General features: G+C 73.8%; 50 protein-coding genes and 3 tRNA genes (1 of these 53 running past the window's edge). 18 read left to right on the top strand and 35 right to left on the bottom strand.

Annotated elements, in window-relative coordinates:
• Nucleotides 1-457, bottom strand: partial view of a nucleoside/nucleotide kinase family protein gene (locus LG396_RS35770; protein WP_225797894.1) — the 5' portion only. It extends 773 nt beyond the left edge of the window; the window shows 457 of its 1,230 coding nt (coding positions 1-457); it begins with the start codon at nt 455-457; its stop codon lies beyond the left edge, outside the window.
• A 95-nt stretch (nt 458-552) separates the two neighbouring features.
• Between LG396_RS35770 and LG396_RS35765 the strand changes: the two genes are divergently transcribed.
• Nucleotides 553-637 (top strand) — tRNA-Leu (locus tag LG396_RS35765).
• Nucleotides 638-889: 252 nt separating this feature from the next.
• On the opposite strand, the gene LG396_RS35760 is transcribed toward LG396_RS35765, so the two are convergent.
• The 5 genes from LG396_RS35760 to ehuB all read right to left on the bottom strand — a co-directional run bounded on the left by LG396_RS35760 (nt 890) and on the right by ehuB (nt 4,999).
• Nucleotides 890-1,693: an IclR family transcriptional regulator gene (locus LG396_RS35760; RefSeq protein WP_051642863.1), complete on the bottom strand. Its 804-nt coding sequence runs from the start codon at nt 1,691-1,693 to the stop codon at nt 890-892.
• A gap of 199 nt (nt 1,694-1,892) precedes the next feature.
• Nucleotides 1,893-2,702: an ectoine/hydroxyectoine ABC transporter ATP-binding protein EhuA gene (gene ehuA / locus LG396_RS35755; protein ID WP_018834076.1), complete on the bottom strand. Its 810-nt coding sequence runs from the start codon at nt 2,700-2,702 to the stop codon at nt 1,893-1,895.
• Nucleotides 2,686-3,339: an ectoine/hydroxyectoine ABC transporter permease subunit EhuD gene (gene ehuD / locus LG396_RS35750; RefSeq protein WP_027741753.1), complete on the bottom strand. Its 654-nt coding sequence runs from the start codon at nt 3,337-3,339 to the stop codon at nt 2,686-2,688. The genes ehuA and ehuD overlap by 17 nt, the downstream gene beginning before the upstream one ends.
• Nucleotides 3,336-4,082: an ectoine/hydroxyectoine ABC transporter permease subunit EhuC gene (gene ehuC / locus LG396_RS35745; RefSeq protein ID WP_018834078.1), complete on the bottom strand. Its 747-nt coding sequence runs from the start codon at nt 4,080-4,082 to the stop codon at nt 3,336-3,338. The genes ehuD and ehuC overlap by 4 nt, the downstream gene beginning before the upstream one ends.
• Nucleotides 4,082-4,999, bottom strand: coding sequence for an ectoine/hydroxyectoine ABC transporter substrate-binding protein EhuB (ehuB, locus tag LG396_RS35740; protein WP_018834079.1), 918 nt, complete (start codon nt 4,997-4,999; stop codon nt 4,082-4,084). Before ehuB ends, ehuC begins: the two co-directional genes overlap by 1 nt.
• Nucleotides 5,000-5,096: 97 nt before the next feature.
• On the opposite strand from ehuB, the gene LG396_RS35735 reads away from it, so the two are divergent.
• Complete coding sequence (locus LG396_RS35735) at nt 5,097-5,597, top strand: DUF3830 family protein (protein ID WP_026275999.1); 501 nt, start codon at nt 5,097-5,099, stop codon at nt 5,595-5,597.
• A gap of 49 nt (nt 5,598-5,646) precedes the next feature.
• Here the strand turns inward: LG396_RS35735 and LG396_RS35730 are convergent, their stop codons facing one another.
• Both LG396_RS35730 and LG396_RS35725 read right to left on the bottom strand, forming a co-directional pair.
• Nucleotides 5,647-7,098 (bottom strand): amidase, encoded by a 1,452-nt coding sequence (locus tag LG396_RS35730; protein WP_225797893.1) that lies wholly within the window; start codon nt 7,096-7,098, stop codon nt 5,647-5,649.
• 71 nt (nt 7,099-7,169) lie between these two features.
• Nucleotides 7,170-8,111, bottom strand: coding sequence for a D-2-hydroxyacid dehydrogenase (locus LG396_RS35725; protein ID WP_018834082.1), 942 nt, complete (start codon nt 8,109-8,111; stop codon nt 7,170-7,172).
• A 236-nt stretch (nt 8,112-8,347) separates the two neighbouring features.
• Here LG396_RS35725 and LG396_RS35720 point away from each other — a divergent pair, with 236 nt between their 5' ends.
• Both LG396_RS35720 and LG396_RS35715 read left to right on the top strand, forming a co-directional pair.
• Entirely contained in the window at nt 8,348-9,316 is a 969-nt protein-coding gene (locus tag LG396_RS35720) for a maleate cis-trans isomerase family protein (protein ID WP_037729678.1), read from the top strand.
• Nucleotides 9,317-9,399: 83 nt separating this feature from the next.
• Complete coding sequence (locus tag LG396_RS35715; RefSeq protein ID WP_018834084.1) at nt 9,400-10,140, top strand: maleate cis-trans isomerase family protein; 741 nt, start codon at nt 9,400-9,402, stop codon at nt 10,138-10,140.
• A gap of 133 nt (nt 10,141-10,273) precedes the next feature.
• Here the strand turns inward: LG396_RS35715 and LG396_RS35710 are convergent, their stop codons facing one another.
• Nucleotides 10,274-12,037: a putative bifunctional diguanylate cyclase/phosphodiesterase gene (locus LG396_RS35710; protein WP_027766852.1), complete on the bottom strand. Its 1,764-nt coding sequence runs from the start codon at nt 12,035-12,037 to the stop codon at nt 10,274-10,276.
• A gap of 446 nt (nt 12,038-12,483) precedes the next feature.
• On the opposite strand from LG396_RS35710, the gene LG396_RS35705 reads away from it, so the two are divergent.
• On the top strand, nt 12,484-13,914 hold the full coding sequence (locus LG396_RS35705) for a M6 family metalloprotease domain-containing protein (protein ID WP_225797892.1): 1,431 nt from the start codon (nt 12,484-12,486) through the stop codon (nt 13,912-13,914).
• Between the two features lie 80 nt (nt 13,915-13,994).
• Here the strand turns inward: LG396_RS35705 and LG396_RS35700 are convergent.
• From LG396_RS35700 to LG396_RS35665, 8 genes are all read right to left on the bottom strand, one after another.
• Nucleotides 13,995-14,068 (bottom strand) — tRNA-Lys (locus LG396_RS35700).
• A complete protein-coding gene (locus tag LG396_RS35695) occupies nt 14,046-14,633 on the bottom strand; it encodes a bifunctional DNA primase/polymerase (protein WP_225797891.1) in 588 nt (195 codons plus the stop codon). The genes LG396_RS35700 and LG396_RS35695 overlap by 23 nt, the downstream gene beginning before the upstream one ends.
• Nucleotides 14,634-14,867: 234 nt before the next feature.
• Nucleotides 14,868-15,248: a DUF8844 domain-containing protein gene (locus LG396_RS35690; protein WP_018834087.1), complete on the bottom strand. Its 381-nt coding sequence runs from the start codon at nt 15,246-15,248 to the stop codon at nt 14,868-14,870.
• A 109-nt stretch (nt 15,249-15,357) separates the two neighbouring features.
• Nucleotides 15,358-16,848 (bottom strand): AAA domain-containing protein, encoded by a 1,491-nt coding sequence (locus LG396_RS35685; protein WP_225797890.1) that lies wholly within the window; start codon nt 16,846-16,848, stop codon nt 15,358-15,360.
• Nucleotides 16,845-18,404: a hypothetical protein gene (locus tag LG396_RS35680; protein WP_225797908.1), complete on the bottom strand. Its 1,560-nt coding sequence runs from the start codon at nt 18,402-18,404 to the stop codon at nt 16,845-16,847. The genes LG396_RS35685 and LG396_RS35680 overlap by 4 nt, the downstream gene beginning before the upstream one ends.
• Nucleotides 18,405-18,409: 5 nt before the next feature.
• Nucleotides 18,410-19,615 carry a hypothetical protein gene (locus LG396_RS35675; RefSeq protein ID WP_225797907.1) on the bottom strand — a complete coding sequence of 402 codons (1,206 nt, stop codon included), beginning with the start codon at nt 19,613-19,615 and terminating at the stop codon, nt 18,410-18,412.
• An 85-nt stretch (nt 19,616-19,700) separates the two neighbouring features.
• Nucleotides 19,701-20,762, bottom strand: coding sequence for a phosphatase PAP2 family protein (locus LG396_RS35670; RefSeq protein ID WP_225797889.1), 1,062 nt, complete (start codon nt 20,760-20,762; stop codon nt 19,701-19,703).
• Between the two features lie 169 nt (nt 20,763-20,931).
• Nucleotides 20,932-22,248 (bottom strand): NsdA family TPR-like regulatory protein, encoded by a 1,317-nt coding sequence (locus tag LG396_RS35665; protein WP_225797906.1) that lies wholly within the window; start codon nt 22,246-22,248, stop codon nt 20,932-20,934.
• Nucleotides 22,249-22,553: 305 nt separating this feature from the next.
• Here LG396_RS35665 and LG396_RS35660 point away from each other — a divergent pair, with 305 nt between their 5' ends.
• Entirely contained in the window at nt 22,554-22,934 is a 381-nt protein-coding gene (locus tag LG396_RS35660; protein ID WP_225797888.1) for a hypothetical protein, read from the top strand.
• Between the two features lie 101 nt (nt 22,935-23,035).
• Nucleotides 23,036-23,893 carry a spermidine synthase gene (locus LG396_RS35655; protein WP_018851303.1) on the top strand — a complete coding sequence of 286 codons (858 nt, stop codon included), beginning with the start codon at nt 23,036-23,038 and terminating at the stop codon, nt 23,891-23,893.
• Between the two features lie 24 nt (nt 23,894-23,917).
• Here LG396_RS35655 and LG396_RS35650 read toward each other — a convergent pair whose 3' ends face one another.
• A complete protein-coding gene (locus LG396_RS35650) occupies nt 23,918-24,511 on the bottom strand; it encodes a hypothetical protein (RefSeq protein WP_263980001.1) in 594 nt (197 codons plus the stop codon).
• A gap of 145 nt (nt 24,512-24,656) precedes the next feature.
• On the opposite strand from LG396_RS35650, the gene LG396_RS35645 reads away from it, so the two are divergent.
• Both LG396_RS35645 and LG396_RS35640 read left to right on the top strand, forming a co-directional pair.
• The gene (locus LG396_RS35645) at nt 24,657-25,361 is read left to right on the top strand and encodes a response regulator transcription factor (protein ID WP_225797887.1); all 705 of its coding nucleotides are present in this window, start codon (nt 24,657-24,659) and stop codon (nt 25,359-25,361) included.
• On the top strand, nt 25,358-26,938 hold the full coding sequence (locus LG396_RS35640; protein ID WP_225797886.1) for a HAMP domain-containing sensor histidine kinase: 1,581 nt from the start codon (nt 25,358-25,360) through the stop codon (nt 26,936-26,938). Before LG396_RS35645 ends, LG396_RS35640 begins: the two co-directional genes overlap by 4 nt.
• A gap of 342 nt (nt 26,939-27,280) precedes the next feature.
• Here the strand turns inward: LG396_RS35640 and LG396_RS35635 are convergent, their stop codons facing one another.
• The 4 genes from LG396_RS35635 to LG396_RS35620 all read right to left on the bottom strand — a co-directional run bounded on the left by LG396_RS35635 (nt 27,281) and on the right by LG396_RS35620 (nt 31,909).
• A complete protein-coding gene (locus tag LG396_RS35635; RefSeq protein WP_145897202.1) occupies nt 27,281-28,699 on the bottom strand; it encodes a GH1 family beta-glucosidase in 1,419 nt (472 codons plus the stop codon).
• A gap of 121 nt (nt 28,700-28,820) precedes the next feature.
• Complete coding sequence (locus tag LG396_RS35630) at nt 28,821-29,714, bottom strand: carbohydrate ABC transporter permease (protein ID WP_225797885.1); 894 nt, start codon at nt 29,712-29,714, stop codon at nt 28,821-28,823.
• A 10-nt stretch (nt 29,715-29,724) separates the two neighbouring features.
• Nucleotides 29,725-30,726, bottom strand: coding sequence for a carbohydrate ABC transporter permease (locus tag LG396_RS35625; protein ID WP_225797884.1), 1,002 nt, complete (start codon nt 30,724-30,726; stop codon nt 29,725-29,727).
• 10 nt (nt 30,727-30,736) lie between these two features.
• Entirely contained in the window at nt 30,737-31,909 is a 1,173-nt protein-coding gene (locus LG396_RS35620; RefSeq protein WP_225797905.1) for an ABC transporter substrate-binding protein, read from the bottom strand.
• Between the two features lie 556 nt (nt 31,910-32,465).
• Between LG396_RS35620 and LG396_RS35615 the strand changes: the two genes are divergently transcribed.
• Both LG396_RS35615 and LG396_RS35610 read left to right on the top strand, forming a co-directional pair.
• Entirely contained in the window at nt 32,466-33,410 is a 945-nt protein-coding gene (locus LG396_RS35615; protein ID WP_372483629.1) for a LacI family DNA-binding transcriptional regulator, read from the top strand.
• A 374-nt stretch (nt 33,411-33,784) separates the two neighbouring features.
• Nucleotides 33,785-36,364, top strand: a complete 2,580-nt coding sequence (locus LG396_RS35610; RefSeq protein WP_225797882.1) for a glycoside hydrolase family 9 protein — start codon at nt 33,785-33,787, stop codon at nt 36,362-36,364.
• 343 nt (nt 36,365-36,707) lie between these two features.
• Here the strand turns inward: LG396_RS35610 and LG396_RS35605 are convergent, their stop codons facing one another.
• Nucleotides 36,708-38,372 carry a beta-N-acetylhexosaminidase gene (locus tag LG396_RS35605; RefSeq protein ID WP_225797881.1) on the bottom strand — a complete coding sequence of 555 codons (1,665 nt, stop codon included), beginning with the start codon at nt 38,370-38,372 and terminating at the stop codon, nt 36,708-36,710.
• 212 nt (nt 38,373-38,584) lie between these two features.
• Here LG396_RS35605 and LG396_RS35600 point away from each other — a divergent pair, with 212 nt between their 5' ends.
• Nucleotides 38,585-38,815: a hypothetical protein gene (locus LG396_RS35600; RefSeq protein WP_225797904.1), complete on the top strand. Its 231-nt coding sequence runs from the start codon at nt 38,585-38,587 to the stop codon at nt 38,813-38,815.
• 46 nt (nt 38,816-38,861) lie between these two features.
• Nucleotides 38,862-40,676: a glutamine--fructose-6-phosphate transaminase (isomerizing) gene (gene glmS, locus LG396_RS35595; protein ID WP_225797880.1), complete on the top strand. Its 1,815-nt coding sequence runs from the start codon at nt 38,862-38,864 to the stop codon at nt 40,674-40,676.
• Between the two features lie 50 nt (nt 40,677-40,726).
• Here glmS and LG396_RS35590 read toward each other — a convergent pair whose 3' ends face one another.
• Nucleotides 40,727-41,824: a HesA/MoeB/ThiF family protein gene (locus LG396_RS35590; RefSeq protein WP_225797879.1), complete on the bottom strand. Its 1,098-nt coding sequence runs from the start codon at nt 41,822-41,824 to the stop codon at nt 40,727-40,729.
• Nucleotides 41,825-42,079: 255 nt separating this feature from the next.
• On the opposite strand from LG396_RS35590, the gene LG396_RS35585 reads away from it, so the two are divergent.
• Nucleotides 42,080-43,387 (top strand): M14 family zinc carboxypeptidase, encoded by a 1,308-nt coding sequence (locus tag LG396_RS35585; RefSeq protein WP_225797878.1) that lies wholly within the window; start codon nt 42,080-42,082, stop codon nt 43,385-43,387.
• Nucleotides 43,388-43,785: 398 nt separating this feature from the next.
• Here LG396_RS35585 and LG396_RS35580 read toward each other — a convergent pair whose 3' ends face one another.
• The gene (locus LG396_RS35580) at nt 43,786-44,307 is read right to left on the bottom strand and encodes a universal stress protein (protein WP_018834110.1); all 522 of its coding nucleotides are present in this window, start codon (nt 44,305-44,307) and stop codon (nt 43,786-43,788) included.
• 880 nt (nt 44,308-45,187) lie between these two features.
• Between LG396_RS35580 and LG396_RS35575 the strand changes: the two genes are divergently transcribed.
• The 3 genes from LG396_RS35575 to LG396_RS35565 all read left to right on the top strand — a co-directional run bounded on the left by LG396_RS35575 (nt 45,188) and on the right by LG396_RS35565 (nt 47,294).
• Nucleotides 45,188-46,504 (top strand): helix-turn-helix domain-containing protein, encoded by a 1,317-nt coding sequence (locus tag LG396_RS35575; protein WP_263979998.1) that lies wholly within the window; start codon nt 45,188-45,190, stop codon nt 46,502-46,504.
• A gap of 5 nt (nt 46,505-46,509) precedes the next feature.
• Complete coding sequence (orn, locus tag LG396_RS35570) at nt 46,510-47,118, top strand: oligoribonuclease (protein ID WP_078523770.1); 609 nt, start codon at nt 46,510-46,512, stop codon at nt 47,116-47,118.
• Nucleotides 47,119-47,221: 103 nt separating this feature from the next.
• Nucleotides 47,222-47,294 (top strand) — tRNA-His (locus tag LG396_RS35565).
• A 94-nt stretch (nt 47,295-47,388) separates the two neighbouring features.
• Here the strand turns inward: LG396_RS35565 and LG396_RS35560 are convergent.
• The 7 genes from LG396_RS35560 to LG396_RS35530 all read right to left on the bottom strand — a co-directional run bounded on the left by LG396_RS35560 (nt 47,389) and on the right by LG396_RS35530 (nt 52,106).
• Nucleotides 47,389-48,906, bottom strand: coding sequence for a LacI family DNA-binding transcriptional regulator (locus tag LG396_RS35560; RefSeq protein ID WP_225797877.1), 1,518 nt, complete (start codon nt 48,904-48,906; stop codon nt 47,389-47,391).
• A 24-nt stretch (nt 48,907-48,930) separates the two neighbouring features.
• Nucleotides 48,931-49,278, bottom strand: a complete 348-nt coding sequence (locus LG396_RS35555) for a helix-turn-helix domain-containing protein (protein WP_225797876.1) — start codon at nt 49,276-49,278, stop codon at nt 48,931-48,933.
• A complete protein-coding gene (locus LG396_RS35550) occupies nt 49,275-50,297 on the bottom strand; it encodes an AAA family ATPase (protein WP_225797875.1) in 1,023 nt (340 codons plus the stop codon). The genes LG396_RS35555 and LG396_RS35550 overlap by 4 nt, the downstream gene beginning before the upstream one ends.
• Nucleotides 50,294-51,187: a bifunctional DNA primase/polymerase gene (locus tag LG396_RS35545; RefSeq protein ID WP_225797874.1), complete on the bottom strand. Its 894-nt coding sequence runs from the start codon at nt 51,185-51,187 to the stop codon at nt 50,294-50,296. The genes LG396_RS35550 and LG396_RS35545 overlap by 4 nt, the downstream gene beginning before the upstream one ends.
• A gap of 86 nt (nt 51,188-51,273) precedes the next feature.
• Nucleotides 51,274-51,636, bottom strand: a complete 363-nt coding sequence (locus tag LG396_RS35540; RefSeq protein ID WP_225797873.1) for a hypothetical protein — start codon at nt 51,634-51,636, stop codon at nt 51,274-51,276.
• An 11-nt stretch (nt 51,637-51,647) separates the two neighbouring features.
• Nucleotides 51,648-51,839, bottom strand: coding sequence for a hypothetical protein (locus LG396_RS35535; RefSeq protein ID WP_145784175.1), 192 nt, complete (start codon nt 51,837-51,839; stop codon nt 51,648-51,650).
• A gap of 15 nt (nt 51,840-51,854) precedes the next feature.
• Complete coding sequence (locus LG396_RS35530; RefSeq protein WP_308190153.1) at nt 51,855-52,106, bottom strand: hypothetical protein; 252 nt, start codon at nt 52,104-52,106, stop codon at nt 51,855-51,857.
• A 291-nt stretch (nt 52,107-52,397) separates the two neighbouring features.
• Between LG396_RS35530 and LG396_RS35525 the strand changes: the two genes are divergently transcribed.
• Entirely contained in the window at nt 52,398-52,919 is a 522-nt protein-coding gene (locus LG396_RS35525; RefSeq protein ID WP_225797872.1) for a hypothetical protein, read from the top strand.
• A 43-nt stretch (nt 52,920-52,962) separates the two neighbouring features.
• Here the strand turns inward: LG396_RS35525 and LG396_RS35520 are convergent, their stop codons facing one another.
• The 3 genes from LG396_RS35520 to LG396_RS35510 all read right to left on the bottom strand — a co-directional run.
• Nucleotides 52,963-55,047: a cell division protein FtsK gene (locus LG396_RS35520; RefSeq protein ID WP_225797871.1), complete on the bottom strand. Its 2,085-nt coding sequence runs from the start codon at nt 55,045-55,047 to the stop codon at nt 52,963-52,965.
• 92 nt (nt 55,048-55,139) lie between these two features.
• A complete protein-coding gene (locus tag LG396_RS35515) occupies nt 55,140-56,309 on the bottom strand; it encodes a hypothetical protein (protein WP_225797870.1) in 1,170 nt (389 codons plus the stop codon).
• Nucleotides 56,306-56,561: hypothetical protein (locus tag LG396_RS35510; RefSeq protein ID WP_372483628.1), on the bottom strand; the 256-nt coding region annotated here is incomplete at its 5' end. The genes LG396_RS35510 and LG396_RS35515, both read right to left, overlap by 4 nt.

Below are 56,561 nucleotides of genomic sequence, written 5' to 3'. Positions count from 1 at the left end.
AGACCTCCGCCATCAGCGCCCGCGCCGCGCGCCAGCCGGGGAGGTCGCAGGCGAGGTAGTTGCCCTCGGTGACGATCAGCCGGGTGCCGGGCGGGACATGGTGGCGGGCGGCGACGGGCTCGTCGAGGGCGCGGTCGAAGTCCGGCACGTACACCTCGGCGTCCGGCTCCTCCGCCAGCCGGCGCAGGAGCGCCGCGTAGCCGGCGGCGTCGAAGCTCGGCTCCGAGCCCTTGCGGTCGCGCAGGCCGAGGCGGTCGAGCTGGGCGTTGGAGAGGTGGAAGCCGTCGAGCGGCACGTACGCGGCGGCCCCGGCCCCGTGCCGCGCGCGCAGCGCGGCGACGAGCGCGCGGGCCAGCGTCGACTTCCCGGCTCCGGGCGCCCCCGCGAGCCCCAGCACGGCGCGGCGCCGCCCGCCGAGGAGGGCCCAGGCGTCGTCGGCCAGCGGTTCGGTACGCATTGCGGCACCCTACGACGCCGCGGCCCCCGCGGGCCCGCGGGGCCCAACCCGCCGTATCGGGGCCGCGATCCGGGGGCGGGTAACATTCCGGGCGAGCGGCGGTGGCGCAATGGCTGACGCAGCAGACTTAGGATCTGTGGCCCCTGACAGGGCTTGAGGGTTCGAATCCCTCCCGCCGCACGCGAACCCGCTGCGCGGGGCGCGGCGGGTGGACGGCACCGCGGGGGCCGCCCGCGGGGGTGCGGACCGCTGCAGGGCGCCTGCGGCGCCGGGCGCACAGACGGGGCAACGGGCCCGGGGGCCTGTCGCGCCGCTGCCGCGGGAGCCGACCGCGCCGCACCGCGCTACCGGGCCCGCCCCTCGCCGCGCAGCGCCCCCGTGCCGCCCGCCGCTCCGCGGCGTCCCCGGCCTCCCCGGCCCTGTGGGCGCCCGCTACAGCGACAGCGCCAGCAGCAGGTTTCCCGCCTCCGTGTTCAGCTTCTCCGCCGCCGCCCTGAGGCGGTGGGTCTGGTGGACCGGGAGTGACAGCGCCACGCAGCCCACCTCGCGGCCCGCCGTCAGCGGGACCGCCGCGCAGACCGTGCCCACCGCGTACTCCTGGAGGTCCAGGGTCGGGACCGTCGCCACCTGGCGGTCCAGCGCCGCCAGCACCGCCCTCTCGCTCGTGAGCGTCCGCGACGTCAGCCGCGCCGTGCGGTGGCGCGAGAGGTGTTCGCGGCGGGCGTCGTGGTCCAGTTGCGTCAGGAGGCACTTGCCTATCGCCGTCGCGTGCGCCGCCGAGCGGAAGTCCACCCACTCGTTCACCCGCGGCGTCCCCGGCGCGTCCGCGACCTGCGTGACGCGGACCTCCCCGTCCTCGTACCGGCCCAGGTAGATCGCCGCCCGCGTCGCCTTCCGCAGGTCGTTCATCCCCCGCAGCAGCTTGTCGTGGACCGCCCGCATCCGGCTCCCGCCCGCGCCGAGCAGCGCCACGGCCTCGCCGATCGTGTACGAGCCGTCCTCCAGCCGCTCCAGGTAGCGCTGCCTGCGCAGCGTCAGCAGCAGCTGCGCCAACTGCCCGGGCGGCAGGCCGGTCTCGCGGGCGAGCAGGGCGACGGGCACCCCCTCGCCGCCGTGCCGGGCCGCGGCCTCCAGCACGCGGAAGGCGTGCCGTACGGAGGGGAAGGGCGCCGCCGGTGCGTCGTCCGCCGGCTCCGGTCGCCGGCCCGGGGGCTGGTCCCCGGGGTTCGGGTGCAGGACCGCCACGTGGTCTCCCCACTCCTGGGCAGGCCCCGAAGTCCCGTCGACCTCACCGCGGCCCGTACCCCACCGTAGCCGCACAACTCCCCACCGTCACCCATGCGTTCGCCCCCGCGCCCGCCGTGTCCGCGGGGAACACGCCGGCGGGCGCCCTCCGGCACCGGAGGACGCCCGTCCGATGGCGTCCGCCGCCGCCTCAGAGGATCGCGTTCAGGAACTGCTGGGTGCGCTCCTCCTCCGGCTCGCTGAAGATCTTCTCCGGCGGTCCGGACTCGATGATCTTCCCGGCGTCGAACATCAGCACGTCGTCGGAGATGTCCCGCGCGAAGTTCATCTCGTGGGTGACGCAGAGCATCGTGATGTCCGTCGTCTGCGCGATGTCCCGCAGCAGGTCCAGCACGCCCGCGACCAGCTCCGGGTCCAGCGCCGAGGTGACCTCGTCCAGGAGCAGCACCTGCGGGCGCATCGCCAGTGCCCGGGCGATCGCCACGCGCTGCTGCTGGCCGCCGGAGAGCTGCGTCGGGTACTTGTCGATGTGCTCGGTGAGGCCCACCAGCTCCAGCAGCTCCCGCGCGCGGGCCTCCGCCTCGTCCTTCGCCATGCCCAGCACGTGCACCGGGGCCTCGGTGATGTTCCGCATCACCTTCATGTTCGGGAAGAGGTTGAACTGCTGGAACACCATGCCGATGTTCTTGCGCACCTCGCGGATGTGGTTCTCGCCCGCCGGCTCCAGCTTGCCGTTGCGCTCCTCGTGGAAGAGGTAGTCGCCGTTGACCTTGATGGTGCCGCTGTCCGGCTCCACCAGGGTCATCAGCAGCCGCAGGATCGTCGTCTTGCCCGACCCGGAGGGCCCGATGAGCGTCACGTGCTTGCCGGACGACACGTCGAAGCAGAGGTCGTCCAGGACGACGTTGTCGCCGAACCGCTTGGTCACGTTGTCGAAGCGGATCAGCTCGCTGCCGTCGACGGGCGGGTTCTCGGTGGTGGAGTCAGGTGTTGTTGACAAGGCGACGCTCCAGAACTCGGATCAAAAGGGAAGCGGGGTACGCGATCACGATGAACGCCACGCCCACGACGGTGATGGCCTCGGTGGTGAAGGTCTCGTTGCTGAACTGCCGGGCCTCGCCGAGCATGTCCAGCGCGCCGATGACGGCGATCATCGGCGAGTCCTTGAGCATCGCGACCACGTAGTTGCCCAGCGCGGGCACCACCCGGCGGATGGCCTGCGGCAGGATCACGGACGACCACGTCCGCCCCCGCGACAGGCTGAGCGCCTTCGCCGCCTCCCACTGGCCGACCGGTACGCCCTCGATGCCCGCGCGGTACACCTCGGCGGTGTACGTCGAGTAGTGCAGGCCCAGGCCGACGATGCCGGTGGTGAGCGGGGACATGGACGGGCCCCACTGGGGGACCACGTAGAACAGGAAGAACAGCTGCACCAGCAGCGGCGTGTTCCGGATGAACTCGGTGACCGCGGTCACCGGCCAGCGGACCCACCGCTGCGGCGCCCGCTGCGCCATGGCCCACACCAGGCCGAGGGCGAAGGCGATCAGCGTGCCGAGCGCCAGGGCCTGGAGCGTGACGAGCACGCCGTCCCAGAACCGCGGCATGAACTCGTCGACGACCTCCCAGTCGAACGTCATCCCAGACCTCCAGCGCCTTGAGTGCTCGCCTGCATGGACTCACCGCTGGGGCTGAGCTTGCGGGAGAGCAAGCCGTTCCTCTTCTCCGGAGCCCGGCCCACCCCCGCTTTGGCCCGGCGCTCCAGCATCCGCATGAGGCGGGTGAGGATGAACGCGAGAATGAAGTAGAGGACCAGCAGCAGCGTGTAGATCGGCGCGCTCTCGTTCTTCGCCAGCCGCAGCAGGTTCCCGGCGAACGTCATGTCGGCGACGGCGATGACCGACACCAGCGACGTGCCCTTCAACAGCTCGATCAGCAGGTTGTTGAACGGCGGGATCATCTCCGGCCACGCCTGCGGAAGCTCTATGCGGCGCAGCCGCTGCCAGCGGGTGAAGCTGAGCGCGATGCCCGCCTCCCGCTGCGCCGCGGGCACCGCCGCCAGCGCACCGCGGACGATTTCGGAGCCGTACGCGCCGTAGGTCAGGCCCAGCGCCAGGGTGCCGGACCACAGCGGCACGAACTGCCAGCCGAGCATCAGCGGCACCGCGAAGGCCATCCAGAACATGAAGATCAGGGCGGACATGCCGCGGAAGATCTCGAAGTACGTGCCGGCGAGGAACCGCACGATCCAGAACCGCGAGGTCCGCAGCGTACCGACGACGAACGCCACCAGGGCGGACAGCAGCGCGCTGTAGACCAGCACCTGGATCGTGATCCAGATGCCCGGGAGGAACCACCCGGTGAAGAAATCCCAGGTCATCATCAGGGACACAGCTCCTTCACCGTCTTGTCCGTCATCTCCCGTTCGGTGAAGCCGTAGGGCTTGACGAGGCGGAGCAGTTCGCCGCTCTCCTTGAGCTTGTGCAACTCCTTGTTGAAGGCGTCGCGCAGGTTCTTCTCCGAGAGCCGGAAGGCGAAGCCGCCGGCGCCGTAGGCGGGCTCGCCGTCGACGATCGGCTGGAAGGGCTTCGTGCTCTCGGCCCGCTTGGAGCCCTTGACCGCGTTGAACACCGTGACGTTGGTGCCGGCGAAGGCGTCCACGCGGCCCTGCTCGACGGCTTCGAGGCCGGCCACCTGGTCCGGCAGGACCAGGACCTCCTTGACCCCGTTGGCCTTCGCGTAGTCGATCTCGGCGTACGCGGTGCCGCTCGCCAGCTTCAGACCCTGGTCCGCGATGTCCTTGTAATCCTCGATGCCGTGCGGGTTGCCCTTCTTGACGATGAAGGCGTCCAACATCAGATAGTCGGGGTCCGCGAAGAGCACCTGGGCACATCTGTCCGGGTTGATGTACATTCCCGCGGACACCACGTCGAACAGCGAGACCTTGAGCCCCGGGATCAACGCCCCGAACTCCACCGGCACCGGTTCGATCTTGGGAATCCCCAGCCGCTTGAAGACGACCTCGGCGATCGCCGGCGCCTCCCCGACGGCGTCGCCGTCCTCGTTGATATAGCCGAAGGGCACCTCGCCGGCGATGCCGACCTTGACGACGCCGCGGTCTCGCAGCTGTTCGAGCAGGTCACCCCCTTCGACGGTGCCGTCCGCCTCGGCGGTCCGGCTGCAACCGGCGGCGCCGCCGATCGCGCCGGCCGCGCCGACGGCGGCGGCTGATGCGAGCAGCGTGCGGCGCCTCAGCCCGCCCGGCCCGCTTCTCGTCTCGTTCTCACCACGTAGAACCATGGGCGCGCGGCTACCCGCCCCCGCCGAAGTTATGCGGGTCGGTTCCGCGCGGTGATCCTCCCGTTATCGTGGGATACACCGAACGAGGGAGTGGTGCATGTCTGCACGATTTGTCGAGGTCTCTCTGGCCAAGCGCGGCGTTCGCTGCACTGCGAAGCTGCTCGACGACAGAGCGCCCGTGACCTGTGCCGCGGTGTGGGACGCGCTCCCGCTCGGCGGCGACGTCTACCACGCGAAGTACGCGCGCAACGAGATCTACGCCCTGCTGCCCGCGTTCGCGGCCGCCGAGCCGCCGCTGGAGAACCCGACCGTCACCCCGATCCCCGGGGACCTGTGCTACTTCAGCTTCACGGACACCGTGCTCGGCACCGCCAGCTACGGCTACGAGGCGGAGGCCAAGCACCAGGGCCGTACGAGCGTCGTCGACCTCGCGCTCTTCTACGAGCGGAACAACCTGCTCATCAACGGCGACTCGGGATGGGTCCCCGGCATCGTGTGGGGCTCGGTCGTGGAGGGCCTGGACGAGATGGCCGCCGCCTGCCAGGACCTGTGGCGGGCCGGGGCGCTCGGCGAGACCCTCAACTTCCGCCGGCTCTGACGCCGTGAGGTGCTACGGGGCCGCGCACGCGGCCCCGTAGCGTCTTGGCTCAGCCGACGGCGGACTCCGGCGGCCTGATGCCGTCCGCGATCCCCGACTCGTACAGCGCCTGCGCCGTGCGCAGCACCAGCGCGTCCCGGTGCCGCGCCGCGACGAGCTGCAGCCCCACCGGCAGCCCCGCCCCGTCCACCCCGCAGGGCAGGCTGAGGGCCGGCTGCTGCGTGAGGTTGAAGGGGTACGTGAACGGGGTCCACCCGGTCCACCGGGTGTACCCCGAGTCCTTCGGCACCTCCGCCCCCGCCTCGAACGCCGTGATCGGCACGGTCGGGGTGACCAGCACGTCGTACGTCTGGTGGAAGCGCCCCATCGACTGCCCGAGCGCCATCCGCACGTCCACCGCGGCCAGGTAGTCCAGCGCGCTGTACCGCTCGCCCAGCTCGACGATCTCGCGCAGCCCCGGGTCCATCCGCTCCCGCGCCTGCGGACCGTACGGCTGCACCACCCGGGCGGCGCCGCTGAACCACAGGGTGTGGAACGCCTCCTGGCACGCGGCGAGCCCCTCGCACAGCCGCGGGTCGGCCTCCTCCACGTACGCCCCGAGGTCGGAGAGCCGCTCCACCGCGCCCCGCACCACCGCGGCCACCTGCCGGTCGACGGGCACCTGCCCGCCGAACGACGCGCTGTACGCCACCCGCAGCCCCCGCACCCCGTCCGCGGCCCCGTCCAGGGCGTCGACGAAGCCGCCGGCGGGCGGGCCGAGCTGCGACCAGTCCCGCGGGTCCGCGCCGCTGACCACGTCCATCAGCAGGGCCGTGTCCCGGACGTCCCGGGCCATCGGCCCGACGTGCGCGAGCGTGCCGAAGGGGCTCGCCGGATACAGCGGCACCCGCCCGTACGTGGCCTTCAGCGCGACGATCCCGCAGAACGCGGCCGGGATCCGCACCGAGCCGCCGCCGTCCGTGCCCAGGCTCAGCGGCCCCGCGCCCAGCGCCACCGCCGCCCCGCTGCCGCCGCTGGAGCCGCCGGTGGTGCGGCCCGTGTCGTACGGGTTCGTGGTGACCCCGTTCAGCGGGCTGTCCGTGGTGCCCTTCCAGCCGAACTCCGGCGTTGTGGTCTTGCCGAGGAACACCGCCCCGTGCTCCCGCAGCCGCGCAACGGAGGGGCCGTCCTCGTCCCACTCGAGGCCGGGGTTGACGAGCCGGGAGCCGCGCAGCGTGGGGGCGCCGCGCTGGAGGATCATGTCCTTGACGGTCACGGGCACCCCGTCGAGCAGCCCGGCGGGCTCGCCGCGCTGCCAGCGGCGCGCGGACGCCTCGGCGCCGGCGAGCGCCTCGTCCCGTACGGCGTCGTCGAGGGTGACGAAGGCGTTGGTCAGCTCCTGCGCCCGGGCCGCGCGCGCGAGCGCCGCGCGGGTGGCCTCGACGGGCGACAGCGCCCCGGAGCGGTAGCCGCGCAGCAGCTCCACCGCCGTGAGATCCGCCGGATCCGTGCTCCCCGTCATCCCGCCGCCTCCTCGGTCGTCCGCCGCCTTCGCCGCCTGCTCCGCCTGCTCAACGTTCCCTGCATTCTGCGTCACCGTACGTACCCGAGCTGCTTGTCCACGACGTTGAAGAGCGGCCGGCCGGCCTCCCACAGGTCGAACAGCTCCAGGAACTGCTCCGACAGGTCCCCGCGCCAGCCGACGGTGTCGCCGCTCATGTGCGGCGAGACGAACAGGCCCGGCACCTGCCACAGCGGGTCCTCCGGCCCCAGCGGCTCGGTCTCGAAGACGTCGAGCGCCGCCGCCGCGATCTCCTGCTGCTCCAGCGCCGCGACCAGCGCCGTGGTGTCGACCAGCGGGCCGCGGCCGACGTTGATGAACCGGGCCCGGTCCGGCATCGCGGCGAACGCGTCGCTGCCGAACATCCCGCGGGTCTCCTCGGTCAGCGGCGCCACGCAGACCACCCAGTCGGCCTCCACCAGCAGCGCCGGCAGCTCCGCCTGGCCGCGTACGCCCTCGCGCGCGGTCCGGCCCACCAGCTCTGTACGCACCCCGAGGCAGCCCAGCGTCTCCGCGATGGCCCGACCGATCGGCCCGGCGCCCACCACCACCGCCCGGGTCCCCGCCAGCCGCAGCGTCTCGCGGTGCTGCCAGCGGCGCTGCCGCTGCCGCTCCCAGGTGCCGGGCAGGTCCTTGGCCATCGCCAGCACCAGCCCGGCCACGTACTCCGCGATGGGCCGGTCGAAGACCCCGCGGGCGTTGGTCAGCACGGTGTCGGAGGCGGCGAACTCGGGGGAGAGCACATGGTCGACCCCGGCGCTCGGCGTGTGCACCCACCGGGGCCGCGGGCCGGGCCCCGGCCACGCTCTGCGCACCGCGGGCGAGGTGAAGTCCCACACCAGCACCACGTCGGCGGAGGGCAGCAGCTCGGCGAGCCCCTCCTCGTCCGTGCTGATCACTTGGGCCCGGCCCCGGAGCCGGTCCAGGTCGGGCGGCGGGTCGTCATCGAGGACGAGCACGCGGATTTCGGACATAGGAAGGAAACCGTCCCGCAATGTGGCACTGCTGCAATGGTCCGCAGCACTGGAAGCAGTACTGGATGTAGCCTGAATGAGAAGGCGGAAAAACGTCGGAGATGCGAGGATTGACCACGCTAGGGGTGTGCCTCTACCTTCGTCAATAACCGCATCTGTCACTGCGTCCCGGTCGCTCACCGGCTGCTCCAGATGATTTACCTTCCCCCAGCCCTCCGTACGAACGGGGCATCCTCATGGACGTCTCTTTTCTGGGCGGACCACAGCCACAGCGTGGTGTGGGTGTCGTAGCCCCTTTTGATTTCGCGCTCGACCGCGAGCTCTGGCGATGGGTGCCGGACGATGTGTCCCTGCATCTGACGCGCACCCCCTACGTCCCCGTCGAGGTCAGCCTCGACCTGGCCAGGCTCGTGAGTGAGCACCAGACCCTGCGGGAGGCGGTGCGCGCCCTGACCGCCGTCTCGCCCGAGGTCATCGCCTACGCGTGCGCGTCCGGCAGCTTCGCCGACGGCCGCATGGGCGAGCGCGCCATGACCGCCGCCATGTCGTCCGCCGCCGCCGTGCCGGCGATGACGACGTCCGGAGCCATGCTCAGCGCGCTGAACGAGATCGGCGCCCGCCGCACCGCCATCGTCACGCCCTACACGCCCTCCGTCACCGGAGCGCTGGAGGAATTCCTCGAAGAGGGCGGCATCGAGGTCACGGGACGGGCCAGCCTCGGGCTGACCCGGCACATCTGGCGGGTTCCGTACCGGGAGGTCGTCGAGATGGCCCGGATCGCCGTCGCGCAGGGCTCTCCGGACGCGCTCTTCATCAGCTGCACCAACCTTCCGACGTACGACGTCATCCCGCAGCTGGAGGCGGAGCTGCGGATGCCGGTGCTCTCGGCGAACCAGGTCACGGTCTGGGCCGCCCTCCAGCGCATCGGCAAGGAGGCCGTGGGCCCTTACCAGGCGCTGCTGGACCCCGCGGCGCGGCTCGGCTGGGCCTCCATGCCGCCGCCGGACGCCACGGTGCTCCCCGACGTCACGGTGCTGTCGGCGGAGCCCGTGCTGCCGCCAGAGGTCCCGGCACCGCCCGCGGACGTGCCCGCCCCGCCGCCGCCGGAGGCGGCGCTGGCCGGCTCGGCGCAGGCGCAGGACGCCGACGCGGCGGACGCGTCGGAGCCGCTGTGGCCGGACGACCCGGGGCAGTGGCCGGCGTAGGCCGGCGGCGAGGAACACCCGAGATCCCGGCGCGGGGGAGTGCCCGCGCCGGCGGACGCACGTTCACGTAGGACGGAGGCAGTGTGCAGCAGAACGCCAGGGCGACCGCGACCGTCGGTTTCCTCTACCCCGGGTACTCGGCCGAGGACGACTACCCCCGCATCCAGGACATGCTCGGCGGCGAGACCGCGCTGCCGCTCGTGCACACCGACATCGGCGAGGACGCGCACCGCGTGGACGCCCTGCTGGAGATGGGCTCCGCCGCCCGGCTGGCCGCGGGCGTCGACCAGCTGAAGGCGCAGGGGGCGCAGGCCGTGGTCTGGGCGTGCACCAGCGCCAGCTTCGTCTACGGGCCCGAGGGCGCGGCGGGGCAGGTGGCCGAGCTGTCCGAGACCGCCGGGCTGCCCGCCTCCAGCACGTCCTTCGCCTTCGCCCACGCGGTGGGGGAGCTGGGCCTGCGCCGGGTGGCGGTGGCGGCGACGTATCCCGACGACGTGGCGGAGTTGTTCGCCGTCTTCCTGAAGGCGGCCGGCGCCGAGGTCACCTCGACCCGCGGGAGCGGCATCATCACCGCCGCCGAGGTGGGCACCTGGGGCCGGGACGAGGTGCTGGCGCTGGCCCGCGGCGGCGACCACCCGGACGCGGAGGCGGTCCTGCTGCCGGACACGGCGCTGCACACGGCGGCGTACGTCGCGGAGGCGGAGGCGGTCCTCGGCAAGCCGGTGCTCACGGCGAACCAGGTGACGGTCTGGGAGGGCCTGCGCCTGCTGGGCCGCCGGACGGTGCAGCCGTCGCTGGGGCGGCTCTTCACCGACCGGGGCTGAGCGGCGCTCAGGGGCCCCGTGGCGCCCCGGGACGGGCGCCGGGCGCCCGGGGGCGTACGCGGCGGTCCGCCGGGCGTACGCGCCGGGCGTGCGGACGTACGCGACGGCCGGAAGGCACCGCCCTCCGGCCGTCCTACAGCAGCCGCTCGACCCGCTCCGCCGGCACGGCCCGGGAGTAGAACCAGCCCTGCGCCGTGTCGCACCCGATCCGGCGCAGCCGCTCGGCCTGCTCGCCGCTCTCCACGCACTCCGCGGTGACGCTGATGCCCAGCCGGTGCGCCAGGTCGACCAGCGCCTCGACGATCGTCTCGTCCGCGGGGCTCGGGTGCTCCGCGGAGCTGAAGCCCCGGACGAACGATCCGTCGAGCTTCAGCGCGGACACCGGCAGCCTGCTGAGGTAGGCGAGGTTGGAGTAGCCGGTGCCGAAGTCGTCGATGGCGATGCCCACGCCCATCTCGCTCAGCTCCTGGAGCGCCTGCAGCGGCCGGCCCGCCGAGCCCATCACCGCGGACTCCGTCAGCTCCAGCTGCAGCAGCCGCGGCGGCAGGCCCGTCTCCTCCAGGATCTGCGCGACGTCGGCGACCAGGTCGGAGTCCCACACCTGGCGCACGGCGACGTTGACGCTGACGAACACCGGGTCCGCGGGGCGCAGCCGGCGCCAGCCGGCGGCGCGGCGGCAGGCGGTGGCCAGCACCCAGCGGCCCAGCGGCACGATCGCGCCGTTTTCTTCAGCCAGTCCGATGAACCGATTCGGCGTGAGCGTACCGAGCTTCGGGTGCTGCCAGCGCACCAGCGCCTCCACGCCGCGCACGCTGCCGTCGCCGAGGTCGATGAGCGGCTGGTAGTCGAGCGTGAACTCGTCCCGCTCGATGGCCGGGCGGAGCGTGGAGGACAGCGCCTGCCGGGTCATCCGGTGGGCGTTGCGCTCGGGGTCGAAGAGGGTCCAGCGGGCCTTCCCGTCGGCCTTCGCCCAGTACAGCGTGGTGTCGGCGGCCTGCATCAGCGCCGTCGCCGTCTGCCCGCTGGCCGCCCGCTCGACGACGCCGATGCTCGCCGAGACCGCCAGGCGCTGCCCGGCGAGGTCGAACGGCTCCTGCAGCGCGTCGAGCAGCCGCTGCGCCAGCTCCCCGAGCTGCTCCGTACCGGCGGAGCGGGCCACCAGCACCGCGAACTCGTCGCCGCCCAGCCGGGCGACGGTGATGCCGTGCTTCTCGGCCTTGCCCGCCTCCGCCGTACAGGCCACCAGCCGGCGGGCGACGGCGGCGAGCAGCCGGTCGCCCACGCGGTGGCCGAGGGTGTCGTTGACGGCCTTGAAGCCGTCCAGGTCGAGGTACGCCAGGCCGACGCGCCCGGCCGCCCCCGGCGGCGGCGCCTGCGAGCGCGTACGCGACCCGCCCTGCCCGCGGCCCCGCCCCGCGCCGCCGTGCTCGGCCGCGGGTTCCTCGGCCTGCCTGGCCTCCTGCAGCGCCCCGGTGAGCCGCTCGAAGAACAGCTCCCGGTTCGGCAGCCGGGTCACCGGGTCGTGCATCTTCAGATGGCGCAGCTTCGCGCGCAGCTCGCGCTGCTCGGTGACGTCCGTGAGCGACAGCAGCGCCCGGCCGCCGGACAGCGGCGTGAGGGTCATCTCGACCGACAGCGACCGGCCCTCCGCGTCCTTCATCCGCCGCGTGCAGCGCAGCGAGGCGCGCCTGCCCTGGAGTACGTCCACGAAGCCGGCCCAGCTCCACGGCTCGTCGCGCAGACCGGTCAGCTCCGCGGCCGAGGCGCCGGCCAGGCCGCCCTCGCCGGCGCCGACCAGCTCCAGCATCCGGCCGTTCGCGGCCCGTACGAGGCCGTCCCCGCCGACGACGGCCATCGCGAGCTGGGCCCCGTCGAAGGCGGCGCGGAAGTCGTCCACGGGTGCTCCCGCCGGCAGGTGACGTTCCGTGACCGCCTGGAGTGAGGTCCCGGGCCCGCAGCCCGGACCTTCGAGAGATACGCTCACCGCTCGCTCCCGCCCGTGGGGACCGCTCGGCTCCGCCGCTGCAGAGCCACAGCGCTGGAAATGTGCCCGATCATAGGGCTACCGGCTGTGTCGATCCAGTGACGCCGCTACGGCGCGGAAAGCGCTGAGCCGGATGGGGCCGGGAGTGATCGCACATGGCCGCCTCCTGCCGGGCGAATGACCAGATGTGACTTTGTGTTACCCGCACATGCTCCTGATCTCCCCTCTCGTCCAGCCCCGGAGTCACCCGTGTGGGGCACTGGAACAGGACGAGCGGGAACAAACACGAACAAAGTGGGCTGTGTTCCCTACTCTTCCGAGCCGATGAGGTCGATGTGGCCCACCCATCCATACCCCCTGTGGAACAGGACCAGTCGCGCGCGTTGCACCGGGCCGCCGCCGTGGCCACCTCGCTGTCCGCCGTCATGGCCACCTCCCTCATCGCCGACCCGGTCGGCGCCCAGCCCGGCCACCCCTGTGCGCTGGAGCGCACCGCCGCCCACCACTCCGAGGGGGTCGCCGGCTGGGACCCGGCCTACCCGCGGCCGAAGAAGACCCTCGACGCGGTGATGGTGTATCTCTCCTTCCCCGATTCCGAGCCGCTGACCTCCCCGGACGAACTGACCGGGGACCACTTCCCGGCCACCGCGGACTTCTTCGAGCGGGCCTCGTACGGCCAGTTCCGGCTCCGGGTCGACGCCCGCGAGCGGTGGATACGCATGCCGTCGGACTCCCTGTCCTACGGCATCGCCCGCGACTGGGACCCGGCGGCGCGCAGCCGATTCCTGAACGACGCGGTATCCGCGGCCGATCGGAAAGTGGACTTCCGTGATTACGACGTGGTCTATCTTGTCGCCGATCCGGACGCCCCCGGCGTGGATTCCGACGCCACCAAGGTGGTCAACTTCGAAACCCCGATGCGCGCGGACGGCACCGACCTGCACCGCATCGTCACCGTCTTCGAACAGCACCCGCCCGACCGCAACGTCCTCGCCCACGAGACGGGCCACGTCTTCGATCTCCCCGACCTCTACCACCGGCCGGTCGACGGCCGGTCCGACTGGGACACCCACGTCGGCGACTGGGACCTCATGGGCAGCCAGTTCGGGCTGGCACCCGACCCCTTCGGCTGGCACAAGTGGAAACTCGGCTGGCTGGGAGACGACCAGGTCGGCTGCGCAAGCGACCCCGGGTCGGACCGCTTCACGCTGCACGCGCTGTCCGCCCCCGTGAGCCCGCGGACGCCCCCGCGCGGGACGACGGAGGCACAAGCGGAGAACGGGACGGAAGAGGTCCGGGGGCGGCGGGACGCAGCAGGTGCGAGAGGTGCGGGAGGTGCGGCAGGTACGGGGGAGGCGGCAGGCGAGGGGAACGCCGGAGGCGCGGGGGAGGCCGGAGACCTGGCCGGATCCCGGGAGAACGGCAAGGGGACGGCGGTCCTGCGGCGGGACACCCGGCTGGTCGTCGTGCCCACCGGCGCCACCACCGCCGTCGCCGTCGAGGCCCGCGGCCGGTACGCGAACGACCGGCACGCCTGCACCGAGGGCGTCCTCGTCTACCGGGTCCACACCGGCACCGACTCCGGCGGCGGTCCCGTCGAGGTCGTCGACGGCCACCCCCGCTCCGCCGCCTGCCACGACACCTCCGTCTACCCGCCGCTCGCCGACGCCCCGCTCACGGAGGGCGAGAGCCTGCACCTGAAGCGCGAGGGTGTGCGCGTGGAGGTGACCGGCAGGACGGCGGGCGGGGGCTGGAACGTACAGGTCGAAAAGGACCCCGAGCGTGAGTGAAGCGCGCGAGGCGGACCGGAAACGCAGACCGGGCGCTCTCGGAGATCCGAAAGCGCCCGGGTCGACGGTCCTGCGTGCTGTACGCCGTCAGGGACTCGAACCCCGGACCCGCTGATTAAGAGTCAGCTGCTCTAACCAACTGAGCTAACGGCGCCTGTCGACGTGGACGACTTTAGCACCCGGGTCCCGGAGATCGAAAATCGGTATTCCGGAGCCGCCGCAGCGGCCCGGACGCACCCCCACAGCAGCTCCTTCGGCCCCGGCAGCCACGGGAACCGCACCTCCGGCGCCACCAGCCAGCGCGCCGCCGCGACACCGGCCCCCTCCCGCCGCCCGTACACCGGCGGCAGCGTGACCGCGTCGCCCGGCCCGTGGCAGAGCGCAGGCGGCAGCCCGGGGCGCCACTCCTCCCAGGCCAGCAGGGCGGGCAGCCGGGCGGCGGTGCCGGGGGCGGCGAAGAGCAGCGTCCGGTCGCGTACGGCCGCGGCGGGCCCGCTGCCGGCGCCCTGCGCCCACAGCACCTCCAGCACCCGGCGGCCCGGCAGCGCGGGGAAGCTCACCACGTCGAACGCGCCGCCGCACGGCAGCACGGCGGGCGCCGCAGGCCGCTGCGACCACAGCGCGTACACGCTGCGCGGGAAGGGGCTGGCCGAGGCGAGCCAGTCGGCGCCGGCGGGGGTCACGTCGCTGGCGGAGGTGTCCGATGCGTGACGTTTCATGGAAACCACATCTACGCGCGCTGCCGCACGCCCCCGCGCAGATCCCCGGAACCGGGGACAAGCCGACGGGGAGGCGCGTATTGTGCGCCGGTTTGCCCGCGCGCCAGTGCTTTACGCCGAACCCGCGGCTGCGGCCCGCGCCGCCCCCACCGGGCATTCGCACGTACCGCCCACGCGCACCCGCGCGCTGTGAGGGCCCGGCCCGCCCGCGGACGCGCTGTGCCGGACAGGGACCTAGCCCTCCGCAGGAGAACCCGCGCCGCCGCCCGCGAGGAGGTCGCGGCCGAACTCGACCATCCGCTTCGCGTAGTCCTCCGTCCAGTCCGCCCGCTCCGCGATCGCCGCGGGCGTCAGCCGGTCGAACCGCTTGGGGTCGGCGAGCTGCGCCGCGGCCATCGCCTGGTACTCGATGGCCCGGTCGGTCGCCGCCCGGAAGGCCAGCGTGAGATCGGTGGCCCGGGCCAGCAGCTCGCGGGGGTCCTCCAGCGACTCCAGGCCGAAGAAGTGCTCGGCGTCGGGCTCCGCGAGCGGCGGCTCGAAGAGCAGCGCGGCGGGCCGGCGCGGGGTGCGCGGCTGCTCCGTCCGGCCTGGCCGAGCCTGGTCCGGCTCCGTCATAGGGGTCCTCCACTTGCCTCTGGGCCACCGCCCATTCTCCCCCGCCGCGCAACCCCGCCCCCGCGCTGCGCCGCAGGACCGCCCGTACGGGCGCGTGCCGCGCCGGCCGTCACGCCCGTACGCGATGGTCCGCCAGGTGCGCCAGCACCGCCTGGTGGGCCTCCCAGCCGTCCGGGAACTTCACCGCCGCACCGAGCTGCACCGGCTCCGTCGACGGGTGCTCGTCCAGCAGCTCCGGCACGCCCGCCCGGCACACCACGACGCACGCGTGCCGGTGCCGCGAGGCGAGCACGCACAGCCGTCCGGTCTCCAGGTGGAACGCCGTCGCGTCCGGCCGGCCGGAGAGCGGGTGGAGCACCACCGTGACGTCGAACTCCATGCCCTGCAGCCGGTTCGCCGTGTCCACCGCCACCGCGTCCGCCGCCTCTCGCGGCAGCGCCCGCGCGAGCGCGGCCCGTACCGCCGCGGCCTGGTCCCGGTGCGCCGTGCCCACGGCGATCCGGTCCGCCGTCAGCGCGCCGCCGCCGCGCTCCGACGCCGTCGTGCCGTCCCGCTCCAGCAGCCGCCGCACGACCTGCGCCACCGCGGCCACCGCCGCCGGGTCGGTCCGCGGCGTGTGCGCCGCGGGCAGCTCCAGCAGCCCCCAGCCGCTCGCCGCCGCCTCGTCCAGCACCCGGTCGGCGGCCGAGCCGTCGGACCGCCGCGCGAACGTCAGCCGCCGCTCGCCCGGGCCCGTACCGCTGCGGAACGGCGTGAAGGGGTAGAACGCCCGCGACACCAGCGGCGCGGCCGACGCCGGCAGCCGCCAGGACACCGGCAGCCGGTGCTGCGGCAGCCCGGGGTGGTGGGCCAGCAGCGTCGTCACCGCGCTTGCCGCCGGGTCCCAGGCCAGCCCCGACCACTGCTCGGCGCCGACCGCGCTGAACGGGTCGAGCTGCCCGGGGTCGCCCACGAACAGCGCGCGCTCGAAGAGCCCGCCGACCGAGAGCAGGGCGTCGGAGCGCATCTGGTACGCCTCGTCGACGATGGCGTGCTCCCAGCGCTCGGCGTCGGCGCCCTGCTTCGCCCGGGCCGCGGCGACGTAGGCCCACTTCGCGGCGGTGGACGCGACGACGTCCAGGCCGGCGAGATCGGCGAGGTTCGTGGCGGTGCGGACGTGCTCGTGGCCGTCGAGCACGGGGTCGTAGGGCCGGGGGTCGCTGCTGTGCAGCCGGCCCACGGGCAGATCGGGCTGCTCGCGGGCGAGGCGGTCGACGAGGTCGTCGACCTGCGCGTTGGTCTGCGCCACGAGGACGAGCCGGCGGCCCGCGGCGGCCAGTTCGCGGGCGGCGCGGACGACGAGGGTGGACTTCCCGGCGCCGGGCGGGGAGTCGACGAGCACGCCGCGCGCCGGGCCGTCGAGGGTGTCGCGGAGGATGGCCTCGGTGGCGAGGCGGGCGGCGGTGGCGGGGTCGGGGTGCTCGGCGGCGGCCGGCAGGGCGCCGTACGCGGCGGTCGCGGGCCCCTGCGCGTCCGTCCCCGGCCCGGGCTCCGTCCCCGGCCGGTGCTCCGGCGCCGTCGCCGGGCCGGTCCGTGCGCCGGTCCTCGGTTCCGTCGTCACAGGAAGTCCTCCGCCGTCACCCGGTCCGGCTCCTCCGCGGTCCGCCCCGCCGGGCTGCCGTGCGTCCACGGGGTGTCCTCAGGATCCGGCAGCGCCGGGCCGCGGCGGGCCGTGTGCTCGAAGAGCGTCCACACCACCCGGTCGCCCGGCTCCGGCACCGAGCCCTCCGCGGGAGCGCGGGAGCGGCCCATGCCGTCCTGCAACTGCACGGTCACCCGCCCCTCCCCGGCCCCGGCGACCAGCGCGCGCTGCGTGCGTCCGCCCGGCAGCTCGCGGTAGACCTTGCCGCCGTCCTCCAGGTGCGGTTCGTCGTCCGTGACGACGGTGACCAGCGGCCGGGGCATCGGGCGGCGGCCTTCGGAGTACGCCATCTCCACCGACTCCGTACGGCACACGAACGCCTGCCCCGCGAGCCGCCGCTCCGCCATCGTCAGCGGGTCGTCCAGCGCCTCCTGGGCGTCCAGTTCGGCGAGCGCCCGCTCCCGCTGGGCCAGCTTGCGGGCGGCGGTCACGGCGTCGTCGCGGCGCGGCTGGGGCGGCTCGCCGGCGCGCAGCCGGTCGCGGTGGGCGGTGAACGACCACCTGTCGCCGAGCCACCGGCCCGGCACGTGCGCGCCCGCCGGCAGGGCCCGCAGCAGGTCGTACGACCGCCAGAGGGCGTCCCACGTGGGCCGCAGCCGGCTCTCGACGAGCCGGGCGACGGCGTCTTCCGCCGCCCGCAGCGCGGCGGCGTCGCCGTCGGCGCGGGCGCGGTCGAAGCGGGTCATGGCGGGGGCCAGCAGGCGGTTGTCGAAGGCGGGGTCGGTGGCGGGTCCGGCCGGGGGCACGAGCAGCTGGCCCTCGGCGTCGCGGCCGGTCTCCGCGCGCTCCGCTGCCGCCGCGCCGTCAGTGATCCAGGCGAGCAGGGCGCCGAGGTGCTGGTCCTCGACGGTGCTCTGGCCGGTGGCCCAGTGCCGGGCGAGGAGTTCGGTGGCCGACAGCAGCAGCGCGGCGCCGGGCACGCGCGCCCGCTCGCCGTAGTGCGACAGCCAGCGGCCGAGGAGCGGCACGCGCGGGGGCGCGGGGTGCGGGGTGTCCGGGTCGTCCTCGGCGGTCCTGCGGAAGCGCATGGAGCGGCCGAGGAGGCGCACGTACTCGACGCCGGCGCGGCTGGGCACGAGCAGCTGCGCGGCGTCGGCACAGGGCTCCTCGGCGCGTTCGGTGCCGTCGCCGTCGCCGTCGCCTGCGGCGGTGCCGTCCGGCGCGTCGCCCGCGGCGTCGGCTTCGGCGTCGTCACCGGGGCCGTCCGCGTACGACTCGATGTACGGCAGCACTTCCGCCGCCAGCTCCGCGAGGAACGCGAACCGCAGGTCGCGGTCGCGCGGCTGCGGCACGACCAGCAGGCGCGGCCGGTCGCGGTCGCAGCCGACCAGGGCGCCGAGCGGGGCGGCGGCCTCGCCCGCGGCGGTCATCGGGACGAGGACGAGCGGCCGGTCGGACAGGTGCCGGTGCCGCACGGTCGCGAGGGGGGTGGCCCGGCCGGCGGCCACGGCCTCCGCCCGCGCGAGGGTGACCATGAGGCTCACGAGCCGCCACCGCCCGCCTCCGCCGGGCCCGCGGCGGCAGCGGCGGCAGCCGCCGCGGACAGCGCTTCCGCGCGCAGCGCGGCGGCCCGCCGCAGCGCGGCCACGGCGGGGTCCTCGGGAGGAAGACCGCCCGCCGCCGTACTGCCCGACTCCGGCTCCGCCCCGCCCGACGCCGTCCCGTTCGCCTCCGCCGCCGCGCCCGACGCCGCCGCCACGACTTCGCCGACCGTGCGCAGGCCGCCCAGGTCGCTGCGTACGCCGCGGCCCAGTGCCGTCACGTCCCCGCGCTCCCGGGCCCGGGCGCGGCAATGGAACGCCAGCTCGCACGCCGCCAGGCACTCCGGCGCGTACGCCGCGTCCACCGCCTCCACCGCCGCCGTGAGGCGCGGCGGGGGCTGGCGGACGTCCAGGCTCAGATCCGCCGGCAGGGCGGCGGCGATCGCTTCGAGGCGGGTGAGGCGCGCGAGCTGGCGGCGGGTGGCGGCCAGTTGCTTGCGTACGTCGACGGGCTCGGCGACCGGCTGGTTGGAGAAGTCCTTGGGGCACACCAGCAGCACGCTGTCGTGGACCTCGCAGTGCGGCAGCAGCGCCAGCACGTACACCGCGGCCTGCCGCGCCGCCGCGCCCACCTTCGCCGGGTCGGCCGCGCCGTCGAGGATCGGGAAGGACTTGATCTCGACCACCGTGCAGCGCCCGTCCGGTCCGACGACCGCCGCGTCCGGCTCCAGATAGACCGGCGCGCCCGCGACCTCCAGGCTGACCATCGGGTGCCGCAGCAGCGTCCAGCCGCCCCGCGCCACCGCCTCGGCGATGGCCAGCCGGGTGCGCTCGGTGCGCCCGCGGGGGCCGGGGGCGGCGAGGTCGGGGACGTGGACCGCTTCGGGCTCCGGCGGCGTCCCGCCGGCCCGCTCGGCGAGGAGGGCCAGCAACTCGGCGCCCTCGTCGGCGGTGATACGGGCCTCGAAGGCGTTGCCGCGGGCGAACGCGAACTGCGACTGCCCGAACGGCGCCGGTCTGCCCAGCGCCTCGGCGAGCGCGCCCTTGTCGATCCCGGCGCCGTCCAGCAGCGTCCGGCGGCGGCATCCGGGGTTGGCCGCGAGTGCGGCCAGCGCCCGTGCGTCCAGGGCGCGCGGCTGCACGTCCGCGCCGCGCAGCGCGTCGAGCCGGCGGCGCAGTGCGGGGGCGGCGCCGGCGGGGGTCAAGTCGCCCGTAGCGGTCGTACGTTCCACGCGCCGCAGTCTGGCACGCCCCACCGACAGGGGGGTGCGGCGGCGGGGCGGCCGCGGGTCAGTAGGCCAGCCTCCGGCACATCACCTGTGCCGGGCCGCCGCGCTGCTCCACCGGCGCCCTTCTGCCGCCCGACGGCGTCGGCGGGTCGCCCGGGGCCGGGTCGTCGTGCGTGGTGCGCGGGCTCGGGATGTGGGGCGGGTCCGGGTCGTTGGCCGGGACGCCGCTGCCTCCGCCCGTGCGGACCTTCTCCGGTACGCGGTCGTCCGCCGGTGCGTCGTCTCCGCCCGCGTCGTCCGCCCCTTCCGGCCGCGGGCCGCCGGTGGCGACCACGCCCCCGCCCGCGGGCGTGCCGCTGCCGCTGCCGCCGACGCGGGCGCCCAGGCGGTAGACCCGGCGGCGGATGCCGTCCGCGGCGCGCAGCGCCGGGCGCAGCAGCAGCCAGCCGATGCCCATGACGGCGGCGCCGGCGACGGCGTCGAGGAAGTAGTGGTTGGCGGTGCCCATGACCACGATGGTGGTGACGAGCGGGTACGCGACGCCCAGCAGCCGCACCGGCGTGTGCGGCGCGTGCCGCCACAGCACCACCGCGCACCACAGCGCCCAGCCCACGTGCAGGCTGGGCATCGCCGCGTACTGGTTGGTCAGACCGCCGAGCCCGCGGGGCGCGCTGGCCTCGCCGCCCCACCAGCCGTACGACGAGTACTGCGCCATCGTGTCGACGAACCCGTACGCCGGGTCCAGCAGCCGCGGCGGGCAGGTCGGCATGAGGATGAAGCCGACGAGGGCGACGACGGTGGAGAGCAGCAGCCAGGTGCGGTAGCGCCGGTAGTGCACGCGGTGGCGGAGCCAGACCCACACCAGGACGACGGGTGTGACGACGTAGTGCAGGGACGCGTAGATGAAGTCTGCGGGGACGCCGAGCACCGCGTGCGCGGTGAACAGTCTGTTGAGCGGGTCCTCGAAGTTGATGTGCAGGGTCTTCTCGATGTCGAGCAGCGCGAGGCCGTTGTCGACGGCCATGGCCACGTCGCCGCGGGCGAGGAGTCTGCCGGCCGAATACGCCATGTACACCACGACGACGAGCAACAGCTCCGTCCACCAACGCTGCCTCAGTCGCATGGTCCAGGCACTCCGTCTCCGCTTCCCCGCTGCGGGCCGCCCCACGTGGCCCACGGTCAACCGTACGGTGTACGTCAGCCCACTGCACGGTGTATATCCCGTCCACCGAACGGTGGAGGGAGCCAGAAAGACGCTGAATGATCCGGAAAGGTTGCCCCGGAGGGCCGGATCAGGCCGAAATCGGTCGCAGATTCGTGAGAAACGCCTCGACCTCGGTGTTGCCGGACCAGCGTCGCAGCCGCTCCGCGGTGCCGTCGAGCATGGCCCGTACGCGCGCGGATCGTACCTCCTGAAGGAGCGCGAGCGCGCTGCGGCCCGCGGCGGCGGCCTCGTCGGGGTGGCCGGCGGCGGCGAGGTTTTCGGCCAGTTCCGCGGTGAACAGGGCGGTGTTGCGGACGAAGTGCGGGTCCTGGAGGAGCACGGCGCGGCGGGCGCGTTCGGCGGCGCGGTGGTGGTCGCCGAGCGCCGCCCAGCACTGCGCCTCCAGGCCCGTCAGCTCGGCCTCGCCGTAGAACGACATCCACTCCGGGCCGTCGTCCGCCGTGCCCCGGGCGAACAGGTCGCCGGCCGCGGCCAGCGCCTCGCCGGTCGCGGCGCTGTCGCCGAGCAGCGCCCAGCCGCCGGCCTCGCGGGCGGCGAGCAGCGAGCGCAGCCGGTCGGAGCCGAGCGCGGCGGCGGCCCGGCGGCCGGCCTGGGCGGCGCGGACGGCCTCGTGGGCGCGGCCGGTGTCGCGGGCCAGGAAGGCGGTGTTGGAGAAGGCGTGCGCCTCCAGGGCGGGGTCGTCGGCGAGCCGGGCGGTGGCGAGGGCCTCGGCGTAGTGCGAGCGGGCGTCGGCGTAGCGGCCGGAGTCGTGTGCCAGCCAGCCGACGGACAGGGCCAGCTCGCCCGCCGCGGCGTGCAGCCGCTCGGCGTCGGAGCCGGGGCGGGGCGCGGTCTCCGGGAGCAGGGCGCGGGCGGTGCGCAGGGTGCAGCCGGCGCGCGCGTAGAGGTCGTCGGCGCCGTGCCGGTCGTCGTGCAGCCGGATGAGGCGTACCGCCTCCGCCACGGCGGCCGCGGGGAACTCGGGCGTACGGGCCCGGGCGGGCGGCAGCGCCGGGAAGGGCGGGAGGGGCGCAGGGCGCGGGCGGGTCGGCGCGGGGCCGCCGGCGGGGGCGGGTGGCGGCGGCTCGGCCGGTTCCCCGGAGGGCCCAGGGCGTACGGACGTGCGCGGGGGCGCATCGCTGCCACCGCGCGCCCCTCGGCCCCGTACCGCCGCCCGCGGCGCGAAGCCCAGATCGCCCAGCGAGCGGCCGGGGAACATGTGCAGGAACACGCGCTCGTACGCGTAGTTCGGGCACCGGATCTCGCCGGACTCGACGCGGCCCACGTAACGCGCGTCACACGAGACCTGTTCGCCGATCTCCCGCGCGGCCCGCCGCACCGCGGCGGCGAACTCGCCCGGTGAAAGCCTGCCGCGCAGCGCGCGGAAGGCGGTGTTGGGGCGCAAGGGGTCGGGTGGGGCGGCCACGTCCGCTCTCCCTCCGCAGGTGCTGCTCGGCAACTACTGTTCCGCGGCCGCCCGGTCGGCAACTGCTGTGCCGCGCCGGCCGGTGCCGCGCGGCGGCCCGGTCGCACCCGGGGTGCGCGCGCCGCCACGGAGAGTCTGCCGACACCGGGCCCCCGGCGCCCCCGATCCGCCATAAAACGCCATCCTTTGCGGCGACTTCATGCCGTGCCGTTGACGTGTCCCGGGCGTTGGATGTGCAGAGGACCGGGGGAACCACGACGGGGACTGGATGAGGAGGGGTTCCTGTGCCGGACACCGGCGGGGAGGCCACTGTCGGTACGAGGGTGGCCGCGGACCCGTGTGACCTGGTCACCGTCCCGGCCAGACACGGCCTCGAAGCGGTCGACATCCTCCGGCTGCGCACGGCCGTCGGGCCCGTGCTGCACGACGGCGGCGTCGACACCCTGGGCTTCCTGGTGCCGCCCGGCACGGCGGCGCGCTGGGACCTGCCCGGCAGCGCGTGCACCCCGACGCTGCACCGCGACCGCGGGCCGGCCGCGCCGCCGGTGGCGGGGACGTACTGGCTGGTGCCGCCCGAGGAGGCTGCGCCGGCGACGGACCCGGTGCTGCTGGCGGCGGCGCTGTGCGAGGCGGCCCGCACGATCGAGGCCGCCGACCGCTTCTGAGCCGCCGCCACCGGCCCGCGTACCCCGACCGCGCCCGCCCCGCCCCGGGCCCCGCACCCCGCGGGGGCGCGCCACCGGCCGGGGCGGGGGATACTGGGCGCGTGGCCAGACAGAGGTCGCGCGGCGGGCGCAGCCCCGTCGTGGTGGACGTGGACGGCGGCACCGCCGAACTGCGTCCCGACCCCGACCGCCCGCGCGCCTGGATGCTGCTCCTCGACGGCGCCCCGCAGTCCCACGTCGACCTCGACGACCCCGCGCACCTGGAGTTCGAGTACCAGCGCCGCCTCGGCCACGCCGCCGACCTCGTCGCCCCCGCCGGCCGCCCCGTGCAGGTCCTGCACCTCGGCGGCGGCGCGCTCACCCTCCCGCGCTACGTCGCCGCCACCCGCCCCCGCTCCGTCCAGCAGGCCGTCGAGATCGACGGCAGGCTCACCGCGCTGGTCCGCGCCGAACTGCCGCTGCCCGAGCGGGCCCGGATCCGGGTGCGGCACGGGGACGCCCGCGCGGTGCTGGCCAGGATGCCGGACGACTGGGCGGACCTGATCGTGGGCGACGTCTTCCACGTCGCGCGCACGCCCGCGCACCTGACGACCACCGAGTTCCTGGGCGAGGTGCGCCGGGTGCTGCGCCCCGGCGGCGTCTACGCCGCGAACCTCGCCGACGGGCCGCCGCTCGCGTACCTGCGGGCCCAGACAGCCACCGCCGCCGAGGTCTTCCCCGAGCTGTGCGTCATCGCCGCCCCCGCCGTCTGGCGCGGCCGGCGCTTCGGCAACGCCGTGCTCCTCGGCTCCGCCGCGCCGCTGCCGGTCGCCGAGCTGACCCGGCGGGCGGCCACCGACCCGCAGCCCGGCCGCGTCGAACACGGCCGCGGACTGCGGGACTTCGCCGCGGGCGCCCGCCCGGTGACCGACGCCACGGCGACCGGCTCGCCGGCGCCGCCGCCCGGGGTGTTCACCTAACCGCGGCCAGGGCGCGCGGGGCCCTCAGGTCGCGTACTCGTTCGTCTCCACCCGCGGCTCGCTGTCGTGCCACGTGCAGATCACCGACGTCCGCCGGCCGTCGCCGACGAAGTCGACGCGTATCCACGTCGTCTGCTCCCACGTCTGCATCTGCCACCCGGCCTCCGGCGTCGCCGAGACCAGCTCCGCCGAGTCCGCGGTCATCTCGAACGTCACGCGCCCGCCGGCCACCGGGTAGGTCTGCACGTCCCCCCGGGCGCTCGCGGCCGGCCGGTCCCGCTGTGCCGCGCTCCCGGGGCCGCCTCCCGTGGCGTTCCCCGTTCCGTTCGCCGCTTCCCCGGTGCCCTGCGGACTCTCCGTACGCTCCGGCGGCTCCGGTGAACTCTCCGCCGCCGACGGGGTCGTCGGCGACGGCGTCGGCGAGGGCGGTGCGGGACGCTCCGTGGCCGTGCCGACCAGGGGCGGCGGCGACGAGGACGGCGCCCGGCCCGACAGCGGCACCGTGTGCGGGCGGTCGGAGGTGCTGTCCAGCACCAGCCGGACCCCGAACCACGACACGGTCACGGCCGCCAGTGTCGCCAGGGTCCACGCGAGCGCGTGCACGAGCCTTCGACGCATCGGCCATATCCTGCCGCACCCGCCCCCCGCCCCGCGATGCCGCACCACCGGCCGGAACCGCCCGCCGCCGGTTGTCCACAGGGCGTTGTCCACAGGCGCGGAGGCGGGGCGGCGCGCACCGCGCTTTTGGCGTACGTTGCCGGGCATGGCAAGTGTGCTGCTGGTGGAGGACGACCAGTTCGTGCGCTCCGCGCTGATCAGGCACCTCACGGACGCCGCCCACACCGTGCGCAGCGTGGGCACGGCGCTGGAGGCGCTCCGCGAGGTCGCGCACCACGGGTTCGACGTCGTGATCCTCGACCTCGGGCTCCCCGACCTCGACGGCGCCGAGGTGCTGAAGATGCTCCGGGGCCTCACCGACGTGCCCGTCATCGTCGCCACCGCCCGGGACGACGAGTCGGAGATCGTCCGCATCCTCAACGACGGCGCCGACGACTATCTCGTCAAGCCCTTCTCCGTCGAGCACCTCCAGGCCCGCCTCGGCGCGGTTCTGCGCCGCGCCGGGGGCCGCACCGCCGCCGCCCCGCCGCCGCGCGAGCTGTGCGTCGGCGGGCTCGCCATCGACCTGCGCCGCCGCCGGGCGGTGCTGGACGGCCGCGAACTGGACCTGACCCGGCGCGAGTTCGACATGCTGGCGTTCCTCGCCGAGCGGCCCGGCGTCGTCGTGCCGCGCCGGGAGCTGCTGTCCGAGGTGTGGCGGCAGTCGTACGGCGACGACCAGACGATCGACGTCCATCTGTCCTGGCTGCGCCGCAAGCTCGGCGAGACGGCCGCCAGGCCCCGGTATCTGCACACCCTGCGCGGCGTCGGCGTGAAGCTCGACCCGCCGGCCGGGATCCCGCCGCCATGAGGTGGGCGCTGGTCAAGGTGTGCCTGGCGGTCACGGTGATGGTCGTGGTCGCGTTCGCCGTGCCGCTCGGGCTGGTCGTCAAGGAGATGGCGCGGGACCGGGCGCTGACCAACGCCGAGCGGATCGCCGCCGGCATCGGCCCGGCGCTGGCGATCACCACCGACGCCGAGCAGTTGGAGCGTGCGGTGGGCAGCACCGAGGCCGGTGCGGGCGGGCGGATCGCGGTGCACGTGCCGCGCGGCAGCGCGGAGGGCATGTCGGCGGTACGGATCGGGGAGCCGCGCGCCGGCGGGGCCGACGTGGAGCGCGCCTCCGGCGCGGGCACCTCGTCGCTGGTCGAAGTCGCCGGCGGGCACGCGCTGCTGCAGCCCATCGCCGTGGAGGGCGACCGGGTCGCCGTCGTGGAGGTGTTCGTGCCGGCGGGGGAGCTGACCGAGGGCGTGACGCTGGCGTGGCTGGTGCTGGCCGGCGTCGGCCTCGCGCTGGTCGCGGGCTCCGTCGCCGTGGCGGACCGGCTCGGCACCCGGATGGTGCGGCCCGCGCGCCGCCTGGCGGGCGCCGCGCACGACCTGGGGGAGGGCAAGCTCGGCGTCCGGGTCGAGGAGTCCGGTCCCTCCGAACTGCGCTCGGCGGCCGTGGCGTTCAACTCGATGGCCGACCAGGTCGCGCTGCTGCTGGCCAACGAGCGCGAGCTGGCCGCCGACCTCTCCCACCGGCTGCGCACCCCGCTGACCGTGCTGCGGCTCAACGCCGCCTCCCTCGGCGACAGCGGCGCCGCCGAGCAGACCCGGCAGGCGGTCGCCCAACTGGAGCGCGAGATCGACCAGATCATCGCCGCCGTGCGCGAGCAGCGCGGCCGGCCCGCCGGGCAGCAGGCGGCGGCGGTGGCCGGCTGCGACGTCTCCGCGGTCATCAGGGAGCGGATGGAGTTCTGGTCCGCGCTGGCCGAGGACGAGCGCAGGTCCGCGCGGCTGGCCGGGGTCGACCGGCCGGCGCAGGTGCCGGTGGCGCGCGCCGAGTTGGTCGCCGCCGTCGACGCGCTCATCGGCAACGTCTTCCGGCACACCCCGGAGGGCACCGACTTCTCCGTCGACGTGCACCACGCGGGCGACGCCGTCATCGTGCTCGCCTCCGACGCGGGCCCCGGCATCCGCGACCCCGAGGCGGCGCTCACCCGCGGCCTGGGGCAGGGCGGGCCGGGTTCGACGGGGCTGGGGCTCGACATCGTGCGGCGGGTCGCGGAGTCGACGGGCGGGGACGTGCGGATCGGGCGTTCGGTGCTGGGCGGCGCGGAGATACGGCTCTGGCTGGCGCTGCGCCCCGGTCCTGCCGCGGCGGACGGCGAGCGGCGCCGGCAGCGGCACCGGGTGGTGCGGGGGCGGCGCGGCCGGGCGGCGGACGGAGCGACCGCCGGCCCCGGCGCGGACGACGGCGGCGGGGCCGGGGCGGCGGCCCCGGGCACCGGCAGGGGTGCGGGCAAGGGCGGCGGTACGGGCGCGAGTGGCCCCGGCACCGGGGCTGCGGGGACGGGGCCGGGAGCCGCCGCGGGCGCGGGCGCGGGTGCGCGGCGCGCGTAGCGCGGGCGGCGGCCCCCGCCCCTGAAAGGCGCCGGCCCGCCGCGCCGGCCGCAGGCCCCCGCCCGTCACGCGGCGGCCTGGATCCGGGCCGCGGCGGCCCTCGCCCTCCCCGGTGGCGCCCGCCGGTTGCCGGTCCGGCGGACGCCCGTCTCTCCGCCCGGGTCTCCGGGCGGCCGGTCTCCTGTGCCCCGTTCTGCCGTGCCCCGCGGCCCGCCGTGCCCCGCGGTCCGCCGAGTGCCGGCGTGCCGTGCCCTTGTCTCCCGATCGGCAGTCAGCCGCACCCGGTCGGCAGGCGCGGGGCCCGTCCGGCGCCCGCCGTGCCGGGCGCCGTCGCGCCGCGGGTCAGATGTCGAGCGGCGGCAGCGCCCCCGCGCGGATCACGTCCGCGTACCAGCGGGCGCTGGACTTCGGGGTGCGCCGCTGCGAGGTGTAGTCCACGTGCACCGCGCCGAACCGCTTGCCGTAGCCGTAGGCCCACTCGAAGTTGTCCAGCAGCGACCACAGGAAGTAGCCCCGCACGTCGGCGCCCTCGGCGATGGCGCGGTGCACCGCGCCGATGTGCCCGTGCAGGTACGCGATGCGGTCCGGGTCGTGCACCGACCCGTCCGGCTCCGGCTTGTCGTCGTACGCCGCGCCGTTCTCGGTGATGTACAGCGGCAGGTCCGGCGCGTCGGCGGTGAACCGCAGCAGCAGCTCCGTCAGCCCGGTCGGATCGACGGTCCAGCCCATCGCGGTGCGCTCGCCCGGCGGCTGGTGGAAGGCGATGCGGTCCGCGCCCGGCCACGGGGACCGCGCGCCGCCGCCGTGGCCGTCGGCGCGCTCGGGCACGGCGTCGCCGGTGACGGCGGAGACGACGGTGGGCGTGTAGTAGTTCAGCCCGATCGAGTCCAGCGGCCGGCTGATGAGCGGCAGGTCCCCGTCCCGTACGAACGACCAGTCCGTCAGCCGCGCGGTGTCGTCGAGCAGGTCGGGCGGGTAGGCGCCGTCGAGCATCGGGCCGGTGAAGATGCGGGTGGCCAGGGCGTCGACCTGGCGGGCCGCGTCGCGGTCCGCCTCGGAGTCCGTACGGGGGCGTACGACCGCGGGGTTGAGGCTGACGGAGATCTCGGCGCGGGCCGGCAGCGCGGTGCGCAGCGCGTCGACGGCGAGCCCGTGCGCCAGGTTGAGGTGGTGCGCCGCGCGCAGGGCGGCGACGGGGTCGGTGCGGCCGGGGGCGTGCACCCCGGCCGCGTAGCCGAGGAACGCGCTGCACCACGGCTCGTTGAGCGTGGTCCACAGCTCGACGCGGTCGCCGAGGGCGTCGCCGACGAGGCGGGCGTAGTCGGCGAACCGGTGCGCCGTGTCGCGCTCCGGCCAGCCGCCCGCCGTCTCCAGCTCCTGCGGCAGGTCCCAGTGGTAGAGCGTGAGCACCGGCTTGATGCCGGCCTCCAGCAGCTCGTCGGCGAGCCCGCGGTAGAAGTCCAGCCCGCGCTGCACGGCGGGGCCGCGGCCGGTGGGCTGGACGCGCGGCCAGGAGACGGAGAAGCGGTACGCCCCGACGCCGAGCCCGGCCATGAGGCGTACGTCCTCGGTGCGCCGGTGGTAGTGGTCGACGGCGACGTCCCCGGTGTCGCCGCCCGCGGTCTTCCCCGGGGTGTGCGAGAAGGTGTCCCAGATGGAGGGAGTGCGGCCGTGCTCCCGCGCGGCGCCTTCGATCTGGTACGCCGCGGTGGCAGTGCCCCACAGGAAGTGCTCGGGGAAGGTAGCGGTGGTGTCGGACATCTGGGAGCGCTCCCAATCTAGGCGGTGTCGAACGTCGTGGACATCGAGGGTCGGTCGTATCTCATCGCCCCCCGGGCGGTGCGCGGGTCGTACCCCGGCGGGGTGAACGGGTCACGGGCGCTCAGCCCTTGACCGCGCCGTGCATGATGCCGCCGACGATCTGCTTGCCGAAGAGCAGCAGGAGCAGCAGCAGCGGCAGCGTGCCCAGCAGTGCGCCCGCCATGATCACCGACTGGTCGGGGTTATGGCCGCGCGGCAGCCCGGTGAGCGCCACCTGCACGGTCGGGTTCTCCTGGGTCAGGGCGATGATCGGCCAGAAGAACTCGTTCCACGCGAAGACGAAGGTGAGCATGCCGAGCACGGCCATGGCGGGCCGTGCCGCGGGGAAGACCACGTGCCAGATCACGCGCAGGCTGCTCGCCCCGTCCACCCGGGCGGCCTCGACCAGCTCGGTCGGCAGCGCCTGGATCAGGTACTGCCGCATGAAGAACACGCCGAAGGCGCTGACCAGGAACGGCAGGATCACCGTCTGCAACTGGTCGATCCAGCCGAGCTCCGCGATCGCCATGTACAGCGGCACGACGCTCAGTTGCGGCGGCACCATCATGGTGCCGATCACGAGCAGCAGCAGCAGGTTCTTGAGGCGGAACCGCAGCTTGGCGAAGGCGAACCCGGCCAGGGTGCCGAAGAGCACGGTGCCCGCCGCGACCGACGCGGCCACGATGGTGGTGTTCAGCAGCGCCAGGTCCATGTTGGCGTCGGTCCACGCCGTCTCCATGTTGGAGAAGAGGTTGCCGCCGAACCAGAGCGGCGGGGGCGTCTCCGCCAGCCGCGCGTTGGTGCGGGAGGCCGCGATCGCGGTGTAGATGAGCGGGCCGATCGAGATGGCCGTGAAGAGCGCCAGGATGGCGTACGTCAGCTTGCCGGCCCGCTGCTGCCCGCCGGCTTCGCCGGCCCGCGGCCGGCGTCGGCGGCGGGTGGCCGCGGGGGGAGCTTCCGTCTTGAGCAGTGCCATGAGCTCTCCTTCAGCTCTTCCGCAGACGGCGTGCGATCAGGGCGTTGATGACGCCGATCACCACCAGGATCAGGAACATCACCCAGGCGATGGCCGCGGCCCGGCCCAGGTGCAGATTGCGCCAGCCCTGCTCGTACATGTACAGGCCCAGCGTCTGGAACTGGTGGTCGGCGCCGCCGGTGGCTCCCTTGGTCTCGTCGAACAGCAGCGGCTCGCCGAAGAGCTGTACGGAACCGATCGTCGACACCACGACGGTGAACAGGATCGTGGGCCGCAGCGACGGGATCGTGACGTGGAGGAACTGCTGCCAGCGGGACGCCCCGTCGAGCGAGGCCGATTCGTACAGGTCCTGGGGCACGGCCTGCATCGCGGCCAGGTAGATCAGGGTGTTGTAGCCGGTCCAGCGCCAGATCACGATGCTCGCGACGGCGATCCGCGAGGTCCAGTCGCCGGCCTGCCAGTCGATCTCACCGACGCCGAACTGCCCCAGCACCCAGTTGATGATCCCGTAGTCGCGGCCGTAGAGCATGGCGAAGACCAGCGTCGCCGCCGCCACGCTGGTGGCGTACGGCGCCAGCATCGCCACCCGGAAGAAGGCGGAGGCGCGCATCTTGTAGTTGAGCAGGTGTGCGAGTCCGAGCGCCATGAGCAACTGCGGCACGGTGGAGATCACAGCGAGGACGAAGGTGACCCACAGCGAGTTCCAGAAGAAGTCGTCTTCCAGCAGCCGGCTGTAGTTGTGCAGGCCGGCCCACTCCATGTCGGTGGGTGCGGTCAGCTCTACCCGGTGCAGCGAGGCCCACGCGGTGTAGAGCAGCGGAAAGAGGCCGAACGCGACGAAGAACAGGAAGAACGGCGAGATGAAGGCGTACGGGCTGAACTTGGCGTCCCACCGGTAGCGCCTGCTGCGCCACGTCTTCCGCGGGTCGCGGGCGGCGGCCCGCCGCGCGGGCGGGGCCGCGCCCCCCTCCGCTGAGGGGGGCGCGGCCGCGGTCGATCCTGTCTGGGTCATGGATTCCGTCTCACCGGTCCAGTGCGTTGTCCACCGCGTCGGCGGTCGAGTCCCAGGCGCCGTCCGCGTCTTCCTTGCCCTGCTCGACCAGCCGCAGCCCGTTGGCGATGTTCTCGGCGATGACCTGGTCCTTCGGGCCGATGATCTGAACCGGGGTGCCCTCGGCGGCGGTGGCGAAGATCTCCCCGATCGGGGCGTCGCCGAAGTACTCGTTCGTGGCGCTCTTGACCGAGTCCATCTCGTACGCAGACGGGGTGCTGGGGAAGCTGCCGCGCTCGGCGAAGAGCTTGGCCTGCTGCTCGGGCGCGAACAGCCAGGCGACGAACTCGGCCGCCTCCTCCTTGTTCTCCGCCGCTTCGGGGACGCCGAAGAAGGAACCGCCCCAGTTGCCCGGGACGGGCGCCTGGGCGACGTCCCACTTGCCCATGGCCTTCTCGCCGCCCTTGTCGGCGATGTAGCCGAGCATCCACGGCGGGCAGGAGACGGTGGCGAAGTCGCCGTTGCTCATCGCCTGGTCCCAGCCCTTGGTGAACTGCTGGAGGTTGCCCGTCAGCTTCTCCTCCGCGGCGGTCGAGGCGATCTCCCAGGACTCCTGCACGCCCGGGCTTTCGTTGTAGATGACCTCGCCGTCCTCGTCGTAGTAGCGGGTCTCGTTGGAGGACACGGCCGCGTTGTACACGCCGCCGGCGGCGTCCGCCCAGGCGACGCCGTCGGGGGCCTTCTTCTGGAAGTCACGGCCGACGTCGAGGTACTTCTGCCAGTCGCCCTCCCACAGCTTCGAGACCTCGTCGCGTTCGGTGGGCAGCCCGGCCGCCTCGAAGTGGTCCTTGCGGTAGCAGACGGCCATCGGGCCGATGTCCGAGTCCAGGCCGACGAGCTTGCCGTCGGAGGTGGAGCCCATCTGCCACTTCCAGGGCAGGTAGTCCTCCTCGGAGACGCCCTTCACCTCGGAGAGGTCCATGAACTTGTCGGCCTGGGTGTCGACGATCTCAGCGATGTTGGCGACCTCGATCGCCTGGACGTCCGCCAGGCCGCTGTCGCTGGTGAGGTGGTTCAGCAGCTGCGGGTAATAGTTCTCGTTCCGCTCGATCACCGTCTCCTTGATGGTGATGTCGGGATTGAGCTTCTCGTACTCGTCGTAGAGCCCGGCCTCCTTGAAGCCGAAGGTGCCGAAGAGCCCCATCGTGATGGTGGTCTTTCCGCCGCCACCGTCCCCGGAGTCGGCCTTCGAGCCGCCGTCGTCGTCATCGCTCGCGCACGCGCTGAGCAACCCGGTGCCCAGAGCGGCTGCGGCCAAAAGGCCCACGGCCCGTCGGGTCGTGCGGTAACTGCGCACTGCATCCTCCTAGCGCCCTGACGCGTGCCGCTCCTGCCGGAGGTGTACGAGGGGGATCGGGAGAGTGGCGGCTCGGGCGGGCTTTCGTGCGGGTTCTCTATGGGTCGAGTAGAGTGGGAGCGCTCCCAGAAGTGATTGGTTGAAGGGTGGCCTGTCGGTGACGGGGGTGTCAAGGGACCGGACATCTCGACCGGCTCCCGTTACGCGGCTGTTAGCTTCGGTGCGGGCCGCGGGCCGGGGCCGGGGGCGAGAATCGGACAGTCAGCAGACAGCCATAACGCGGGAGGGTGGAATGGCGGTCAGGGATCGGCGTACGCCGGTGACACGTGGCGGGCGGGGTGGCAGACCGACGCTGGAGCAGGTCGCCGCGCGAGCCGGGGTGGGCAGGGGGACGGTGTCCCGGGTGATCAACGGATCGGACCAGGTCAGCGAGCAGGCGCGGACCGCCGTCGAACGGGCCGTGGCGGAGCTGGGCTACGTGCCCAACCGCGCGGCGCGGGCGCTCGCGGCGGGCAGCGCGGACGCGGTCGCGCTGGTGATCCCGGAGCCCGAGACGCGGCTGTTCTCCGAGCCGTACTTCTCGGACATCGTCCGCGGGGTGAGCGCGGAGCTGGCGGAGACGGACAAGCAGCTCCTGCTGACGCTCATCCGCTCGCCCCGGGAGCGGGAGCGGCTGGCGGCGTATCTGAGCGCCGACCGGGTCGACGGCGTGCTGCTGGTCTCCGTGCACGAGGGCGACCCGCTGCCGGAGATGCTGGCGGCCATGGGGCTGCCGGCGGTGCTCAACGGCCGCCGGGCGGCGGGCGAGGCCGTGCCGTACGTCGACTCGGACAACACCGGCGGCGCCCGGGCGGCCGTCGAGCACCTGATCGGCCGCGGCCGCGGGGCGATCGCGACCATCACGGGCCCCGCCGACATGTACGTCGCGAGCTGCCGGCTGGAGGGCTACCGTCAGGCGTTGAAGGCGGCGGACCGCGCGGAGGACCCCGGTCTCGTCGCCGTCGGCGACTTCACCGAGGAGGGCGGCCGCCGGGCGATGCAGGAGCTGCTGGAGCGGCGGCCCGCGCTGGACGCGGTCTTCGCCGCCTCGGACGTGATGGCGGCGGGCGCGCTCCAGGTGCTGCGCGCGGCGGGCCGTACGGTGCCGGACGAGGTGGCGGTCGTCGGCTTCGAGGACTCGCCGGTGGCCCGGCACACCGACCCGCCGCTCACCAGCGTCCGGCAGCCCACGGAGGAGATGGGGCGGGCCATGGTGCGGGTGCTGCTGGACGGGATCGCCGCGAAGGACGCCACCCGGGAGCGGCACGTGGTGCTGCCCACGGAACTGGTGGTACGCGCCTCGGGATGACCCGGCGGGCCCGGCGGGGTCCGCGGTACGCAGGCGGGGCGGGTCCGGAAGCGGGCCCGCCCCGCCTGCGTGTGCGGGCCGGCTTTCGGGCCCGTACCGGCCAACTCGCCCGCCCCTGGGCCGACTTCTGTCGCGAGGGTTGACAGGTGCATAACCCTTCGGGAGATTGGGAGCGCTCCCACACTTCAAGTCTTGCACCTCCCGCCGCGAGGTGAGGACGGGGGGCGAACCACCCCAGGTCCACCCCCGTCCGCTCGGCTCAGCCGGGCCGGGCGCGCACAGGCCCCGTGCGCCCGGCCCGGCTGTCTCGCACCCCGTCCGCTCCGCGGGCCCGCCCGCGCCCCAGCCCCCCACCCCCGCCGAAAGGACTTTCCGTGAGACGGCACATACCCCGTGCCCTCGCCGCCGCGCTGGTCGCCGGAGCGCTCGCCGCGCCCGGCGCCGCCGCGGCCGACGAGGGCCCCGAGCTGATCGTCAACGGCGGCTTCGACGCCGGCACCGCGCCGTGGTGGTTCACGCCGGACAGTCCCGGCACCGTGGTCGACGGCCGGCTCTGCGCCGACGTGCCCGCCGGCACGGTCAACCCGTGGGACGCCATCATCGGCCAGGACGGCCTGCCGATCACCGCGGGCGAGACCTACGCCCTGAGCTACACCGCGACCGCCACCACACCCGTGACGATCCGCACCAACGTGCAGCAGGCCGTGGAGCCGTGGGGCCAGTTCTTCTCCTCCGCGGACCAGGTGACCGACACCGCGCAGACCTTCGAGCACGTCTTCACCGCCACCGCCGCGGACGACGCCGCCCAGCTCGCCTTCCAGATCGGCGGCAGCGACGCGGCGTACACCTTCTGCGTCGACGACGTCTCGCTGCGCGGCGGTGCGGAACAGCCCCCGTACGACCCGGACACCGGCTCGCCCGTGCGCGTCAACCAGGTCGGCTACCTCACCGACGGGCCGAAGAACGGCACCTTCGTCACCGACGCCACCGAGCCCCTCGGCTGGACCCTGAACGCCGCGGACGGCACCGAGAAGGCGAGCGGGACCACCGTGCCCGCGGGCACCGACCCGACCTCGCTGCAGAACGTGCACACCTTCGCCTTCGGCGACTTCACCGAGGCCGGCGACGGCTACACCGTCACGATCGGCGGCGAGACCAGCGAGCCCTTCGCCATCGGCGACGACATCTACGGCAAGCTGCGCACCGACGCGCTCGCGTACTTCTACCACAACCGCAGCGGCATCGAGATCGACGCGGAGCTGGTCGGCGAGGAGTACGCCCGCCCCGCCGGGCACGTGGGCGTCGCGCCCAACCAGGGCGACGACGGCGTCCCCTGCCAGGCCGGGGTCTGCGACTACACGCTGGACGCCGCGGGCGGCTGGTACGACGCGGGCGACCACGGCAAGTACGTCGTCAACGGCGGCATCGCCGCCGCGCAGGTGATGGGCGCGTACGAGCGCACGCTGACCACCGACGGCGCCGACGGCGAGCCCATCGGGGACGGCAAGCTCGCCGTGCCCGAGCGCGGCAACGGCGTGCCCGACGTGCTCGACGAGGCACGCTGGCAGATGGAGTTCCTGCTCTCCATGCAGGTCCCGGCCGGCGAGGAACTGGCCGGCATGGCGCACCACAAGCTGCACGACGACCAGTGGACCGCCCTGCCCACGCTGCCGCACGAGGACGCGCAGGCCCGCGAGCTGCACCCGCCGTCCACCGCCGCGACGCTCAACCTGGCCGCCACCGGCGCCCAGTGCGGGCGGCTGTACGCCGGCTTCGACGCCGACTTCGCCGACCGCTGCCTGTCCGCGGCCCGTACGGCGTACGCCGCCGCGAAGGCGAACCCCGACATGCTCGCCGACCCGAACGACGGCACCGGCGGCGGCGCGTACAGCGACGGCGACGTGAGCGACGAGTTCTACTGGGCCGCCGCCGAGCTGTACCTGTCCACCGGTGAGGACGCCTACCTCCAGGACGTGCTCGGCTCGCCCCTGCACGGCGACGCCGCGGCGGTCTTCCCCGGCGGCGGCATGTCGTGGGGCGCCACCGCCGGCCTCGGCGCGCTGGACCTGGCCACCGTCGACAGCGGGCTGACCGACGCGCAGCTCGCCGTCGTACGCGGCATGGTCACCGACGCCGCCGACGGCTACGCGGCCGACGCCGCGAACGCCGCCTACGGCCTCCCGTACGCCCCCGAGGGCGGGCGCTACGTCTGGGGCTCCAACTCCCAGGTGCTCAACAACATGGTCGTCCTGGCCACCGCCCACGGCCTGACGGGCGAGGCCGGCTACCGCGACGCCGTACTGACCGGCCTCGACTACGTGCTCGGCCGCAACCCGCTGAACCAGTCGTACGTCACCGGCCACGGCGAGCGCGACTCGAAGAACCAGCACCACCGGCACTGGGCGAACCAGCTCGACCCGAGCCTGCCCAACCCGCCCCCGGGCGCGCTGGCCGGCGGCCCGGACTCGCAGCTGGAGGACCCGGTCGCGCAGCGGGAGCTGACCGGCTGCGCGCCGGCGATGTGCTACATCGACGACATCGAGTCGTACTCGACCAACGAGGTCACCATCAACTGGAACGCCCCGCTCGCCTGGATCGCCGGCTACGCCGACGACCTCGTCGCCGGCGGCGGCCCGGGGACGGGCCCCGGCGAGGAGTGCGCCGCGGCGTACGACGTGCCCAACCAGTGGCCCGGCGGCTTCACCGGCACCGTCACGATCTCCTGCGACGGCGCCGCGCTCGACGGCTGGACCGCGGAGTGGGACTTCCCCGACGGGCAGCGCCTGCAGAACGCCTGGAACGCCGTCTGCACCCAGGCCGGCACCACCGTGAGCTGCCGGAACACGCCGTACAACGGCGCGGTGCCGGACGGCGGTTCCGTCTCCTTCGGCTTCAACGCCGGCTGGAGCGGCAGCAACGGCGCGCCCCGGGAGGTGAAGCTCGGCGGCACCTGAGCGGCACCCGAACAGCACCTGAACGGCCGGCCGCGCGCCGCCGGGGCGGCTCTCCCCGCCCCGGCGGCGCGCGGATTAAGTGCCTCCGATGCGTTCCTCAAGAGAGTCTTAAGCCTCGGGCCCGGTGCCCGTGTCGGGTGTTTTGCCCGAGTCGGGGCCACTAGCGTGCGTAGCGTTCCTCGGGACGGCGCGGAGGCCCTGGTCTCCAGCCGTGCCGAGCGGTGCGGGCCGTCCCCCCACCGCCTCCCCTCCGCGGGCTCCGCGGCCACGCCGCGGACCGGCAGCCGCAGGGGGGAGGCGGGCCCGTGCCCCCCGGTGCACGGACCCGCCCCAACCTACGGCGTCACTGCCAGGGCACCTGCGTCGAGCGGTAGAAGTCGATGCCCATCTCCTCCCACCGCGGGCCTTGCGCCACCAGCCGGTCGCGGTAGCCCTCCCAGCCGAGCTCCGCGGCCGGCGACCAGCCCAGCTCGGCGGCGCCCGCGGCGCGCGGGAAGGCCATGAACTCGATCTGGTCGCTGGTCGACAGCGTCTCCGACCACAGCGGCGCCTCGACGCCGAGGATCGCGCTCTCGGGCACGCCGCCCTTCATGTACGTGCCGGGGTCCCAGTCGTAGGACTGCCGCACCTCGACGTAGCCCGCCCAGCTCAGCCCGAGCGGCGTCCCCTCGTGGTACTTCATGTCCAGGTACGTCCTGTTGGCGGGCGACAGCACCAGCGGGGTGCCCGCCTTGGCGGCGTCGATGACCTCCTGCTCGCCGCCGCTGGTGCCCCAGTACTGGGCGACGGCGCCGTCGACGGGGTTCGCGCCGGTGAGCTGGTGCCAGCCGACGACGGTCTTGCCGTACTTCCCGACGACCTCCTGCGCCCGGTCCATGAAGGCGACGTACTCCTCGTGCGGGGTGGAGTGGGCCTCGTCGCCGCCGATGTGCAGGTACTTGCCGGGGGTCAGCTCTGCCAGCTCCCGCAGGACGTCGTCGACGAAGTCGTACGTGACCTCCTTCGGCACGCACAGCGAGCTGAAGCCGACGCTCGTGCCGGTGTACAGCGGCGGGGCGACGCCGTCGCAGTTCAGCTCGGCGTAGGAGGCGAGGGCGGCGTTGGTGTGGCCCGGCATGTCGACCTCGGGCACGACGGTCATGTGGCGGCTCGCGGCGTACGCGACGATGTCGCGGTACTGGTCCTTGGTGTAGTAGCCGCCGGGCCCGCCGCCGACCTGCGTGCTGCCGCCGTACTCGGCGAGGTTCGGCCAGGAGTCGATCGCCAGCCGCCAGCCCTGGTCGTCGGTGAGGTGCAGGTGCAGGGTGTTGTACTTGTACAGCGCGAGCTGGTCGATGTAGCGCTTGACCTGCTCGACCGTGAAGAAGTGCCGCGCCACGTCGAGCATCGCGCTGCGGTACGCGAAACGGGGCTCGTCGGTGATCCGGCCCCCGGCCACCAGCCACGGCCCGTCCTGCGCCGTGCCCGCCTCCACGGCCGGCGGCAGCAGTTGGCGCAGGGTCTGCACGCCGTGGAAGAGCCCGGCGGGCGCGGCGGCGGAGATCACCACGCCGTCCGCGCCGGAGTCCAGCTCGTAGCCCTCGGTGCCGACCGCCTTCTTGAGCCCGGCGCTCAGGCGCAGCTCGACGTCGCCGGACTCGCTGCCGACGGGCAGCTCGAAGCCGGTCGAGGGGCGCAGCACCCCGGCCAGGTACTCGCCGGCCTCGCGGGCGGCGCCGGCGGCGGCGGAGCTGCCGGGCGGGACGCGGATGCCGGTGTCCGCGGTGATCTCGTACGGGCTGCCGCCGGGTGCGACGGCGGCGGGGGCGGGGATGACGGAGTCCAGCGCGGCCGGCTCGGCGGCACGCGCCCGCGCGGCGTCCGCGGCGGTGCCGTCCGCCGGGGTGCCGGCGGGCGCGGCGCCGCCGGCGCCGACGCCCGCGGCGACGGTGAGCAGCAGCGCGACGCCGAGGCGCGCGAGGGAGCGCGGGGAGCGGTGGGGGGTGGTCCCCGGGCGGTGACGTCTCACAGTGGTCCCTTCGGGGCTGCGGATCGTACGCATGACATGGACATTCCCAGGCGTACCGCCGGTGTCCGGGTCGGTCAAGGGTGTAGACCACTCTGCCGCGGGGCCGCCCGCGGGAAACGAGTGGTTCCTGCCCGATTCCGGGCAGATTTCTTGCGAAAGAGAAGATCATCAAGCACTATCAACGAGTGCACGACGACCTCATCGACCACCTGATGCGCAGCGCGCCGCTCAGCCGCGGCGAAGCCGCGCGGGTCGTGCAGGACGTCCTGGCCTACTTCGACGAGACGACGCCCGCGTTCGTCCGCCGCCGCCACCGCGAGCTGCAGGCGGGCGGCCTGGTGAACGACGAGATCTTCGGCCGGATCGCCCGGGAGCTGGCGCACCGCGCGGTCGCGCCGCCCGAGCTGACCCCGCGTCAGCTGCGCCGCATCGTCTACGGGTAGCCGCCCCACCTCCCTCACCCTCCCCTCCCGACAGGAAGCGAACGATATGTGCGGAATCGTTGGTTACATCGGCAAGCGCGACGCGGCGCCCCTGCTCCTCGAAGGGCTCCAGCGGCTGGAGTACCGGGGCTACGACTCCGCGGGCGTGGCCATCGCCGCCCGCTCCGGCGCCCTGAAGACCGTCAAGGCCAAGGGCCGGGTACGGGACCTCCAGGCCCGGCTGCCCAAGCGCTTCGCCGGCGCCACGGGCATCGCGCACACCCGCTGGGCCACCCACGGCGCCCCCAGCGACGCCAACGCCCACCCGCACCTGGACGAGGCCGGCAAGGTCGCCGTCGTGCACAACGGCATCATCGACAACGCCGCCGACCTGCGCGCCAAGCTCGCCGCCGACGGCATCGAGCTGGCCTCCGAGACCGACACCGAGGTGCTGGCCCACCTCGTCGGCCGGTCCGCCGCCGCCACCCTGGAGGAGGCCGTCCGCGAGACGCTGCGGCTGGTGGAGGGCACGTACGGCATCGCCGTGCTGCACGCCGACCACCCCGACCGCATCGTCGTCGCCCGCAACGGCTCGCCCGTCGTGCTGGGCATCGGCGAGCGGGAGATGTTCGTCGCCTCCGACGTCGCCGCGCTGGTCTCGCACACCCGCCAGGTCGTCACCCTCGACGACGGCGAGATGGCCACCATCAAGGCCGACGACTACCGCACGTACACCACCGAGGGCTCGCGCACGTCGTCCTCGCCGGAGACCGTGGAGTGGTCCGCCGAGTCGTACGACATGGCCGGCCACGACACGTACATGCACAAGGAGATCTGCGAGCAGGCCGACGCCGTCGACCGCGTGCTGCGCGGGCGGATCGAGGACCGGTTCTCCACCGTCCACCTCGGCGGCCTCAACCTGGACGCGCGCGAGGCGCGCGCGGTGCGCCGGGTGAAGATCCTGGGCTGCGGCACCTCGTACCACGCGGGCATGATCGGCGCGCAACTCGTCGAGGAGCTGGCCCGGGTGCCCGCGGACGCCGAGCCGGCCAGCGAGTTCCGCTACCGCAACCCCGTCGTCGACCCCGACACCCTCTACGTCGCCGTCTCCCAGTCCGGCGAGACGTACGACGTGCTGGCCGCCGTGCAGGAGCTGAAGCGCAAGGGCGCCCGCGTCCTCGGCGTCGTCAACGTCGTCGGCTCGGCCATCGCCCGCGAGACGGACGGCGGCCTCTACGTGCACGCGGGCCCGGAGGTCTGCGTGGTCTCCACCAAGTGCTTCACCAACACCGTCGTCGCCTTCGGCCTCCTCGCCCTGCACCTCGGCCGCATCCGCGACCTGTCGGTCGCCGACGGCCGCCGCGTCATCGAGGGGCTGCGCCGGCTGCCGGAGCAGATCGCGGAGATGCTGCGCGGCGAGGACGAGATCCGGGCGCTGGCCAAGGAGTACGCGCACGCCAAGTCGATGATGTTCATCGGCCGGGTCCGCGGCTACCCGGTGGCCAGGGAGGCGGCACTGAAGCTGAAGGAGGTCAGCTACATCCACGCCGAGGCCTACCCGGCCTCCGAGCTGAAGCACGGGCCGCTGGCGCTGATCGAGCCGGAGGTCCCGACGGTGGCGATCGTGCCGGACGACGAGCTGCTGGAGAAGAACCGCGCGGCGCTGGAGGAGATCAAGGCCCGCGAGGGCCGGATCCTCGCGGTCGCCCACCGCAGGCAGGAGAAGGCGGACCACACGATCGTGGTCCCGCGCAGCGAACCGGAGCTGGACCCCATCCTGATGGGCATCCCGCTGCAGCTGTTCGCGTACCACACGGCCCTGGAGCTGGGCCGGGACATCGACAAGCCCCGCAACCTGGCCAAGTCGGTGACGGTGGAGTAGCCGGCGGGCTCACGGACGGCCGCCGGCCGCGGGGCCGGCGGCGCGCGTGCTCACTCCGGGTTCCCGCAGGCCGGGCAGTCGGGGCGGCGCGGGAGCCGGACGGTCACCTCGTCGCCGGGCACCATCAGGTTGAACCCGAAGCGCACGCCGGGTTCGAGCGGCGGGATGCCGGTCAGCAGGGCCAGCGCGCCGTACGCGACGAGCGCCCCGGACAGGCCCGCGGTGATGGCGTTGGCCGGGTTCCACGGCAGGTGGGCGGAGGCGGCGGGCACGTCCTCCCCGGCGGCGAGGCCGAGGTCGGCCCGCTGCGTCGCCTGGTCGTGCACGCACTCCCAGCACCCGCCGCTGCCGGGCCGGTGGACGCCCGCGGTGACCAGCGGCCCGCTGTACCCGCCGTCCACCCAGGGCAGCCCGGCGGCCAGGCACGCCCGGTTCGCCCAGCGCCGTATCTGCGGCGGCCCGTCGGCGCCCAGCACGAACACGTCGTACGGGGGCGACGCCGCGAGGAGCGCGGCCAGTTCCGCAGCGGTGGAGACGCGGCGCACCTCGCCGGTGACGCGGATGTCGGGGTTGAGGGCGGCGAGCCGCGCCACCGCCGCGTCGGCCTTCCGGGCGCCCAGGTCCGCCTCGGCGTAGAGCACCTGCCGGTTGAGGTTGGACAGTTCCACCGTGTCGTCGTCGACCACGTGCAGGTGGCCGACGCCCGAGGCGGCCAGGTGCCAGGCGGCGGCGCCGCCCGTACCGCCGACGCCCAGGACGAGCACCCGGGACTCCTTCAGGCGCAGCTGCGCCTCCCACGCGGTGGCGCGCGCGCCGAGGTCCATCCAGCGCAGCAGCGGCACGCTCCGGCTGTAGCGCTCGGCCTCCCGGGGCGAGAACTGCGGGGGCAGCGGCGCGGCCGCGTCCTCCAGGAAGCCCGCCGCGGCGAGCCGGTCCAGCGCCGCGGTGACGTCGCCGGGTCCGACGCCGTCGTGCCGGGCGAGCACGGCGGTGACGATGTCCCGCGCGCTGCGGGTGCCGTCGGCGGCCTCGACCAGCGTCCAGACCCAGCCCCCGGGGTCCTCGATCTCCGCGCCGACGCCGTAGACGACGCTGCCGATACGGACGTTTCCGGCCATGGTGCGGTAGCCGCGGTGCTCAGGTTTCACCCGTGGCCGTGCCCACTGTCCCACCGCCATACCACCTCAGGATGATGCGCCAGGAAGCCTTGCACCGACGCGGCCCAATGTGCACTACTGAGTGAGTCGTTTCAACCACACAGAGTTGACCCTGCGGAGGGGAGGCGCGATGCAGGAGATCAAGATCCGTCGTCTCGACAAGAAGGAGACGACAGGCGACAGCAACCCCAGCGGCGAGTGATGCCGGTCGGCGTCCCCGCGTTGGCGCGTCACCGCTACCCGACCGTGGACGACCTCACGCGGACGGGCCGCGACCTGGCGCGGCGCCATCCGTCCCGCTGCCGCCTGCGGCAGGTCGGCGAATCGCGCGCGGGGGAGCCGCTGTGGCTGCTCTCCGTCGGCCACGGCCGCCGGAACGTCCTGGTGGTCAGCGGCGCGCATCCGAACGAGCCCGCCGGGGGCGCCGCCGTCGCCGACCTGGCCTACCTGGCCGTACGCGGCGGGCGTACCGGGCGCGGCTGGCCCGACGCGCGGGAGCGCCGGCAGGACCGCGACGCCGCCTGGCACTTCCTGCTCTGCCTGGACCCGGACGGCGCCCGCCACACCGAGCCCTGGACCCGCCACCCCGGCACCCTGGAGCGGCAGCTGCGGCACTTCTACCGGCCCGCCGCCGACCAGCAGCCCGAGTGGCTGCCGCCGCCCGGCCGGGGGACCGCGCCGCTGCCCGAGACCCGGGCGCTGCTGACCGTGCTGGACGAACTGCGCCCGGCGCTCCAGGTGTCCCTGCACGCCAACGACGTCGGCGGCGCCTGGACGCAGCTCACCCACGACCTGCCGGGCGCCCCCGCGGCGCTCGCGGACGCCGCCGCGGCCCACGCCGTGCCGCTGGCCGCCGCACCGGTGGACACCCTGCACATGCCCGCCGCGGGGCCGGGGGTCTTCCTCATGGCCGCCGGCGCCGGCCTGGACGCCAACGTCGTCCACCGCGACTGGCTGACCCGTTCGACCTGGTTCCACCCGCTGCGGTACGGCACCGTCACCGCCGTCGTCGAGACGCCCGTCTGGGCCGTCGAGGCCGTCGCCGACCCGCGGCCCGCCGAGGCGCCGGCCCTCGTCGTCGAGAGCTGCGTGGCGCATCTGCGCGCGCAGGCCGGGCAGTTGGCGGGGCTGCTGGACGTGGCCCGCAGCGGACTCGGCGCCGCCCCCGGGCCGTTGCTGGACGCCGCGGCCTGGCTGACCGAGGCGTGCCTGACCAACGCCGCGCAGTGGTCCGCGCCGCCCTCCCCGGGCAGCCCGCCGCCCGCGGCGACCGCCGGGGGCGCCCTCGCGCTGCGCATGGCCGCCCACCGGCTGCCGCTGCGCGCCGCGGCCATGCTCGCCCGCGCGACCGACGGCCACCCCCTCGGCCCGGGGTGCGAGGCGCTGCTCACCCGCTGGCGCCGGCGCTACGCCGCCGACTTCGGGCCCCGCTGGATCCCGGTGCGCGAGCAGACCGCCCTGCAGACCGAGTTCATCAGCCGCCTCGCCCGCCTGGTCCTCGACTCCGGCCGGCGCACGGGCGGTTCACCCGCGGCGCACCACCGCGACCGGTGACCGCACGCCTCCGGCGCCGGGACGGCGCGGGTACCCCGGCGCGGGCCACGGCCCTCCGCATGCGGCGAAGCCGCGAAGCCCCGGCGCTGGGCGGGGATTCGGCGGCACCCGGCCCGGCGCGACCCGGCCGCCGCTCATCGGGAGACGAAAGAGCGGCCCTCTGCGCGTGCCACCACGTCGCGCAGAGGGCCGCCTCCCCTGTGCCGGCGTCGCCCAATACGCCGGCGGTGCCGCTGCCGTACCGGGGACCGTCACCTCCCGGTCGACAGCGCGTCGTCGTGTCCCCTATATGCCCCTCACAAATTCACAACCCACATCTACTCGCGAGTAGATTTCTCCGGGGCTGTGAGAGCGCGCGTACGCCCGGCGCGACCGGTGCAAACGCGCGCCGGGGGCGGCTACGGCACGACGACGACGGGCCGTTGCGCCCGCCGGGCTAGGCGGCCCGCCACCGAGCCGAAGATGCGGCCCACGATGCCCTGCGTGGAGCCGACCACGATGGCGTCAGCCTCGTACTCCCGGCCGACCTCCTCCAGTTCGTGGCAGATGTCGCCGCCGCGCTCGACGAGGATCCAGGGCACGTCGGACAGGTAGTCGGCGCAGGCGAGTTCGAGACCGAGCACTTCGGTGCGGTGGTCCGGGACGTCCACGAAGACGGGCGGCTCGCAGCCGGCCCAGACGGTGGTGGGCAGCCGGTTGGCCACGTGCACGATGATCAGGCCGCAGCCCAGCCGCCGCGCCATGCCCACCGCGTAGGCCAAGGCGCGTTCACTGGAGGTGGAGCCGTCGAAGCCGCAGACGACGCCGTGCTTGAACGCGGGATCGCAGCCTTGGCGCGGCTCGGCCGCCGCTTCCAGGTCCGCCGTGGGATCGGCGACCGGCTTGCGGTCCGCGGGTTCGGGGATTTCGTGACCGGCCATCGGTGTCTCGGCGAAGGGAATCCTCGTGGCTGGAGGGGTGCGACTTGCTGTGTCCGGGCTTGCTGTGTCCGGGAATCATCTTCCCAATCCCGTACAACAAGGGTACGGCGACACTACCTCCCTTGCCCAGGGGCGGGCGGCGGTATGCCAGGCGGCCCCGGCGAACGGTTCACAGGAGCATGCCGCAGTGCGGCGTCCCGCGCAACGCCGGGGGGTCGCGGCGGCCGCCCGGCGATCGGTCCCGGACACGGCCGGGGGCGCACGGCGGCGGCGCTCACGGATCCGCCGTCCGCCCCTCATGCCGCCCCCCACGCTTCCGTGCGCCGCCGCCGCGCCCCCCGGCCGTGTCGTCGCCCGAGCGAAGGCGAACGTCGTGCGTGCGCCGGGGTCGCGCCGCAGGACACGGCGGGGGCGAGCGCTTCACCGGCGTTTTCGCGGCTCGGTGCGTGCGTACGCCCGTTGTTGAGGGGACAACCTCCTGTGACCCGATCTTTTCGGCCAACTTCCCTTCTGCACACCGGAGTTGCGAGACTTGAGGCTGGAACGTTCCGGGCTCGGGGGGCTGGGGGCGCAGTCGGGGCGCACGAGCCTTGCACGTCGGAGAACCGGAGGGGGGTGGCCTTCCTTGTCGCATGAACCAGTGGAACCGTTCGCGATCGAAAGCTTCACGCCAGGTTTCCCCGTCGGCATGCAGGCAGGGCCGAACCTGCCCCGCGTGTCACACAAGACGCGTTTTACCTGTCGTTATAGATGCAGGGCCGAAGCTGTCCGATCGGTCGGACAACACACAGTAGATTTGATCTTGGCCGAGAGACCGAGATCGTCCCGGGGGTGTAGGTGCAGGACGCGGAGGAAGAGAGAAGCGAGGGGGCTTAGCGTCATGAGCCAGGACTCCACCGGAGCGGGCGCAACGATCCGGTCCGGCGGGCCACGCACACCCGAGGTGGCGGGAGCGGCGGTCCGGGGCGAGCTACCACGCCCGCCCAGACGGCGCCGCGAAGTCGTCGCCGTGCTGCTGTTCAGCGGCGGCCCCGTCTTCGAGAACTCCATCCCCCTCTCCGTCTTCGGAGTCGACCGCCAGGACGCCGGCACCCCCCGGTACCGGCTGCTGGTCTGCGCCGGTGAGGACGGTCCGCTGCGGACCACCGGCGGCCTGGAGCTCTCGGCCCCGTACGGGCTGGAGGCGCTGGCCCGCGCCGGCACCGTCGTCGTACCCGCGTGGCGCTCCATCACCCAGCCGCCGCCCGCCGCGGCGCTGGAAGCGCTGCGCCGGGCGCACGAGGACGGCGCCCGCATCGTCGGGCTGTGCACCGGCGCGTTCGCGCTCGCCGCGGCCGGGCTGCTCGACGGCCGCCCGGCCACCACGCACTGGATGTACGCGCCGACGCTCGCCAAGCGCTACCCGTCGGTCCACATGGACCCGCGCGAGCTGTTCGTCGACGACGGCGACATCCTGACGTCGGCCAGCACCGCCGCCGGCATCGACCTGTGCCTGCACCTGGTCCGCCAGGACCACGGCGCCGAGGCCGCCGCCGCGCTCTCCCGGAGGCTGGTGGTGCCCGCGCGGCGCGGCAGCGGCCAGGAGCGCTACCTCGACAGGTCTTTACCCGAGGAGATCGGCGGGGACCCGCTGGCGGAGGTCGTGGCCTGGGCGCTGGAGAACCTGCACGAGCAGTTCGACGTGGAGACTCTGGCGGCCCGCGCGTACATGAGCCGACGCACGTTCGACCGGCGGTTCCGCTCGCTCACCGGCAGCGCACCGCTGCAGTGGCTGATCACCCAGCGGGTGCTTCAGGCGCAGCGGCTGCTGGAGACGTCGGACTTCTCCGTGGACGAAGTGGCAGGGCGCTGCGGCTTCCGCTCGCCCGTCGCGCTGCGCGGGCACTTCCGCCGCCAGCTCGGCTCCTCCCCGGCCGCGTACCGGGCCGCCTACCGCGCCCGCAACCCCCAGGCCGTACCGCCGCCGGAGCCCCCCACGGTGCCCGCGCCGCGGCGCCCGCAGCCGCCGGGCGCCACCGGGCCCGCCGGGGTGGCGGGAGTCGCGGGCGCCGGCGCGGGGGGCGGCGCGGACGGCGGCGAGAAGCCGCAGTCCGACGCCTACGCGCCCGGCCACCCCGAGCCGCATCCGCCGCGGCTCCGGGGCGCCCTGGTGCGGCGGGCGACCGTGCCGGGACAGCGTGACCGGCACGTAGGGTGAGGTCCATGAACGATCGGATGGTCTGGATCGACTGCGAGATGACGGGCCTGTCACTGAGGGACGACGCGCTCGTCGAGGTGGCCGCGCTCGTCACCGACTCCGAGCTGAACGTGCTCGGGGACGGCATCGACATCGTCATCCGCCCCCCGGCCGAGGCCCTCGCCTCCATGCCCGACGTCGTACGCGCCATGCACACCGCCTCCGGCCTGCTCGACGAGCTGGCCGGCGGCACCACCCTGGCGGACGCGGAACGGCAGGTGCTCGACTACGTACGCGAGTTCGTCCCCGAGCGCGGCCGCGCCCCGCTGTGCGGCAACTCCGTCGGCACCGACCGCGGCTTCCTCAGCCGGGACATGCCGGACCTGGAGGGCCACCTGCACTACCGCATCGTGGACGTCTCGTCGGTGAAGGAGCTGGCCCGCCGCTGGTACCCGCGGGCCTACTTCAACAGCCCCGAGAAGGCGGGCAACCACCGGGCCCTGGCGGACATCAGGGAGAGCATCGCCGAACTCCGCTACTACCGCGAGGCGGTCTTCGTCCCCCCACCGGGCCCGGACTCGGACACCGCGAAGGCCATCGCGGCCCGCCACACCCTGGCGTCGGACGGCGCGTAACGGGGCCGCCGACGGCGCCCGGCGACCCGGCGAAAGCCGGAGGCGAGCACCGCCGGCGACCCTGTACACTTCTAACCGGCCGGTGCGGAAGCATCAGCTCACGGTGGGTGTAGCTCAGATGGTAGAGCACCTGGTTGTGGTCCAGGTGGCCGCGGGTTCAAGTCCCGTCACTCACCCTCAGGAAAACGCAGGTCAGGCCCGGTACTCCGTTGTGGAGTACCGGGCCTGACGGCTGTCTGGGAGCGGTTGGGGAGTGGCAGGGGAGTGGATCTAGGAATTCTGCTCCCGTACGGTCTCTCTTAGTAGCCGGTCGAGCACTGTCACGGGGGAGCCCGGAGACAGCTCCCGGCGGGCCCGTAAGGACTCCTCCCACAGCTCCGTCAGCCCTCGGCACAAGCGCCGCCGCATGGCCTGGGTCACGTGGGTGTACCGGGCAGAGATGGAGCCGTCCAGGTGCCCCATGCGCTCATCCATGAGGACCTTCTCCGTCCCCAGCTCCTCCATCAGCGTCCGGTGCGTGTGCCGCAGCCCGTGCGGAGTGAGCCCCTGGGCCACCGGCAGCCAGCACGCCTGAGCCCGCCCCTGGGCGTTGCGTCCCCGGACCGGGATACCGGGCCAGGGCACGGCGAGCAGCGGGACCGGGCGAGGCTCCAGTGGCCCCTTCTTCGGGTACCAGCCGGTAGCGGCCGGAGTGAACAGCCAGGCGGCGAATCCGGACCGACGCCAGTGCGCGGCGGGAGTGGGGGAGCGGAAGCCGCGTACGTATCCGAGGTCGGCGACGGCCTGGGCGACGCGGACGCGGGTGGCCTCGGGGACCCGCTCCGGGCGGTTCAGTACCCCGGAGACCGTCCCGGTGGACACGCCGGCGCGACGGGCCACGTCGACCAGCTTGGCCCCTGGCGGCCCGAGGCGGGCGTTGCCCTGGCCGTGGTAGACGTACGTCCTGCCGTGGCAGGGGCACGGCTGCGGCCGGTCCCGGCGGACATGACCGGTGACCAGCTCATGCAGCCACGTCGGTGCATCGATGGTCCGGTAGCTGTCGTCCTTGGGTGGGCAACGTACGAACTCGCCCTTGTCCAGCTCGTAGAGCTGCCATTCGACGCGGAAGGCGCCGGGCCGAAGGAACTCGGTTTCCAGCCCGACCAGTTCGCCCCACCGCATGCCGGTGTAGCCCTTCTGAACGCAGGCGACGAACTCGTCGTCCCGGCCGGAGAGGAGCGCGGCCCGTTCGGCGATCAGCAGAATCCCGAGCGGGGTGGTCACCACTTTCTCCGGGCCGCGGGCACGGGAGCGGCCGGCCTTCCGGCCGCGCCCCCGCCGCTTCGCGGCCGGGTTGGTGGCAATCAACCCTTCGTCCACGGCGTCCGCGAGGATCAGGTGCAGGACGGCTCGCCGGTTGCGAACGCTGGACATGGCATAGACGGCCTGTTCCGCCTTCTCCCATGCACCGACGTGAGCAGGGCTGATGTCGGCCAGGGGCATGTTTTCGAAGTCCGGAAGCAAGTGCTGCTCGATGGTGCCCCGGTAGATCTCCATGGTGGACGGGGCGAGGTCCTGGTCCGCGTACCAGCGGTTCGCGTACTCCCCGAACGTGATCTTCTGGGCGGCCGGGTCCTGCCAGGCAGTTTCCCGGGCCTTGACCTCGTGCTCCTTCGCAGCCTTCTCGGCCCGGCGGCGGGTGTCGAAGCGGACCGTCCGGCCATAGGCATCCACGACGGTGCGCAGCTTGCCGGGGGCGATCCAATACCTGGCGCGGTAGTAGTCCCCGCGCTTCTCGGCGAACCCCACTGAGTGCTTCTCCTCCCTGGTTGGTCAGGCTGCGTTGGACTCACCGAGGCGTGCCCGGCGTGGACGGCGCGCCCGGAGGCGGACGGCCGTTTCCGGCTCCGGCGGGCGCCGGGGGCGCGCGGTAGCTCCGCGTTCGGCGGCCACGGGCTCCGCGGTCCGGACGGGCCGTTCCTCGAAGGCACGGACGATCTCGGCGAAGTGATCGGCGGTGAAGCGGTACGCGCCGCCGGCCCGGGTGAAGGGAATCCGGCGGCGCCGCGCCTGTTCCTTCACCCACCACTCGGAGCAGCCGAGGGCCTTCGCGACCTCTTCGGGACGGAAGAGGTGCGGCAGGGAGTCAGCGGTGACGCTGTGACGGGTGTGACTGATCACTCCTGTGCCTCCCCTTGGTTCGGTACGACGTAGCCGCCGGACTGCCGGATGAGTTGGACGTCGTTGGCCATGCGGGCGCAGGTCTGCCGGACAAGGTCGGGGGCCAGGCCGGTGGCCTGGGTGATCTGCTTGGGCTTGGCGCCGGGGTGGTCGCGGACGTAGCGGAGGATGGTCGCTCGGGTCTGGTTGAGGGTGTGGTCGGTGGCAGGGCCTTCGAGGAGTTGCCAGGCGCCGGCCTGGGAGTGGAAGCGCAGGGCGTATTCCGCCTCGTCCACGTCCCGGCCGGTGACGTGTAGGACGCCGTCCGCTTGGCCGCGGGAGCGCTTCAGGACCAAGGTGGCGTCGGCTGCGCCGGCCAGGCCGTTGGTGCCGGAGACTTCGGCAAGGAAGTCGTCCGAGGCGGCCTTGCGGACGTGGTGGACCAGGACGACAGCGATGCCGTAGTGGTCGGCGAGCCGCTTGGCGTGGCCGACCGCGGCGTAGTCGGCGTCGTAGGCCGAGGAGCCGGGGGCGGAGGGCCCGCGCATCTTCGCGAACACGTCAATCACGATCATGCGGGCGTCCGCGTGCCGCTCGACCCACTGCGCGATTGCCTCCCCGCCGCCCTGTGGGAGGGGTGGGCAGGAGGTGGCGAGGGTCAGCGTGGCGGGGGCAGGGTTGGAGTCGAGGAGCTTGCGCATGCGGGTCTGCAGGCGCCGCGGGGTGTCCTCCAGGGCGAGGTAGAGGACGGGGCCGCCGTCCACGGCGATGCTGTCCATCGCCTGTCCGCCAGCGGCGACGGCCAGGGCCAGGCCGAGGGAGAGCCAAGACTTCCCCACCTTCGGCGGACCGGCAAGGAGGTTCACGCCCTCGGAGATGATCCCGGGCACGGCCCAGCGCGGCTCCGGGAACTCCGTGGCCATCAGCTCGTCGGCGGTCCAGGCGGTACGGATGCGCTGTTGCGCCGGCTGCAGGGGGGTGGGCTCCGGGCCGGGCGGGACGGAATAGAGGTGGGGCGGGGCAGCCGGGTCGTGGCTCATGCGGCTGCCCTCCGGGCGACCGTGCGGGGCCGGTGGGCGCCGGCGCGTAGGCCGGAGGCGATGGTGCGGTGGGCGGCGCGCTCGTCGAGACCGACGCTTACGGCGGCGGAGGCGAGTAACGCGGTGACGTCGCCGGTGTGCAGCTCGCCGCCGGCGACGAGCTGGCCCAGGGCGACGGATGCTCGGTAGAGGGCGGTGTTGCGGGTGCCGACCGGGGCGCCGGCGACCCGCTGCCACTCCCCCTCCATCGCGCCGCGCAGGTACGCGCTCAGCCGCCGCGGGCCCAACTCGGGCAGCGGAACCGGTCGCTGCGGCGGCAACGGGGTGGGGGTGAGGAGTTCGGCCAGCCAGTCCGGGAGCGGGGCGGGCGGCGCGTCGTGGACGACCGAGTAGCGGGCGCGGCCCATGGTGCTGTCGGCGCCGACGACGTACCCGCCGCCGCCACGGGTGTCGATCTTCCAACCCAGCTTCCCGGCGGTGTTGCGGAGCCGGGTGCCCGCCGGTGCGGTGAAGTACAGGTGCGTGCCGCCGCTCACGGTGCGGACCGCGTACGTCTGCGTCGGGAGCTGCTGGCCGTGCTCGTCGGCGAGGACGGCCAGCATGTCCGCGCCGTCGACCACGCCCGCGGGCGTACCCGGCGGCGGGGCGTCGTCGTGCTTGGGTACGTCCAGGTCGATGACGACCAGCCGCGAGGGGCCGGTGGCGATGCCGAGGTTGTACGCGCCGCTCGACCAACATCGCGTGATGCGCGTGCGGTCGACCGTGGCGCGCTGCTCCCACTCGGCGACGGCGGGCCGCTTGGCGCCGGGGACGAGGGGGAAGACGTGCCAGCCGCGTTCGGCCGCGGAGATTGCGGCGTGGTGCAGTGGGCGGGTGGAGCCGTAGGGCATCCTGAAGACACCTCCTGATTCCTGATGGGATGGGAGGCCGGGGCAGCGGGCTTCGTTGACCCGTCGGCCGCTGCCCCGGGCCCTGGTCAGCCGCGGTTGGCGCAGGCTGCCTCGTACTGCCGGCGGACGTACGCGCGGAAGTCCTCGTCCGTCGACAGCTCCTCGCCGCGGAAGCTCACGCCGTGGAACGAGGCGTCGTAGTCGGCGAGCTGACGGGCCGCGCGGCCCGCGGCGGCGACCGCCTCGGCGGCGGCGTCCGGGGTGAGCATGGTCTCCTCGCGGAGCGCGATGCGGTCCAGCAGCGCTGCCTTGCGGAGCCAGAATTCGCGGTCGATGCCGTGGCTCAGCGGGTACGTGCGGAGGGCGCGCAGGACCCAGGAGATCTCCCACGCGATGCTCGGGGCGTTCGCGTATGCGGTGTCCGTGGTGCTGGTCTCGGGCTCGTTCATGGCGTCCCCCTTCATCCGGCGTCGTTCACGGCGTCGGCGAGTGCGGTCATGATTTGGTCGATGGAGTCGGCGGCTCCGGTGCGGGAGAGGTAGAAGCCGAAGAGCAGGGCGACGACGGCGGCGGGGACGCCGACCGCGCGGAAGCGGATCAGCAGCGCCAGTAAGAGGCCGAACAGGGCGAGTGCGGTGATCGTGATCGTCACGTGGACTCCTCGGGGTCAGCGGGTGCCCTCGCGGCGCATGCCGGAGAGCGAGTTGTAGACGTGGCGGCCGAAGCGGATGCGGCGACCCCGGCCGCGGCAGGGGCGGCAGTCCCGGCCGCGGACGAGCCGCCCGCGGCGCGTCTGGCGCATGCGGAAGCCGAAGCCCCGGCAGCGGCGGCAGCTCCCGAACGGACTGATCGCGCAGAGTGCGGTGTAGCAGAGGGTGATGATGAGGATGCCGGGCATAGCGGAGAGCAGGGAGGACACAACAACCCCTCTCAGGGCCGGAATCAGGGAGTGGGAGAGAAGGGCCGCTAGACACTAGGAAGCAGGTCAGCGGCGCGATGGGGTGCTAGCGGGGGTGCTAGACCTAGCAGGGGTGCCCGCTAGGCACTGCAGGCGCCCAACTCGTCAAGCCAGGCATCTGTGGACCCCTAGGAATTCGAACAAGAATGGCTCGAAGCCTTGCCTTGTGTGCGCATCTCCGGTCGCCAAAGATTGCAGTCGACGGAACTTGGCGCTCATGGCGGGGAATTGGAGGACAGCCAGGTGTGCAGGATGGACTTGGCCGCCAAGGATGCGGCGATCGCAGCGTTCCTCCACGAGTACCCGCGGGCAGCTGAGGCTGGGCACCCTGCCCTCCAGGGCTGTGAGGAGGTCCGCTGGTCCGAGTTTCCCGACTGTCCCGCGGCGATCCCGGTGCTGCTCCATGCGCTCCTTGACCAGGCCGCCGCGGCGGAGGCTCAGCGAGTGCTCGTCAACGCCCTGTTCGGCATCGCTGAGATGAACGCGGCCATGCCGGAAGTCCTGCCGTTTCTCCTTCGTCTCGCAGCCGACCCGCAGGTTCCTCAGCGATCCAGACTGTTGGATCGTTTGGTCTCGGTCGCCGAACGCTCCGAGCCGGTTGAAGCCGACAACGAGGCCATGGTGCAGTGGTTCGGCAGCGACAGCGATCATCCTGAGCGTGAGCAGTGCAGGGCTGTGTTTGCGCAATACGCGAGTGTGGTGGCGACGCTGCCGGAGGGCCTGATCAGCGCTGCCGGTCATGCGAAGCTCCAGCAGGCCGCCGGGCTCGTGTGACGTTCCGCCTTCAGGAACGGCTGCGTCGAAGCGGCGCCGCCTGTCAGGCGGCTTCGGCGCGGCCGTCACGTTCCGCGACGGCGCGGAGGATGTCAGCGCGGCGGATGCCGCGGCGGTTGGCGCCCTTGCCGTCCTCCGTGGTGCCCCAGACCTGCACCGTGCGGATGCCGTACGGGCGCAAGGCGGCGGTGAGTTGGTCCGTGGTCCACGCGCCGTAGACCCCTGGCCGGAGGTCGGCCAGGCGGGCAAGGACGGACTCGTTCCAGAGCTTCGGCTTTCCCGCCGGGATGGCGGCGGCCAGGTCGCTCAAGAGGTCGTACGAGGACGCGGGATCGGCCTCCGGCTGCTCGCCGAGGGCGTGCCCGGCGAGGGTGCCGGCGCGCTCCCGCGCGGCGCGCGCCCGTAGCGCGATCTCGTCGGCCTGCAAGGCGTCCATGTTGGCGGAGCGGACGATACGGGCGTCGGCACCTTCGCCGAGGAAGTAGCAGACGCCCTTGTCACCCCACGCGAACATCGTCGCCCGCACACCCCTCTTGTACGCGCCGGTGCCCAAGACCATGTCGTTCTCGACCTGGCCCATGACCTTCAGGCACCAGCGGGCGGAGGCGTTGGCGCTGATCGCGGTCGGGATGCTGTCCTTGTCCGGCCGCTGCGTCGACAGCAGGAGCACGATTCCCAGGGCCGGGCCGCGCTTGACCAGGTCGGTGCAGATCTCCTTGAACTCCGCGCCGTGCTTGTGGTGCTCGAACCACACCTGGCACTCGTCGACGCCCACCACGATCGGGTGCAGCCCGAGGGACCGTTTCGAAGCCAGTTCAGTCGTCACCTTCGACTCCGGGCACACGTCGCGCGGGAGCGACCGGATCACCTTCGCGCGGCGGCGCAGTTCGCCCTGCAGCTCACGCATGGCGGCGATGCCGTACGCGATGTCCTCGGGCTCCTCGCCGGCCCGGTGGCGGTAGGCCACGCGGCCGAGGGGGTCCAGGTCGCCGGTGCCCTTGAGGTCGTACGTGTGGAGTTCGGCCCGCGGGTCCAGGGCGGCGATGAGGAGGAGCAACCGGAGCAGGAACGTCTTGCCCATCCGCGGGATGGCTCCGATCACGCCCGCGATGAACATCAGCGTCACGCCGACCCACCGGCCGCGCTGGTCCGTACCCCAGGACACGGGACGGAAGAGGTCCACCGTGCCCGACTTGGCCAACGGCCAGGGCTCCTGCCGCGCCTGCGACATGTCCTGATCACCGACCCACAGCCGCAGGCGGCCGGTGTGCTCGTCCGGCACCGGCTCCGGCCACACCGTGCCCAACGGGCGGCGCAGACCGGAGGCGAGCTTGTCTCGGCGCTCGATGACGTCCGTGACGGTCACGCCGTACGGGAGATCGCCCTCGGCGAGCCAGCCGGGCCCGTCGCGCGTGATGGGCGCCGAGAAGGAGAAGCCGGGGCCGCCCTTCGACTGCTCCTGGCTGATCGCCTGGATACCCAGGGCGCCGAGGGCGCGAAGGACGATGTTCGACGTGAGCTTGGTGGTCTTGGGGATCGCGACGGCGCGGTGGATCACCGGTTCGTCGGCCGGCTGGCCAAGCCAGCCGAGGGCCGTGGCGACCACGTAACCCGAGAGGGCCAGCAACCATGCGGGGGCGAGGACGAATAACGCGAGTGCGGCGGCGAGTCCCGTGACGGAGGCCATCAGGGCGACGACCGTGCGCCACCTGACCCGGCGGTCGCGCTGCCGGGAGAGCTTCAGGTAGTAGTCGATGTCTTCTTTGCTGGCCGCGGCACTGCGGAACGGCTGTCCCTCGGCGTCGGCAACCCACCGCAGTGCGCCTCCGATGAAACGGGCTGCGCCTCGCGGAAGTTGGAGGGTGAGCCGGAGCTGGTACCAGGGCGTACGCACCGCGTGGTACGCCACTACGTGCCAGCCGTATGCGGCGACGCCGGAGCCGGCGGCCTTGAACTCACGCCAGGAACGGGCCCAGGGCGGGACAACCGGCCGTCGCTTCGAGCCCGTGACCCGGTCCATGAGCCGTGCGGCGGAGGAGCCGCCTGGCCGGTCGACCAACGTGACCTCGTCAGGTGGAGGCCCGCCGGAATCGGCCGCGCTCACCTCGTTCTCGTCGTCGTGCTTCACTGAATCTTCCTTCCGGTTCGGAGGGAAGCCGGGGCCTGGCCCTACCCGCCAAAGCAGCGGCCGGGCCCCGGCGGTGAACGATTCAAGGGGCGCTACGGCCGCCCAGCAGCGGCGGGACGCGGGCCGCGTTCGGAGTCGAGCCGCACGAACACGCCGTGCACATAACTCGGAGCGCGGGTGGCCCGCTTCGCGGTCTCGCGTACGGTCAGGCCCTCGGCCCAACCGTCCTCGATGACCCGCTGCGCCTCCGCGGTGCTGAGCTTGTCCGGCTCCGGCTCGGGGACGCGTTCAGGTGAACGGTCGTCTCCGTTCAGGGCGGCGCCGAGGGTGAACACGCCCGGCTGGCCTGCCTGCCGGATGGTGTCGGTCGCCCGCCGCATCTGCCCGCGTACCTCCTCGGCGAGCGCGGAGGCAACCGGATCACCGACCGCCTCCGTCCACGGAGAGGCCAGGGGCACCGTCGCCAGATCGGCCGCGTGCCGCCGGGCCGCCAGCAGTTCGAGCAGCTTCCGCCGCTGCTCCCGATCCGCGCCCACCGACGCCTTCGCCACCGCGCCGGACAGCCGCCGCGCGATACGTCGCCCGCGCCGCCCGGCCCGCTGCTCCGGCGGCAGGGCCGCCAAGCGCGCCGCCAGCTCGACCGCGCGAACAGTGGCGCGGTCCCGGCTGATCTGGGCCGCGTTCCGGTCCCGTTCGGTGATCCCCAACCGGGATAGGAGCCGCTCCCGCAGCTCCCGCCCGGCTATAGCGAGCACGCCGCGGGACTCCGCGCCGGGCCTGCGGTGCCGGAGTTCGATCCCCATGGCCAGATGCCAGAGCACGGCCGCCATGACCGGCCCGACGAACGCCCGGACCGTGCCGCCCAGCGGCCCGGACTCCGCGTACGCGGGGATGACCTGCACACCCGTGATGAGCCAGACCAGGAGCCCGGGGGCGCCGGGCGCCTTCATCGGGCCGTTGAGGTTCTGCCGCGCCATGAGCGCCGAGGCGAACAGCCCCAGTTCCGCGGCGGCGAACATCGCGGCCCGCTCGGCCGTGCTCCCCATGCCCAAGTAGTCCTCGGCGAACCGCCAGGACGTATCCGCGGTGTACGCCGTGCAGCTCGCCGCGGCGAGCGCCGCGACCCGCACGGCGGGGGTGTCGAGCTTCGCGTACCGGGCCAGCCGGCACAGCGTGAGCCAGAGAAGTGCCAGCCCGAGGAGCACCGCCGTGGCGGCAACCACGGTGTTCGCCCCCCAGGGGACGTGAGCGACGGGCGTCATGCCGCCCGCCTCAGCCGCGGCGTCCACCGCTGGCCCTTGGCGTACCGGCTGAGCCGCGCCGCGTAGCGGGCATTTGACCGGGAGACCTCGTCGCCCGCGGCCTGGTCCTGCAGCTCGGCAAGAACCTCGTCGGCAACGGCGAGCCGCGCCGCGCGCTCCTCCGCCGACTCGACCCGGCTGGCCTGCTCGTCCGCCGCGGTCGGGCCGAGGAATAACCTGCGGAAGTCCTCGGCCCACGCGGTCTCGAAGCCC

The sequence above is a fragment of the Streptomyces aculeolatus genome (assembly GCF_020400605.1).
Taxonomy (GTDB): Bacteria; Actinomycetota; Actinomycetes; order Streptomycetales; family Streptomycetaceae; genus Streptomyces; species Streptomyces aculeolatus.
Note: the sequence above shows the minus strand (reverse complement) of the source record. Positions and strands in the feature narration are given on the sequence as shown.

What these genes read in the sequence shown, in the direction of transcription:
- ehuD (WP_027741753.1), bottom strand. Translation starts at nt 3,339, where the DNA reads ATGACGTTCGACTGGGAGGTCGTCGACGAGTTCATGCCGCGGTTCTGG.
- ehuC (WP_018834078.1), bottom strand. Translation starts at nt 4,082, where the DNA reads ATGATGACCTGGGATTTCTTCACCGGGTGGTTCCTCCCGGGCATCTGG.
- ehuB (WP_018834079.1), bottom strand. Translation starts at nt 4,999, where the DNA reads ATGGTTCTACGTGGTGAGAACGAGACGAGAAGCGGGCCGGGCGGGCTG.
- LG396_RS35735 (WP_026275999.1), top strand. Translation starts at nt 5,097, where the DNA reads ATGTCTGCACGATTTGTCGAGGTCTCTCTGGCCAAGCGCGGCGTTCGC.
- LG396_RS35730 (WP_225797893.1), bottom strand. Translation starts at nt 7,098, where the DNA reads ATGACGGGGAGCACGGATCCGGCGGATCTCACGGCGGTGGAGCTGCTG.
- LG396_RS35725 (WP_018834082.1), bottom strand. Translation starts at nt 8,111, where the DNA reads ATGTCCGAAATCCGCGTGCTCGTCCTCGATGACGACCCGCCGCCCGAC.
- LG396_RS35720 (WP_037729678.1), top strand. Translation starts at nt 8,348, where the DNA reads ATGGACGTCTCTTTTCTGGGCGGACCACAGCCACAGCGTGGTGTGGGT.
- LG396_RS35695 (WP_225797891.1), bottom strand. Translation starts at nt 14,633, where the DNA reads ATGAAACGTCACGCATCGGACACCTCCGCCAGCGACGTGACCCCCGCC.
- LG396_RS35690 (WP_018834087.1), bottom strand. Translation starts at nt 15,248, where the DNA reads ATGACGGAGCCGGACCAGGCTCGGCCAGGCCGGACGGAGCAGCCGCGC.
- LG396_RS35680 (WP_225797908.1), bottom strand. Translation starts at nt 18,404, where the DNA reads ATGGTCACCCTCGCGCGGGCGGAGGCCGTGGCCGCCGGCCGGGCCACC.
- LG396_RS35670 (WP_225797889.1), bottom strand. Translation starts at nt 20,762, where the DNA reads ATGCGACTGAGGCAGCGTTGGTGGACGGAGCTGTTGCTCGTCGTCGTG.
- LG396_RS35650 (WP_263980001.1), bottom strand. Translation starts at nt 24,511, where the DNA reads ATGCGTCGAAGGCTCGTGCACGCGCTCGCGTGGACCCTGGCGACACTG.
- LG396_RS35645 (WP_225797887.1), top strand. Translation starts at nt 24,657, where the DNA reads ATGGCAAGTGTGCTGCTGGTGGAGGACGACCAGTTCGTGCGCTCCGCG.
- LG396_RS35640 (WP_225797886.1), top strand. Translation starts at nt 25,358, where the DNA reads ATGAGGTGGGCGCTGGTCAAGGTGTGCCTGGCGGTCACGGTGATGGTC.
- LG396_RS35635 (WP_145897202.1), bottom strand. Translation starts at nt 28,699, where the DNA reads ATGTCCGACACCACCGCTACCTTCCCCGAGCACTTCCTGTGGGGCACT.
- LG396_RS35630 (WP_225797885.1), bottom strand. Translation starts at nt 29,714, where the DNA reads ATGGCACTGCTCAAGACGGAAGCTCCCCCCGCGGCCACCCGCCGCCGA.
- LG396_RS35625 (WP_225797884.1), bottom strand. Translation starts at nt 30,726, where the DNA reads ATGACCCAGACAGGATCGACCGCGGCCGCGCCCCCCTCAGCGGAGGGG.
- LG396_RS35620 (WP_225797905.1), bottom strand. Translation starts at nt 31,909, where the DNA reads ATGGGGCTCTTCGGCACCTTCGGCTTCAAGGAGGCCGGGCTCTACGAC.
- LG396_RS35600 (WP_225797904.1), top strand. Translation starts at nt 38,585, where the DNA reads ATGCGCAGCGCGCCGCTCAGCCGCGGCGAAGCCGCGCGGGTCGTGCAG.
- glmS (WP_225797880.1), top strand. Translation starts at nt 38,862, where the DNA reads ATGTGCGGAATCGTTGGTTACATCGGCAAGCGCGACGCGGCGCCCCTG.
- LG396_RS35580 (WP_018834110.1), bottom strand. Translation starts at nt 44,307, where the DNA reads ATGGCCGGTCACGAAATCCCCGAACCCGCGGACCGCAAGCCGGTCGCC.
- LG396_RS35575 (WP_263979998.1), top strand. Translation starts at nt 45,188, where the DNA reads ATGAGCCAGGACTCCACCGGAGCGGGCGCAACGATCCGGTCCGGCGGG.
- orn (WP_078523770.1), top strand. Translation starts at nt 46,510, where the DNA reads ATGAACGATCGGATGGTCTGGATCGACTGCGAGATGACGGGCCTGTCA.
- LG396_RS35550 (WP_225797875.1), bottom strand. Translation starts at nt 50,297, where the DNA reads ATGAGCCACGACCCGGCTGCCCCGCCCCACCTCTATTCCGTCCCGCCC.
- LG396_RS35545 (WP_225797874.1), bottom strand. Translation starts at nt 51,187, where the DNA reads ATGCCCTACGGCTCCACCCGCCCACTGCACCACGCCGCAATCTCCGCG.
- LG396_RS35540 (WP_225797873.1), bottom strand. Translation starts at nt 51,636, where the DNA reads ATGAACGAGCCCGAGACCAGCACCACGGACACCGCATACGCGAACGCC.
- LG396_RS35525 (WP_225797872.1), top strand. Translation starts at nt 52,398, where the DNA reads ATGGACTTGGCCGCCAAGGATGCGGCGATCGCAGCGTTCCTCCACGAG.
- LG396_RS35515 (WP_225797870.1), bottom strand. Translation starts at nt 56,309, where the DNA reads ATGACGCCCGTCGCTCACGTCCCCTGGGGGGCGAACACCGTGGTTGCC.